The sequence below is a fragment of the Dictyobacter kobayashii genome, from assembly GCF_003967555.1.
GTDB lineage: Bacteria > Chloroflexota > Ktedonobacteria > Ktedonobacterales > Ktedonobacteraceae > Dictyobacter > Dictyobacter kobayashii.
This window is the reverse complement of sequence record NZ_BIFS01000001.1, coordinates 5,417,164-5,474,316: the sequence shown is the minus strand read 5'-3', so window position 1 is coordinate 5,474,316 and position 57,153 is coordinate 5,417,164. Positions and strand designations below refer to the sequence as shown.

Below are 57,153 nucleotides of genomic sequence, written 5' to 3'. Positions count from 1 at the left end.
GGCATTGGTGACCCGGTGATACTTACCCTCAAAGGTCACGTTATCCTCGCGCCAGAGCGCCTTCATGATCTGCAGCGCCTCATCCAGTTCTTCAACACGCTGACCAGGGCCCGGGAAGGGAATATTATAGGCCTTACATTCCTCCTCCTGCCAGCCAGCACCGATACCGGCGATAAAGTTACCCTCGGTCACATATTGCAGGGTCGCGGCCATCTTTGCCAGCAAGGCCGGATTGCGAAAGAGCTGACAGAGCACGATATGGCCGATCTTTAGTCGCGGCTCCAGGGCCGCCAGATAGGTCAGGGACGTCCAACCCTCCAGAAAAGGGCGATCCCCAAACTGCAAATGGTCTGGGAACCAGACCGAATCAAAATGCCCACCGATCATGCTCAATCCCTGACGTAGAGATGCCATGAACTCCTGACGTGACTGGGTGCTACTGCCCAGCGGGGGCATCCAACCAAACTCAACACGAGCCATAAAAATTTCCTTTCTTAGCGCATATGCAACTTTTCATATTGTATGCGTATCATCATAAACAGCATACAACAAGAATAAAAAAGAATAAAAGGTCAGCATTATTGCAATGAGAAGTTTGAACCTATAGAATGAGGCATTTTCGCCCGTCTAATTGAAAAGCTTACGAGAAAGCTGGCGCAATCTTCCTCTTGCCATAAAACGTGATAAAATCAAGAAGATAAGCATATTACATGGAAGTTAGAGATAAAAAGAAAGTTGATAGATCTGCATGGATGATATCTTACAACAGCTAGATCCGGCCCAGCTATCCATTGCGATGGATGCGAATTATAAGTCTTACGCGCGTCTATTGTGTACTCAGCCCCCTCCCACTTTCATGAAGAAGATGATTTATGCTGGTTCGAGACGGGTGCACCCTTGACTTCCTCAACGGTGTTGTGCAGGCGCAACAAGATCCCGAGACCCTGGCGACCACGATTCAACGTATCAAGGCACACTTTGCCCAGCGCCAGCTGAGCTTTTGCTGGCACATTGGGCCGACCTCACACCCACACAACCTGGGTCAACTATTGAAGGCGCACGGCCTCTCATTTGATGAAACGGAGCCAGCCATGGCCCTCGACCTCCAACAAGCGACCGAAGAGGTCCCTTCATCCACGCGCCTGAACATCCAGCTAGTCACTAACCGCGAGATGGTACGCCAATGGGCCGAAGTATGGGGCTGTGGCGCGCCTCGTGAAGTCACCGACCAATTCTTCCAGGTCTACAGTGGACTTCCCCTTGGGCCAACCAGTCCTTACCAGCTCTACCTCGGCCTGCTCGACAACCAACCGGTGGCAACCTTTGGCCTCTTCCTCGCGGGAGGTGTGGCTTCGATCCGCTATGTGATTACCATCCACGAGGCACGCCGCCAGGGCATCGGGACCACCATGACCGCCTTCGCCATCCAGGAAGCGCGCCGCCTCGGCTACCGCATCGCCATCCTTACCGCCTCCCCCATGGGCTTCAGCATCTACCACCGTCTGGGCTTCCGCGCATTCAGCAACGTCTCGACATACATCATGCCATAACAAAATGTACGTGCGGGGCTTGCCCCCGCTTTATCCGTCCCTGCTCGCAAAAATACAAGAAACATGATCTGTACGTGCGGGGCTTGCCCCGCTTTATCCGTCCCTGCTCGCAAAAATACAATAATAATAATTTGCGCCAAATATAATAGCTGCAAATCGCTTTTATTGTTGATTTTTCAGGCAGATAAGTTAAAAGCGGGGGCAAGCCCCGCACGTACAGATCATGTTTCTTGTTATCTTCGAGATTGCGCATCCTTTCCAGGCGCGGGTCTCATATATATTTTATCATCCCAGCCATCTTTTATACATATCTCTATCAAATTTCATCTCCTATGGCACAAAAATGTCGAGATATTGTCTTAAATTAGAGCATTGTGATGTCTTTGTAATTGAATGCGAATATAAAGATACATGGGAGATATACACAGGACAATATCCCTGGGTGGTTGCCACAAATGGGGTTGGCTGTGACTTAGCGGTATGGATACCAGACAATGCCGTCTCAAACAAGGAGTAAAGCCATGGTACAAGTGACTGGATGGAGTTCCTCTGAGGACGATGATGAAAGAGGTAACAAGGCACCAGATCTAGAGAGGTGGGTCATACGTGCCCAGCAGGGGATGAGGAAGCCTTTAATGTCCTGTATAGATACTATAGCAATCCTATCAATCTTTATTTAAATAATATGGTGGGCAGTGACGGCACTGGGAGCGAGTTAACCCAGGAGACTTTTTCTAAGGCCTGGTTTTCTTTACAACAGCTACGCAGTCCTGTGGCCTTTAAGAGCTGGCTCTATCGAATCGCGACGCATCTGGCCTATGACTATCAGAAGCACCACCGGCATATGGCGACGGTCGCTTTTGATCGCTGCTCGGACGACTATGCGGCGATGCAGGTCGAGGGGCCAGAGGGCAGGTATGAGAACGCAGAGTTGCTCCGAGAAGCGTTGGCCCTGGTCCCGCATAAATATCGCATTTGCTTGATTTTATATTGTGTCGAGGGCTGTTCTCCACTGGAAATCGCTGAACAGCTGAATATTAAAGAAAGCTGTGTGAGTAAATACGTGAGCCGAGGCAGAAAAGCACTACTCGAAATATATATACAGTTACAGGCCAGGGGGAGAAGAAACGATGTATAAGCCACCGTGCTCCGCCTGGGAGGAAAAACTGGCACTGCGGCGTAGCGATCTCTCTGCGCAAGATCAGGTTGCATTGGATGCTCATGTGGCGGAGTGTGAAGCCTGTCGGATGCGCCAGGAGAATTATCGCCTGATGGATGACGCACTGCGCGCACTGCCCCAGGCGACGATGAAGACCTTTCCGCGTTTTTCGGTACAGTTGGAGGCTGAGGATAGAAGTATAGAGTTGCCTGCCGCTCCACCGCAACGGCGACGCTCGCAAGCAGAGCTGGCACAGCGACAGCGGCACGCCCGCAAGCGCTCCTGGCAGCGGCAGACCAACAGGGTCTTGCTAGGTACGATGCTGACCGCCTGTGTGGTTATCATGGTAGGCCTGTTTGGGCTGTTACATATGATTACCAGTAATCATACCTCGGGGACAGCCCTGCTCACCTTTCATAAGCAAAATGATTATGTGAGCGCCATAGCCTGGTCGCCTGATGGCCGTTACGTGGCAACGGGAAGCTGGAACCATAGCGTAATGGTCTGGGATGCGCGCACCGGTGAGGTAATCACGACCTATAACGGCCATAGTGAACCGGTTGATAGCGTGGCCTGGTCGCCCAATGGCCAGTTCATCGCCTCCGGCAGCTGGGACCACACCGTCCAGGTCTGGCAGGCCTTCACGGGCCGGCTCATCCATACATACACGGGCCACTCCTCAGAGATTAGCAGTGTGGCCTGGTCGCCCGATGGGCAGCGCATCGCCTCCGGCAGTTGGGACCATACCGTCCAGATCTGGCAGGCCTTCACGGGCCGCCCGCTACTGGTCTATACGGGACACCAGGAATTTGTCGATACGGTGGCCTGGTCGCCTGATGGCCAGGAGATCGCTTCCGGGGGCGGGATAGCAAGGTGATGATCTGGAGCGCCACGACTGGCATGACCCGGCTCATCTATACCTATTCGGTTAGTGATCCAGTGGATGCGCTGGCCTGGTCGCCTGATGGTAAGGAGATCGCCATCAGCGGGCGCGCAACCGATGTTCAGGTCTGGAACACACACAGCAGCAAGCTGCTGCTGGTCTATCATGGACATAGTCAGGATGTGGATGCGCTGGCCTGGTCGCCCAATGGCAAATACATCGCCTCGGGCAGCTGGGATAATACAGTACAAATCTGGGATGCAAAAACTGGCACAAATTCATTTACGTATGGGGACATACCGATCTTGTCGATGCCCTGACCTGGTCACCCGATGGCAAGAAAGTCGCTTCTGCCAGCTGGGATCGGACCGCGCAGATCTGGGCGATAGGGCCATAGACACAGGAGTAAGATAGGGCCGTTCGTCCAATCCACAGCGTTGGAGTTCCTCTGGAAGTGCGGCCCGTTGGCCAGGCGTTTCTGTAGCAATAATCATTTATCTATACAAAACAATGATTCTTATTCTTCCCACAGACGTTTTGTGCTGCACCAAATATGCAAGGAGGGTTAGTTATGCCCATTTTCGATCGTCGCCAGCGGCACCATCTGGATCAACTCGTTGAGGATTTTGTGATTACACGTATTCCACGCCGCGAATTCCTGTGCAGGGCCATGGCGGCTGGCCTGAGCATCAGTGCCGCCACGACCCTGCTGGCAGCCTGCGAGGACAATCCTGGTCCACAGAGAAACGGCTCGACGAAGGTCCAATCGATCGATGTCCTGACCGAGTGGAGCGGTGAAGAACTGGATTCATTTAATATGATCAATGCGGTCTTTACCAAAAAGACCGGCATCAAGGTCAATGTGGAGACGACGCGTGACCTGCTGGCGGTGCTGACCACGCGCCTGCGCGGCAATAATCCACCGGATGTGAGCGGCATGCCCAGCGTGTCCCACTTCCACGAGCTGGCAGCCCAGAATAAGCTGGTCCGGTTGGATACATTCTTCAATATGCAACAGTATCAGAAGAATTATGCGCAAGCGTGGATCGATTATTCCTCTGACAATGGCAAGGTCTATGCAGTCTTGCCCAAGGCCAATACCAAGGGCACCATCTGGTATAATCCTCAGGCTTTCCATGAGGTGGGGGTCAGCGTCCCCCAGACCTGGGATGAATTGCTGGCGCTCTCCGATAAACTGGCCCGCCAGGGCAAATATCCCTGGTCGCTAGGCGTAGAAAGCGGGGCCACCAGCGGCTGGCCAGCCGCCGACTGGATCGCTGAGATCTATCTTAATAAATACGGCCCGGATCTCTATGATCAGTGGGTGGCGCATAAGATTCCCTGGACCGATGCCAGTATTAAGGATGCCTTTCGGACCTTCGGGCAGATCGCACTGGGCAAACATTATGTCAATGGAGGAGCCCAGGCCATCCTGGCGACCAATTTCCAGGATGCCTCCTACCTGCCGTTCGAGAAGCCGGCGAAGGCTTACATGTATTATCTGGGTGACTTTGCGGCGGGCTTTATCAAAAATCAATTTAAAACTATTAAAAGTGGACAGGATTTTAGCTTCTTCCCCTTTCCTTCGATCAACCCACAATATAAGGGATCGGTGATTGGTGGGGCTGACCTGTTGACCGCCTTTAAGGATAATGATGGCTCACGCCAGTTTATGGAGTTTATGACGACGGCGGAGGCTCAGAGCATCTGGGTGAAACGCGGCGGGGCTACCTCGGTCAATTCAGCCGTTGAGAAGAGCGTCTATCCCGATGCGGTCGCCTGGGCGACTGCCCAGCAAATGACGAAAGCCACGGCGTTCCGCGTCAGTGCCGATGACCTGATCCCGCAGACCGTACAATACGCCTTCTGGAAGGGGACGCTGACCTATATCAGCGATCCAGGCCAGCTGGATAGTGTGCTCAACACCATCGAGAGTCAGGCTCAGCTGGCATACCAGGCGTAAGTCCTCTGGAAGAGCCTTACAGAGTGCGTCAGACTCCCATCGCCCTGGGAAGCGGCGGACAGGCAAATGCGCGCCCACACCTTTTTGATGCTCTGGTGCAAAAGTGTACATAGAGCAAACTTTGCACCAGAGCATCAAAAATCCCGAATGCAGCAGAGCCTGTGCGCGAGGGCCTAAAAAGATAGAGATGATGATCATGCACGCAAAGAAACATGTTGCAGCAAGAAGGTACCGTGGCCTCTGGCGCGGCTGGCTATGGATCGGGCCTGCCGTATTACTGGAAGTAATCTTTTTTATTTATCCATTGCTCAATACATTGGTTATGAGTTTTCAAAACGCCGATGAAACCAATTTTGTGGGTCTGAAAAATTATCAGATGATTTTTACCAATGCAGCAATGCTAGAGGTGCTAAAAAATAATCTGTTCTGGCTACTGTTTGGCACTGTTCTGACGGTGGGGCTGGGGCTGCTGGTAGCGGTGCTGGTGGATCAGCTCAAGGTCGAGAGCCTGGTGAAGTCGGCCCTCTTTGTGCCGATGGCGATCTCTTTTGTTGGCGCGGGCATCATCTGGCGACTGGTCTACATCTATCAACCAGCCGGCGATACCCAGATCGGCTTACTCAATGCGCTGCTGGCGCTCTTGAAGTTGCCGCCGCAGGCCTGGTTGATCAACCCAAACTTCAACAACTATGCCATGCTACTGGTCTATGTCTGGATGTGGACCGGTTTCTGTATGGTCATCCTCTCGGCGGGCTTGAAGAATATTCCTGATGACATTGTTGACGCGGCCAGGATTGATGGGGCGAATCGACTGAGGATGTTCTGGCATATCACCGTTCCGCTGCTACGGCCGACGTTGGCGGTCGTGAGCACGACCATGATCATCAATATCCTCAAAATCTTTGATATCGTCTACGTCATGACCGGCGGCAACTATCGGACCGATGTGGTAGCGCTGGAATTCTACAACCAGCTCTTCACATTTAATAATTATGGTCTGGCCAGTGCACTGGCAATATTGCTTTTTTTCACCATCGCGCCCATTATGTATATCAATATCCGCCGTCTACGTGCTGAGGAGAGTTTACGATGAGTAATATTTCTGGACAATTACCAGCCAGCGAGACATTGAACGACCAGCCAGCAAAGCGTGCGGGACGTCAAAGGAGACGTAGCGTGCAGAGGCGCTCATTGCAACAGATATTCAGCCAGAGCGTGATTAGCGCCATCGCGATCTGCATCGGACTCTTCTGGTCGGTGCCGACCTTTGGACTCTTTGTCAGCTCGCTGCGACCGCCGGAACTGATCTCAACGACCGGTTGGTGGACTGGCCTGACGCTGCCCTGGAACTTTACGCTGCAAAACTATCAGCAGGTCCTGCAGGCCCAGGGATTTGGGCAAGCCTTCCTCAACAGCCTGATCATCGCCATCCCGGGCACCATCTTTCCCCTGCTTATCGGCTCCTGGGCCGCCTATGCCTTCGCCTGGATGCGCTTCCCGGGTCGCGACCTGCTCTTCTTCAGCATCGTTGCCCTGCTGGTGGTCCCGCTGCAGATCGCCCTGGTCCCTATCCTTTCGCTGTTTACCGCCATCGGCCTCACCGGCCAGTATACCGCCATCTGGCTGGCCCATACCGCCTTCGGCCTCCCCTTTTCCATCTTCCTGCTGCGCAACTTTTTCGCCTCGCTACCCTCAGACCTGCTGGAATCGGCCCACATCGATGGCGCCTCCCACCTGCGCATCTTCTGGAACATTATCCTCCCGCTGGCGCTACCCGCCCTGGCCTCGCTAGCCATCTTCCAATTCATGTGGGTCTGGAACGACCTGCTGGTCGCCCTGATCTTCCTGGGAGGCAATCCCCAGCACGCGCCCATGACCCTGACCATCGCCAACCTCGTCGGCTCCTATGGCACCGACTACCAGGTCCTGACCGCCGCCGCCTTCATCTCAATGGCCCTGCCCCTCCTGATCTTCTTCTCGCTGCAACGCTACTTCGTACGTGGCATCCTCGCCGGCTCCCTCAAAGGTTAAAACATGTATGAATTATTATGATTTGCGGAAATGCCGCGGAGCAGCATTTCCGCAAATCATAATAATTCATAACCAGACTGGGGAAGATCCATTGTGACGAATCTGTAACTATTACATGCTTTTTTTGTGATGCGTTTGAGATACGAGAGGTTTAAGCTTCATCCATGTGATCATACATTGATATACACTTCTTGCCACCGCCAGCAGTCCGTTGAGGATGAGACGCGATGATGCAAAGAGGAGGTGAGCATGGCCTATCGTTTTCATGTTAATAATCAAACGTGTATTAATTGCGGCATTTGCATGGACCTATGTCCGGTACGCTGTCTGGATATGACACGACCATCGGGCACTGGTGAGCCGGGAAAAGTGGATGAGTTGCTGAGTCCAATTCCTGGGGAGTCGGCCACGCGGGCCTGGATGATGTTGGCACCGGTGCAGGTATCTGCCTGTGTAGGATGCCAGGTATGTGTCCAGGAGTGTCCAACCAATGCCATTAAGATTGAGAGCAGTATTAAGGAGGTCGCATACGCCCAGCGGGGTCCACTCACATATTTGCCACCAGAGCAGGGCTGGCAGCCACTGGACGCCTATACACACGCTACGCCAGAGGAGCCTGGCGATACTCCCTGGGGCGAGGGGCGCGCCTGGCATGTAGCCGAGCGGCAGTCTACCTGGCAGAGCTGGCGCAGCTGGTTAGGTGAGCGCAAAGAGGATCTGCGCGCCCCCTGTCAGGCGGCATGTCCGGTCGGCACTAACGCTGGCCTGTACGTCAGCTTGATCGCCGAAGGACGCTATGAGGAGGCGCTACGCGTGGCCTCAGAGCCTAATCCCTTCCCGGCTATCTGCGGTCGCGTGTGCACGGCTCCCTGCGAAGATGCCTGCCGACGCGGTGAATTCGATCTGCCGATCGCTATTCGTGATCTGAAGCGCTTCGCCAGCGATCACACAGCAGCCAACCATAAACGAGTCATTCCTCCGCCCGCTCAACACTATGCGGAGCGCGTGGCCATCGTCGGCGCGGGTCCAACCGGACTGAGTGCCGCCTACTACCTGGCTCGCCGTGGTTACGCTGTAACGATCTTTGATGCCATGCCGGTGGCCGGTGGCATGATGGCCATTGGTATCCCTGAATATCGTCTGCCGCGCGCCGAACTGAATCGGGATATCGACGCCATCCGTGCGCTGGGAGTGGAGATGCACTTCAATATGGCCATCGGACGCGACATCTCCCTCTTACAGCTACAACAAGAATTTGACTCCGTCTTGCTGGCCGTCGGGGCACAGCGCAGCCAGCGCCTGAATATTCCCGGTGAACAGGCTCTAACGGGCGTGATCCCGGCTACGACATTCCTTAAAGATTACAACCTGGATGACAGCACAAAGCTCAGTGGAACGGTGGCGGTCATCGGAGGTGGTAGTACGGCGCTGGATGCGGCCCGCTCAGCCTTGCGTGCCGGTGCAGAACGCGTAACCATCCTCTATCGTCGGACCCAACTTGAGATGCCTGCCCAGATCGAAGAGGTGCGGGCCGCCCATGAGGAAGGTATCGAGCTGCAGGAGCTGGTCGCTCCGGTCCAGTTGCTGGGCGAAGCCGGCAAATTAACAGGCGTACGTTGCCAGCGCATGCGGCTCACTGAGCCCGATGCCCAGGGACGCCGCCGACCTGAGCCTGTACTGGGAACCGAGTTCGATATAGCGGTGGATACCGTGCTGGTAGCCATTGGCGAGGCACCCGATCCTTCATTCTTACCCGATGGGACCAGCGTGGGCGTGACCACCTGGGGTGGACTGATGATTAATCCGGTTACGTTAGCGACGGGGGCACTCGGCGTCTTCGCGGCTGGCGATGTCACCTCAGGTCCAACCGATATTATTCATGCCGCCGCCCATGGACGTAAAGCTGCCCGCTCGATCCATGCCTATCTGCGCAAACTCTCTCCCACGGCAATCGCTGAACTGCCTGCGGACGAGTTCCAGACACCATCGACCCTGCCACTAGATGGCCAGATTACTTTGGACCTGCGTCCAAGCCCACGGGTGATTATGCCGCTACGCAATAAACAGGCGGCCCACGATCGTACGCTTGAGTTCGCCAAAGGCTTTACGGAGGGCCAGGCCCGCCATGAGGCCGGACGCTGCCTGCGCTGCGACGTCGCCTATCTATGTCCAACCATTCATGTCATTAATCCTCCCGTTGGGGAGAAAGTGGTCAGCACGCTGGCCGAAAAATAATTATTCGAGCTGTTTGGGCGCTTGCTCAAACAGCTAGCTGAAAAGGGATATCTTGTGTCGATGCCTTTTTTCAAGGAGGAAAAGTTTCGATGACTCCCGATCAATTAACTACCGCCATTGTCAACGGCGTTAACGCGGGTGGTGAGCAGTTCCTTGAAGGAACTCTGGCCGCTACCTTGCCAATTATCTGGCTCGCCATCCTCGGTCTACACCTGGGGCGGCCCTATATCCTGGATATGATTGACCGCTTCACCCTGCGCCTGGGAGCAGATCTGCTCTGGCTCATCTATATTGCCTTACGTGACATATTGATTATCTCCGGCGTCATTATGAGCTTTATGTTTCTCTTCCCGGATGTTGTCACAACCGATCAGCTACCCCTCACGGGCGGACTGGCGGCGGCCTGTCTCTTCGCGGCCCTACTGATCAAACTCATGGGAGATCCGGACCACTACATTCGCGATTTCCGGCTGACCACCTACCTGCTCGGCCTGGGTGCGATCTTCTACTTTGTCCCTTATGTGATCGGTGTACAGGCCAACGCCGTTAGCACTGGCCCCTTGCTCAACATCAGCCAATTCCTGGTTACCAGCAGCAATCCCAACTGGGCAGTTGGTCTGGGCTACGTAACCATTGTCTTGCTGGCCATCATGGGTGCGATAGCGGCCATCTATACATTAAGGACAGGCGGACGAGCGGAAATTGTTTCAGAGACGCAGGACTCGCTAGCAAAGAAGTAAAGGGAGTGTTCCAATGAAACCTGAAGATGTCACAAATGCGATTACGAATGCTCTGGTGCAGGGCGGATCCCTGTGGCTCGTGGCCACCATCGTCGCCTTCCTGCCCGTGCTGTGGACAATGACCCTGATGTTGCACCTGGGACGCCCCTATGTGCTACGCACGCTGCGCCGCTGTGGATTGCGGCTGGGCGCCGATGTCTGGTGGATGTCCTATCTGCTGATGCGCGATGCGGTCCTGTTAATAACCTTCGCGCTGAGCTGGGTCTTCTTTGCCCCTAACCTGGTCGTCAATAACACGCTACCCATCACCGGACCACTGGCCGCGCTCTGTCTGTTGCTGGCCCTGGCCGTCAAGCTCTCGCGCCGCGTTGACGACGACGTAACCGCCTATCGCTGGGCGACCGCCTTCCTGGTCCTGGGAGCTACCCTCTACTATGGCGTCCAGGTCTTCGCTATCGAGGCAAACAGCCAGACGTACCTGGCAGGCTTTGGACAGATCTTTACCAGCAGCAGCAATCCAGTTGTCGCCCTGGTTATTATGTGGATCTCACTGGCGGGAGTTGCCGTGATCGCCGGCTGGCTCTTTGTGCGGGCCCTCCAATCGGCCAATCGCACGATGGCTCGTCGCCTTGCCACAAGCAGCAAACCCCAATCCGTTGCGGAACCGACCCCGGTCGCTCCGTAACCTCGCTGAGTCCCGCTGCCCGCCGACGTCGATGGGTAGCGGGACTCTTTATGTCCTCCACCTGCAAGCACTTCTGCCTATCCTACTACGGAAAAGATCCTTCAATTTCAGGCAGGGCTTTTTTTATGTTCGTCCAGAGATCGTTAAGATCGACATTCTTTCCTGTGTGGAGTGTGGTGGGCGGCCGCACAATACCGTTGAGAGAAGAAAAGCTCAAACATGGTGATTGCCATCGGACGACAAGCTCCCTCCCTTTCATTGAGCATCCAGGCAACAAGAAAGACGATGTCATAGGTTCGGGCCTCAGCGCCCGATTGCCGCCCCGGTAGGGCGGCCCGGTCTCCTAGCACTCAAGCACCTCGTGGTATTTGCCCTTCCTTTACGCGGTGCCCAAACACGAATCATGCGTTTGGGCACCGCGTGGGTCGAAGGATCGGTGACAAGAGACGCGGTGCCCAAACACGAATCATGCGTTTGGGCACCGCGTGGGTCGAGGGATCGGTGACAAGAGACCGAGCGGCGAGGAGACCGGGCCCCACTACCGGTGGGGCAATCGGGCGCTGAGGCCCGAACCTATGACATCGTCCTTCTTGTCGCTTTTTCGTACAGGAAGGGAAAAGGAGGAGCAGGCTCCCATCCCATGTTTGAGCTCAAATTCTTTGTATCTCAACGACATTGGGCGGCCGCAGCCGCCACCACACACACTCCACACGCCCAACCCGGCGCCGCAGGCGCCAAAGAGAAACATGAATTCAGGGAACCAATCTTGACGGTGAATTGTTATATAGATTACCATGGCTTAGAGATGTCTTTTAGAGCTACAATATATACCATTAAGGGGATAGAGATGAACAAATTAACACCTCAGGAAGAGCGCGTAATTCTGCACAAGGGGACCGAGGCCCCATTCAGAAATGAGTATGATGAGTTTTTTGCGGACGGAACATTCATCTGCCGCCGTTGTAATGCTCCCCTCTTTTCTTCGGAGAGCAAGTTTAATAGTGGCTGTGGTTGGCCAGCGTTTGATGAGAATTATCCCAATGCGGTACGGCGCGAGACCGATGCCGATGGCCGCAGGACCGAGATTCTCTGCGCCAACTGCGGGGGCCATCTGGGCCATGTCTTCCTTGGCGAGCGCCTGACCAACAAGAATACACGCCACTGCGTCAACTCTTTGTCGATTCGCTTTATACCTGAGGGCAAGGAGATACCTCCCACCCTCCACGAATAATCTAAACATATAGAATACAGGCCTTTGAAAGCAACAGGAACCACGATCATGGTTCCTGTTGCTTTTTCATGCGGCGAGGCTTGGAGCGAGCGAGCAGGGGCGCTGGGATGCCGAGGATGGTGCCCCAGACGATGAGGAGGAGCAGGGGATCAAAGACGACGTGGACGCGCATCAGGTCGCTCAGGAAGTAGCCTCCCAGGGTGGTGAGGAGCAGGGCAAAGCTGACGGTCAGTACGAGCAGGGCCATGAGCTGTACGCTCCATTGAGGGCGGGTGCGTGGCCAGCATAGCAGACCGAGCCAGAGGAGCGCGCAATAGGGGAAGAGGGCGTTGCTGCTGTACAGCAGCCGGTCGAAGGAGAGGAGCACATTCACGCTCTGTTCGGTCCAACCGTGTTGGGGCCCACCAGGCGGGGGCGGCAAGGTGCTGACCGGATAGTAGCTGGTCAGCGATGCAAAGAGCATGGGGACGGTTTTGAGGCCAAATTCGAGGGGATGGCGCAGGATGATGGCGCGTGAGAAATCTCCAAGGACGCGGGCGTTGTCGCGGCCAAGCTCTGGATGCCGAGTCACCAATTGATAGGGTGTCAGGTGGGCAGACCTCACATTGTCGTCGATCACACGGCGCACCTGCTCATACTGCGGCGGGACCTCATTCTGCATCTGATACTGCATCACCTTCCCTACCAGGTTCATATTCTCTACATATGTTAAACCGAGATAGTGATTTATAATGTAGTTGCCAGCCACATAGGCCCCAGCAGCGTATAGAGCAGCGCCAGCGAGAGCATGGCTCGCATCAGTATGGGGCGCAGTTGACCACGCCGGTAGTGCATCCATAGGAGATAAGCATAGAGCAGCACGGGGAAAGCGGCCCACTCTGGCCGCGTAAAAAACAGCAGCCCCAGGCACAGGGCTAACCACTTGAAGAGGCGTCCATCCCCGCTCTGCAGCAACCTCAGCGCCAGCAGCAGGCTGGTCATCAACAACCAGAGGGAGAGCCCTTCGGTCATCAGTAATTTACTATAAGAAATCAGAATGACGTTGGTTGCTAGCAACAGGCTAAGCACGAAGGCCAACCAGGCGCGCCCAAAAATCAGGTAGGCCAGCAGATAACATTCGAGGGTAGCCAGGATATAGAGGATGCCTTGTACGATGCTAACGGCCAGCAGATTGTTGGGACCGGCCAGCAGGGTGATCAATAAGATAAATAGTGGATAGGTAGGCAGGCGGAAGACGTTGATGGGGTTGCCCGTCGTGCGCAACTGGCGCACAAATTCCATATATCCTGGAGTATCGGCCGTCAACTCAGCGTAGGGATGGTAGAGATAATAGATACAAACGGTCAGTGTAGTAATGATCAAGACCAGGGTCCCCGGCAATAGAACATCCTTGTTCCATCCAGGCCCTCCTGCTAGCTGCCAGCGCAAACGTTGTTGAGCCGTAGCGCCACCGGAAGCGCCTGTCTCCGATTCTGCAGTTACATCATCAACCAGACGAAAATCCTTCTTCAAACTGGTTCTTCCTCCCTGATTATAGGCACGCATCTCTTCCCACTCGCAGTGCAGCAAGGTCTCCTACCTCTCAAGCACACAAATAAACGTCCGCGCCACCCTGAAATATATTCAGCGCTTAAAATAGTTTTTTCTCTATTAAATCAATAACAACAAGATACCATGAGTGCCGCGATGGAAGCAAGAGCAATCATTTATCAGGGTTTTCAGCATCACGAGCAGCCCCCTCCACAAGCAAAAGCCGCAAAAAACACGAAAACCGTAGGCGCGAACACTGATGGTCGCGCCTACGGTTTTCGTGTTTTTTTTATTATTTAAGAGGTGTAGGTGCCGTTGATTTTGACGTAGTCGTAGGTGAGGTCGCAGCCCCAGACGCGGGCCTGTTCTTCTCCGAGTCCGAGGGAGACGTGGATGGCGATTTCGTCGTGGTCGAGATAGTTTTTTAGTGCAGATAGATGCCCTTCATCCACAGCAAGACCTCGATGATAGACAGGAATACAACCAAAGGCAATATCAATCTTTTCTGGTACAATTGTGTCTTGTTCATAGCATTTCCCGATGGCCATGGCGATACGGCCCCAGTTGGGGTCTGAGCCGAAGATGGCAGTTTTGACGAGTGGAGAGTTGACGATGGATTTGGCGACCCGTTTGGCTTGCTGGGCGTTGAGGGCGTGTTCGACGGTGACCTCGATTAGTTTGGAGGCCCCTTCTCCGTCGCGGGCCAGTTCACGGGCGAGGCGTAGGCACATGTCCTGTAATGCCTGGCGGAAGTCGGCCAGGTTGACCTCGCCAGCCAGGCCGTTGGCCATGATGGCTACGGTGTCGCTGGTACTGGTGTCGCTATCGACGCTCACCATGTTAAAGCTGGGCTCAACGGCTTCCTTGAGGCAGACACGCAGCTGCTCGGGATCGACACTGGCATCGGTCAGGAAGTATGCCAGCATGGTGGCCATGTTGGGCTCAATCATGCCTACGCCCTTGGCGATGCCAACCAGCGTCGCGTTACCGATGCGGCAGCAGTGCATTTTGGGATAGGTATCGGTGGTCATGATGGCCCGGGCGGCCTGCTCCAGGTGTCCATACTGTAGTTGTTGCCCGCTGCCAGCGATCCCCTGGCGCAACTTCTCCATCGGCAACTGGCGACCAATGACGCCGGTCGAGGAGGGCAGTACGTCCTCAGACTCGATATTGAGCTCTTCGGCCACCAGCCCGACAAGCTCACGAACATTGGCCAGACCCTCTTCGCCGGTGGCGACGTTGGCATTCTTGCTATTGATGACAAATGCCTGCAGGCGTCCGTTGCTGACATGCTCACGCCCAACCGTGATGGCGGGGCCACAGAAACGGTTCTGGGTAAACATCGCGGCCGCAGCAGCGGGCACGTCCGAAGCAATCACAGTAAAATCCAGGGTAGTATCTTTAATACCAACATTTTTGGCGCAGCAGCGAAAACCTTTGGGCTGCATACTTAAGATGCGCATGCTCTTTCCTTCTCGGGCAGTATGCTCGCACTAGCGGATAAATTGAGTTCCAACGGTCTGGCTTTCCAGCATTTCATACAGCAACACATGGGCCATACGCCCATCGACGATATGCACACACGGCACATCCTGCAAAGCCTCCAGGCAGGCATTGACCTTGGGGAGCATGCCGCCAGAGATCACCCCATGCTCGATCAGTTCGTGGGCCAACTGTTCGTTGAGCTCAGGAATCAGCGAGCCATCAGGCTGGCAGATGCCGCGCACATTGCTCAAGAAGATCAAACGGTCCGCTCTCAAGGCGCCCGCGATATGGGAAGCAGCAACATCGGCATTTATATTGAGGCACTGGCCATTTTCGTCCAGTCCGAGAGGCGCAATAATAGGTATATAACCATCGTCACAGATACGTTCGAGCAGGCTGGCATCCACCGTATCGACAGCCCCCACAAAACCCAGGCGCTCGTCCGCAATATGGGCGTGTATCATATGGTCATCCATGCCAGACAGACCAACCGCGCGTCCGCCAAGTTGTTCCGTCATCGCAACAAGCTCCTGATTGATCTGTCCACACAGAACCATGCGCACCACATTCAACGTCTGCGCATCGGTCACGCGCAATCCCTGTTCAAAATGCACCGGGATATTGAACTTCGTCAACCACTCGTTGATCGAGGGACCACCGCCATGAACCAGCACCACCTTAATGCCACAGGCATGCAACCAGACAATATCCTGCAACACCACCCGCTCCGACTCCAGCGTGCTCCCCCCAACTTGACCACAAACAACTTATTCTTCATCGTCGCCGCCAACTGCTGCGGCTCACTTACCATACTCATCAGTGAAAGAGACTCATTTTTCTCCAGGGTACTCATATCATTGGGCACAAAAAGTGCAACCATTTCAACGCCATTCCTTCTATGACGCAGAGCTTGCAAACACTATACGTCACATAATTTCAATAATTTGTCTATTTCAACGCCTCTGCCAAGAGTATAGTTCGGAATAGATCAAAAAATGGTACGAAGTTTTTTGCGAAAGCTCAAAAGTTTCTCAAGGAAGTCGGCTCAGGAGGTAAGGAAGAGGTAGATGGCAAGCAGGAGGCCGATGACGCTGGCAAAGATGGTGAGGACAACGGCTGAACCGGCCATGGGATGGAAGGCGTTCTGGTCGATGTCGCGCCGCACCCGCAGGAAGTTGCGCAGGGCGGCGATGATAGTGCCAACGCCCAGCACGGTCAGGGCCACACCAAAGAGCATGGAGTAGTGCAAGGATACCAGTGGCACAGGCTGGCTTTTGAAGCCGAGTTCGCGCAGGAAAAGACCGAAACGCGCCACCACAAAGCCAATCGTAATGGTAGCCAGACCGGTGCGAATCCAGGCCAGGAAGGTGCGCTCATTGGCGAGGTGATTGGTAACCTGCGCACTGGTCCAGCGCGACTGCTTGTCCTGTTCCCCGGTTGGTTGATCTTGTTTCTCTAACATAATCGTTATCTCAATTCACTAGCGATCCATCAATCTATAGTCAAAGGGGACATCCCCATAGCGGCTCTGTCTGTATGATACACGCTCTCCAGCACTATGAGGATGTCAGGGCACGCCTTTCCTTTAACTATAGCTATCCTTTCCGCGCCAGCCGCCACCAGGCATAGCAGCCGCTAAGCAAGATGATGAAGCCTGCACATATATAGAGGACGTTGATGGCGTTAAAAGATGCAGCATACAGGCTGATGTGGAGCGGTCGCATGAACGTGCTACTCAGGTAGCCACTCAGGAAGGTGGCGAGCATGGAGCTGACCATGATGGCGGTCCCACGGGCAGCGAAGATGCGTCCGACCAGCTTCTCGGGCGTCGCCTTTAAGATCAGTGGCCCTGCTACGACGGCTCCGTGCATGTTCGAGACGTTGGCGATGAAGAAGCCGAGCAAGGCCAGCCATGGGCTGCTCTGCCAGCCAATAAAGAGTACGCTAGCTCCTGACACCAGGACCGCATAGCTGTAGATCCTGGTTTCACCGACTTTGGAGGCATAGCGACCAACCAGCCAGGTTCCCAGGATACCACCGGCCGCTGGTATGGCACAGAATGGACCATAGAGGCTGGCCGGAACATGCAGATTCCCGGTGACTAAGAAGAGGCAGAGCGTGTTGACGATGCCCAGGCCAAAGAGCCAGCCACAATCTGCCAGTAGCAGGCTGAATAGTAGCGCATTGCCACGGATGAAGCTGAGGCCTTCCCAAAGCTCTTTGAAGAAGTGACTCTGGACTCGCTTCACCTCGTCACTCAGTCGCGGCCCACTAGCGCGGATCTGCCGAATCATGCACCAGGACCAGCCGAACGAGATGGCATTAAAGACGATGGCCCAGCCAATACCGAAGCTGGCATAGAGCACGCTGGCGATGGCCGGCCCTACCGTCCAACCGAGCATGCCGGTCCCCATGCTCAGCGCGGAGGCCCGCGTCCGCTGCTGCTCCGGCACAATTTTGCCGAGCAGGGCCATGTTAGATGGGTTAAAGAACTGGCTACAACTACTGGCGGCCGCGACGACTATATACATGAGCGCCAACTTGAGGGGCAGCGGCAACCCCGGCACAGCCAGCAATGGCACGGGGAGCGCTCCAGTGACCAGTAGCAAACAACAAACGAGCAGGGCACGCAGAGCATCCATGACCAGCATCGTCCGCTGCTTCGGCCAGCGATCCACCAGCACACCCGCAAAAGGACTCAGGAGCAGCGCGGGCAGGGCTGCGGCCAGTCCCACCCCACTCACAGCCAGGGGAGCATAGCTCTCGTTGCGCAGTAGGGTCCCGACCCACAAGACCAGCACCGTATCAAAGATGGTATCGCCGATGATGGAGACGCTCTGTCCCAGCCACAGAAACGTGTAATTGCGATTGATCAGCTGCAAACGGCGGCCATACAGCGCCCGCAGCTTTTGGTAGCGATAAAGCATAGTTATCCCTTCGTATGCGCGCTAAAACAGATTCAAAGAGGATGTATTCAGGAAATGGGGCGCGCCAAACGAAGGGGAGCAATCACACATCGCTGCACCGTATCGGATATATATCGTATATATCAGGAAGGCAAGCGAGAGGCTAATGGGAAGCAGAAACAAAGCATAATCTAGCGAGCACCAATAGCAAGTGATGCTCAAAGGTTATACGTGAAGGTAAACAGGTTGATCCCGGCCTTCGCTAGCGCGCCAGAGTAGCGGCTGCTCCGGGAGGATGGGCAATCACGCCAACAACTATTGTTGTTTGCATCAATAATGTATATTTAGACAAAGTGCCTGTCCTTATCGATGATCACTAAAATACTATTCGCAGCATAGCATAAAAGCAAGAATCCCGTCAATTCCCTCCCGCCGGTAGCAGGGCTTCGCAAAAGTCCGGGGGAGGTGAAAAAGAAGAGTCAATCCAGTAGAATGAAAAAAAAATCAAGGTCATTCGAGGAAAGACTCTGCATGGAATATAGCACACTGAAAACGGAAAGCAAGACCATTCAAGAAGTAAGCCCATCGCATCTGCGTTCGTTGTACGACATCTGTGCGCAGATCCCTGATCAGCGGGCAGCCGAGGGAAGCAATATGCGTTAGCGGACGTGCTCATCGTGCTGATCCTGGCCAAACTGGCTGGGATGAAAAGCCTGTTGGGAGCCAGCGATTGGGCGCGAGACCAAGGAGAGAGGCTGCGCGAGCAGTTGAACGTGAAGTGGAAGCGTATGCCGTGTGCCAATACGTACAAATATGCGCTCGCTCGGTTGGAGAGCCAGCAGATCAATGAACGATTTCGAGATTGGTTGCTACGGCAGGAGGCAGAAAGCCGATGTGGTGACGAACCCAGTCGTCTCGCGATGCTGGCAGAGCAGCGCGCTGTTCATGTGGCCATTGATGGCAAAGTGTTGCGGGGAACCGGTCAGCAGAGCTATGGAGGAGAAAAGCCGCAGAGGCATGTGTTGCATGTGTATGAAGTGCAAACAGGAATTGTCTTGCATCAGTGTCCAATTGCCGACAAGCAGAATGAAGTCAGTGCCCTCAAGCCGCTGTTGACCGAAGTGCTCTGCAAAGGGCGCATTTTCACCGTCGATGCTGCTCAAAGTTATCATGCGTTTGGACGCATGGTAAAACGGGCAGGAGGAGAGGTGATTCTGATCATCAAAGACAATACGCCCGTGACTCGAGAGGATCTGGAACTCTTTTTCGAAGATCCACACGCTGATCGAAGCACCTGGCACTCCTATGAACAGGTCGAAAAAGGTCATGGCCGACTGGAGCGGCGCCACCTGCTCACCTCACCGGACCTCAACGAGTTTCTGGATCGAGAATGGGGAGAAGTTGGGCAGGTCTTTCGATTACAACGGGAACGCAAGACGGCAGAGAAAAGGAGCGTAGAGGTCGTGTACGGATTGACGACCTTGAGCCGAGAACAGTGTTCGATCCAGCGGCTTTTCCGCCTCATCCGCGACCACTGGGCGGTGGAAAATCGTCTCCATGGGCGCCGTGATGTGACGTTGGGAGAAGACCGATGTGGCGTTCGCGTTCCTCCTGTCGCTCAAATGCTTGCCGTACTCAACTCGCTCGTGCTCTCCTTGATGGATATGCATCAGGTTTCCAATGTGGCTCGTCAAATCCGGCGATTTGCATCTCACCCAGAGGAGGCCCTTGCTTGGTTACTCTGACTTTTGCGAAGCCCTGGCCGGTAGCGGGAAGGATTGACGGGATTATTATTAGAGACGGACTTCAATTAATAGTATTGTTCGATGCGGGAATGGGTCTCCTGAAGCTCGGCCTCATTCTTTTGCAGTTCAGCCTCAATGGCATCTAGCTGCTGTTTGACGGCCTGCAACTGGGTCTCATGCTCTTTGGCGGCCTGCAACTGAGCTTTGGACTCCTGCAGACGCTGCTGGGCGGTCTCCAGGCGCTGCTGCAGCAGGCGCAGTTTCTCTGTTTGCAGGGAGGCAGCCGTCGCGGGTGTGGCTGTCTGGTCCTGAACAGGTGTAGCCTGCTCAGCTGTATCCACAGGTGTAGCCTGCTCAGTTGTATTCAGCGAGGCATCCTGTACAGGCGTTACCGCTTCGGGGGTCGCTGTATCAACTGGAGCCTGCTGGTCAGCGGCTACCGACTCGGGAGTAGTGGTATCAACTGGAGCCTGCTGGTCCGCTGCCACTGCTTCAGGTGTAGTTGTGTCAGCAGAGGTTGTTTGCTCGGCAGGTGCATATCCAGCTGTCGAGTTATCAGCCTGAGCCTGCTGGTAATCCTCTTGAGCCTGCTGGTAATCCTCTTGAGCCTGCTGATAATTAGCTTGAGCCTGCTCGTGATCAACCGTATTATCCGGCGCAGTCGTGTATTCGTTGGTCGCATTGTCTACAACTGTTCCGTCATGGATGGTCGAGGTTGGGTAGGCGTTAGCATCATTAGCGTCGGCACTTGTATTATCCTCGGCAGCCTGCTCTTCCTGGGCGGCCTGCTCTTCCGAAGCGGTCACATCATCATGTGTACCATATGTATTGGCCTGGGAGTCATAAGCAAACGGGCGAGTGGTCTCATCTTCGATGGCATTTCCATGCTCAGCGGCATACTCAGGTGCAGCGGTATCGGTCTGAGCGGCCTGATAGTTGTCCGCTGTCTGCACGTGCTCTGGAGCGGTCTGATACTCATCGGTTGCAGCCTGCTCAGCAGGAGTAGCATTGTCAACAGGTACATTCTGCTGGTCAACTGCATCCTCAGAAGTGACGTTGTCAACAGGGGCATTCTGCTGGTCAACCACATCCTCAGGAGTGGCGGCGTTGTCCTGTGAAGTGTAGGTATTGTTAGCATAGTCAGCGGCCACAGGCTGCTCACTCTGCTGCTCTTCATTCACTGGACGGCGGGGCTCGGTATCCTCATCCCAGGTTGAAGATGCTGGCTGCTGCGCATAAGCGGCTGGCTGCTCGGCATAGGCGGCTGGCTGCTCGGCATAAGTAGCAGCAGTGTTCGCGGGTTGAGCCGCTTGCTGGGTATTATAGACGCCATAAGCGCCGTATTGGTGGAAAACGTTTAAAGCGTCCTGTTCACGATTTAAAGAATTTACTGCCAGAACAATATTTCCATTATCATATTCATTGGAATAATAGCGGCCTCTTCATTCGACAACCCCATAGAAGTAAGATCATTGATAAGGTTGCCTGCTTCAGCGCTGGTGCCGGTAAATAGGCTCTTGAGATCATCAAAAAAACTTCCGGAACTACCAGGAACTGAGTAGCGGATTTGATCCTGTGCAAATCCAGCTCGATATAATGCCTCTATTGCCTGTTCAACCGCGGATCGATCCCTGAAGACCCCTACTACTGTAGGTGATGGTGCAACTGACATGGTACTCGCTCCTTCGATGAAATTCCCTATTTCATATTTTTTATGGCCTTACACAATTTTCAGGCGGCACTTTACTTAGTGCCTCTCTATTTTTTCACGCGATTAACTCAAAAATAGATGCAATATATTCAATCCAATATACAAAAAATACTGTTGCGGGCAAAATTCCAAATTAATGCTGGCAAACTGGAAAATTGGCCGGAATTTTACGTGTAACTTTACCTGAAGTCCGCGACATAGAAGTAATAGAATGTTAGACTGTTCAGGAGAAGGTAGTTAATGGAGAAATTTGAGGACATGCTACAGGATGTAGAGAAGATATTGACTACGGAGCGACCGCGCCTGTTGCGACTGTGTACAAGGATTACAGGTAGCCCGGTGGTCGCTGAAGATATGGTGCAGGAGACACTGCTGGAGGCCTGGCGCCACCTTGATAATTTGCAGGACCCACAGAAGTTTCCGCAGTGGTTGAGTGGGATCGCGCGCAATGTGTGCCTGCGCTGGATACGCAAACAGGAACATGATACGGCCAATTTACTATCGGTGTCGGCCCTGGATGAGGCGGGCTTTTCAACGCTGGCCGAGACATTGACGGCGGACTTCGATGTGGAGATCGAGCTGGAGCGCCAGGAGCTGGCGGCCCTGCTGGATCAGGCAATGGAGTTGCTACCGGCTGAAACGCGCACCTCGCTGCTAGAGCGCTATGTGCGCGAGTCTTCGCTGGCCGATATCGCGGCCCTGCTGGGGATGAACGTCAATGCGGTCTCGATGCGCCTGCAGCGTGGAAAGCTAGCCCTGCGCAAGGTGCTGGCCAACGAGTTGAGCCTGGAGTCCTCAGCCTACACGCCGGTCGAATACGATAACTGGGGCAGACCTCGATATGGTGCTACCTGTGTGGGGAACATCGCTTGCTGGGAAAATTCAAGCCAGAGCAGCTTGAGTTCCATTTGAAGTGTCCAGGCTGTTGTCCTGAAGAGAACGACTTCCTCTCCACTAATAGTGGATTTGAGCCGTTGCGCGGACTTAAAAGTTATAAGCCGGCCATGAAACGCATGAATAGCTGGGCCCACCAATACTATCGAACGGCCCTGAATACTGGCTCGGTCCCCTGCTGCGAGTGTAAGCGGCCGGTGCCACTGCGCTTTCGGATGCCGGACATGGCCGCGACCTGGATGCGCCAGCGCGACACGCCGATCGTCTATCTGTACTGCGAGCATTGCCAATCATGTTGCTATAGCTCACTGGAACACCTGGCGCTGTTGTTGCCTGAGCTCAAGCAGTTCCATAGTAGGTACCCACGCATCCGCGCACTGCCCGCACACTATATCGAGGCAGCAGGTGGGCGCGCCCTGGTTTCTAGCTATGAGAGCGTCACCAGCGCCGCCCGCATCGATATCGTGACCTCGCTGGAAAACTTCCAGATATTACAGATCGCGGGAGGGCAGGCATGAGCACCAGCAATCCACAGGCAGAGCTCGTCGAGCAGCTTCCCCCGTTAGAGGAAAAAAGGCTGCTTCCAATTGTGGCGCTCTTCATCGCCAACGTCTGCTCGTTCGTTGGGGACGTCCTGATGAATCTGGCCATCCCCTGGCTGGTCCTGCAGACCACGGGCAGCGCGGCCAAAGCCGGTATCACGGCCTTTTCTTTTATGCTGGCCGTGGTCATCTCGTCCTTCGTCGGCAGCCTGCTGATTGATCGGCTGGGCTATAAGCGCACCAGTGTCAGCGGCGACATCGCCAGCGGCATCGCGGTCGCCTTGATCCCTCTGTGCTATGCCACGATTGGCCTCTCGTTCTGGCAGCTCCAGCTACTGGTCTTTCTGGCCGGCCTGCTCCAGACCCCCGGGAGCGAGGCGCGCTATGCGCTCTTACCCGACCTGATCAAGCAATCGAGGATGCCGGCGGAGCGCGCCAATTCGCTCTATGATGGTGTACGCCGGGTCGCCGGCTTCATTGGAGCACCGCTGGCCGGTATCCTGATCATCTTTATCGGCACCGCCAACCTGCTCTGGATCGATGGCGCCACCTTCCTCTTCTCCGCCATCCTGCTGGCCTGGGCCGTCCCCCACACGCCACCGGTGCGCAAGGCGAGCGAGAAAAAGGGCTCATACCTTGCGGAACTAAAAGAGGGACTGGTCTTTATTCGCCGCACGCCAATCATGCTGGCCGTCGTAATTACGGTCATGATCACCAACATGCTTGACCAGGGTATGGTTGGCGTCATCCAACCAACCTACGCCAAAGAGATCTTCGGTAGCGCCCTGGCCCTGGGCTCACTGATCGCGGCCTTTGGAGGAGCCGCCTTTGTCGGGACGCTGCTCTTTGCCTGGATCGGTCACCGCCTGCCGCGCAGACTCACACTAGGGCTCTGCTTCACCATCTCCTCCATCCTGCGCTTTGTGCCGCTGGTATTGATGTGGCCGCTACCAATTATGATCGTGGCCTACGCTGTAGCGGGCCCGTTGATCGGACCCATAAATCCCATCTTCTCCAGCGTCGAACAAGAAATCGTACCGGTCGAGATGCGTGCCCGCGTCTTTGGTGCGCTGGCCGCCGGCGTCACCTTCGGCATGCCCCTGGGAGGCCTGGTCGCTGGCTACCTGGTCCAATGGGCTGGCGTCATCCCGGGCATCATCGCCTTTGGCAGCATCTACCTGGCCTGCACCGTATCGCTCTTGATCAATCCCGCCCTCAAAGGCATGGACAAACAACTCGGCGCGGCCTAAAAAAAGCGCCCCTCACGGGGCGCGCGTGCGATTCATTCTTTGGGCGTTCTAAAGGCTAGAGTCCCTGCCAGGCGTAGGTGGTGTCGGGGGTGATGCCGGGCGAGTTGTAGGCCAGGGTAACCAGGGTATGGGCCTCCAGGGGAATGTTATGGAAATCACCGCTGTAGGGTTTGCCGTTGACATAGGCCTGCCAGTTGGTTTTTTGGTCCAACTCTAGAGGATACTGCAGGTTCGGGAAACGCTGCCCCATAGCTGGGTGAAATTGCCCAGGGTATAGGTCTTCTGGGTCGGCGACTCGATGTGGATAATGCCGCTGGTGTCGTGGGTGTGCAGCCAGTAGATACAGGACTGGTCACTGGCAATGCCAACGTTCTGTGGCACCTGGACCGGTTGACCATTGATATACATCGATAGATGGGCATGGATGTGATATGCCAGCTGCTCCGAAGCATCACAGGAGATGCCATTCAAAGGAGCATAGGGAGACGAGCTAGAGGAGCTCGCGCTTGAACTACTATCAGCAGCCGATGCACCATTGCCTTTAAAATATGCACCCAGATAAAGAAGCCAATGATCGCAACCACCAGCACTGCGGAGCCGATAACGAGACCAGTGGTTGTTCTGCGTTTACGCTTCAGTTCAAGCAGGCGCTCCGCCTCACGGCGTTGCTGTTTCTCGCGGCGACCCTGTTTGGCGCTCGGAGCTTGTGTCTTATTCATGCATTTACGTCTTTCGTAGTTCAATTAAAATATCAGTATACACCAATATGTAAGGCGAAAAGATCAAAAAAATATCACAATAATTGTAAATTCTTTTTAAAGGTGGTAAGTAAGCCATCTTCTTCTTTACAATATTGATCGGTAGATCTTTATATCTCGCCTACCTGCGCCAGAATCATCAGGGCAGAAAAAAAGCAGATGCACAGTGAGAAGAGTATATTGTACGAATATGCTCTTCTAAACACCTTGAGTGTGCGACGCCACTATTGTATTATACACTTAAGTATCCGAATATAAAAGTTTTGATAGCAATTTCCTAGATCACAATTCCTAAAAGGAGTGCCATGCTTTCGGAATCCACTTCAGATTCAACAGAGCGGGCAGGCCAGACCCTGTTCTCCCTGGCCCGTCTCGGCAAGCGTCTCCCTCCCTGGTATGTTGCTTTGGTTATGTGTGTTGTCTTTCTAGCTAGTATCGTACTGGTCTACTTGATTCTCCTTCTATTACAGATCGAACCTTTCCTGCATAGTTGGACCATTAGCTCAGATGTGCGCCTGCAGGCGCTGAGTACCCTGATCCAGGTTGGCCTCGAATATGCCGCAGTGATTGGCGCGCTGGCACTCTGGGTCAAGCTCTATGAGCGCCGGCCATTCTGGACCATTGGTTTTCAAAGACAGGGAGCGTGGCTGAAATTTGGCCGGGGCTTTCTATGTGGCCTGCTGATGTTTGCCCTGGCGATGGGGCTCCTCTGGCTGTTAGGGCCGCCACGCCTACCATGGACCCTCCGGGACAGGTAGGCTGGTCAGCCATTGGCGGCATCCTGATCATCCTGCCCGCCTTCTTGATCCAGGGGCCCGGCGAAGAAATGGTGCTACGCGGCTGGGTACTCCCCACCCAGGGAGCACGCTACCGCCCCTGGGTCGGTATCGCGCTCTCAACCATACTATTTACCCTGCTACACATCCCGGCGCACGCAGGCAGCTATAACCTGCTCTCAGCCCTGGTACTGGTTGCCGGCTCACTCTTCCTGGCGTTCTATGCCCTGCTCGAAAACAGCATCTGGGGCGTCTGCGCCTGGCATGCAGCCTGGAACTGGGCCGAGGGCAATATCTTTGGCATGCAGGTCAGCGGCATCAGCATCCATGGAGGAACATTAATCAAGCTCAAGCCCAATGGCCCCGACTGGCTCACGGGCGGCGTCTATGGACCCGAAGCCGGGCTGCCGGTCCTGCTCGTCATCACGCTCGGCCTGGGCTGGCTGATCCTGCGCACCCGTGCCCGCGCCCGCCGCCTCAATGTCCAGCTGGCATAAAAAACGATCCGCTAGCCGCTTCTATCTCTGGCAAGAAGCGGCCAGCGGATCGGCGCTATAAATAAGAGGCGACTCGTTCCCTTCCATACTGCTACCCGACTTTCGACCAATAATCCTCTTGTAAGATGGTGAATGGTCGAGAGTTGTCTGTAAGAGGTTACAGATCTTTTAGCCAACTAATTCCTACATAGAATAACGTAAAAAAGGAGTAGCAGTTAAGATGAATATTGCCTTATTTGGCGCCACTGGCATGGTTGGTCAGCGTATATTGGCCGAGGCATTGCAGCGTGGTCACAATGTGACCGTGATTGTACGCGATCCGGCCCGCTTTACCATTGCCCACCAAAACTTGAAGGTGGTTCCTGGCGATGCTACCGATGCCGATAGCGTGGCAAAGACGGTAGCCGGTACTGATGTGGTTGTCAGCGCGCTAGGCCCCTCGCCGAGTGGGTCGCCGGAGAACCTGCTCAAACTCACGCGCAGCTTGATCGACGGCGTGGACCGCTCCGGCGTGAGGCGCCTGATCGCCGTTGGTGGAGCGGGCAGCCTGGAGGTGGCGCCTGGCCTACAATTGATGGATACCCCCGAGTTTCCCGCGGGCTGGAAAGAGATCGCCGGCGCCCATCGGGACGCCCTGGAAATCTACAAAACGGCCAATAACCTGGACTGGACCAACGTCAGTCCGGCCGCCTTCATCTCCCCCGGCCAACGTACCGGTAGCTACCGCACAGGCACCGACCAGCTCATCACCGACGAGAAAGGCGAGAGCCGCATCTCAGCCGAAGATTTCGCCATCGCCATCCTCGACGAGGTCGAAAATCCCCGCTTTAAGCGCCAACGCTTCGGCGTCGCCTACTAACCAACAATAACAAAGATCTGTACGTGCGGGGCTTGTCCCCGCTTTTGACCTTTCTTTTCGAAAAAGTAACAATAACAGCTATTTCATTAATGCATAATGTTATTATTGTTACTTTTTCAGGCAGGTACGGAGGAAGCGGGGGCAAGCCCCGCACGTACAATTCTTTTTTATTGTTGCTTTTGATAAAGCTTAATGCGTCAGCCTGAGATTGTTGTTACCTTTGTTTGCGATATTGCGTATCTGGAACGTTTCATTGGCGGCATACGTGCCATATGTGGTGTTGCGTGCAAAGTTCAACGTTTTCCATGTCAATAGATGAGGTACAGATGTATTGCAGTGAGCATGCGTTTCTGCTAATATTCAGCCATTCGGGGGTATGTCGTTCAAATGATTGTGTGACATAAAAATATAAACTACGTTACTCCGCTCAGGAAGAGGGTACGAACATTGGACAAAAATATACAGCAGGTGAATGCGATGAAAACGCCTGAGTCCCCATCTTTTCCTATCGTGGGGATCGGGGCATCTGCTGGTGGGCTGGAAGCGTTCACGCAATTATTGAAAGAGCTACCAGCCTCTACAGGTATGGCCTATGTCCTGGTGCAACACCTATCCCCCACACAGAAAAGCCTCCTACCGGAATTGCTGGCGCGCACTACCCCGATGGAAGTCAACGAGGCCTGTGACCACATGATCATCGAAGTTAACCATGTATACGTTATTCCGCCCAACACCGATATGTCGATCGCCCATGGCATGCTTACAATTGTGCCGCAAACCCACACGGGGGGCAGCACCTCTCCATTGACACGTTCTTGCGTTCGCTGGCCCAAAGTCAAACATCGCAAGCGATCGGGGTCATTCTTTCAGGAGCGGGTACCGATGGCACGCACGGGCTCCAGGCTATTAAGGAGCAGGGAGGCATCACCCTGGCCCAATTGTCTACCACAGCCACCTTTTCCAGTATGCCCCAGAGCGCGATTAACGCTGGCTGCGTCGACTTTATCGGCTCACCCCAACAGATCGCCGAAGAGCTCACCAGGATGAGTCATCATCCCTATCTGCGCCAGGTGCAGGTGGTGGATGCAGACGAGGATAAGGCGATCCCGCAGGTTCGGGGCAGGCCCGCTCAGAAGATGAGCGCGGGTTTCAGCAGATTCTGCGTGTATTGCGCCGCCGGACGCAGGTAGATTTCAGCATGTACAAGCCCACGATGCTCAAGCGGCGCATCCTGCGCCGCATGGTGTTGCAACAGATAGACAGCTTTAGCGGCTATCTGAGTTATCTTGCCGACCACCCCGCTGAAGTTGATGCATTATACCAGGATGAACTAATCGGCGTGACCAGTTTCTTTCGCGAGCCTGCCAGCTTTGCCAGGCTCATAGGTGAGGTCTTTCCAGAACTCGTGAAGACGAAATCCGCACAGACACCCATCAGAGTATGGGTACCAGGCTGTTCAACCGGCGAGGAGGCCTACTCCCTGGCGATCTGCCTGCTGGAGTTTCTGGTGGAACGTTCGCTCACCATTCCTATCCAGTTATTTGGCACCGACCTTAATGCCCAGGCGATAGAGATCGCCCGAGCGGGTACTTACTCCCCGAGCGCGGTCGGCAATCTCTCGCCTGTTCGTCTTGAGCAGTTCTTTCAGCGCACCAATGGCCAATATCAGATCACCAAGAGCGTGCGCGATCTGTGTGTGTTCGCCCGCCATAATGTGCTCAGCGATCCACCGTTCTCGCGCCTCGATCTGCTCTCGTGCCAGAATCTGCTGATCTATCTAGGAGCAACCGCCCAGCGAAAGGTCATGCAGACCTTCCACTATGCGCTCAATCCGCACGGTTTTCTCTTGCTCGGCCCCTCCGAAACCATTGGAAATGCCTCCGATCTCTTCGGACCTGTGGGGGAGCACAACGGACCGCTGTATATGCAAAAAACGAGTAGCATACGATCACCATTTCCAGGCAATGTGCATACGGCGGCAAGTAGAAAACAACCCACTCCACGCGAGGAGGGTAATCTTATGCCTTACAATGATGGGGGTCGAGAGTTTGATCTGCAGAAAGAGACGGATCGCCTGCTAGCCAGCTATGCCCCGGCCAGCGTAGTAATCGATGCCCAGATGGAAATCATACAATTTCACGGCCACACAACCCCGTTCCTGGAACCAACAACCGGTCGGGCCAGCCTTAATCTCTTTAAGATGGCTCGCGAGAGCCTGCGGCTCGATCTGCGCACCATCATTGCCAAAGCCAAAAAAAGCGGACAGCCGGTGAAAAAAGAAGGCATCCAGATGGGCGAGTATGGTAATCTGCGCGAGGTCACGATCGAAGTAATTCCTATGCGGACTTCAGCCAGGGACCACTATTTCTTGATCCTCTTTACAGAGATGACTCCCCTATCTACACAGGATAGCGCACCCTTAGCAGCCGAGGGAGAGCAGCAACACGAGCGAGGCGTGGGGAGAAGGAGCGGCGCATCCAGCAATTAGAGCGCGAACTTGCCAACAGAAATGAGGAGATGAGCACCATCGTTGAGGAGCTAGAGGCCGCCAATGAGGAATTGCAGTCGGCCAACGAGGAGATTCTGTCCAGCAACGAGGAGTTGCAGAGCCTCAATGAAGAGCTGGAGACCTCTAAAGAAGAGATCCAGGCCAGCAATGAAGAACTGCTCGTCATCAACCAGGAACTGCAGGTGCGCAATAAGCAACTCCAGGAGGCACGTAATTACGCGGAAGCTATTGTCGAAACCATACGAGAGCCGCTCATCGTGCTGGATGGCAATCTGTATGTGCGGAGCGCCAATAAGGCGTTCTACCAGTTTTTCCAGACCACGCCGGCCCAAACAGAACAACACCTGCTCTATGAACTGGCAAAGGGTAGTTGGAACAATGCTGTTCTACGCACCTTACTCGAAGAGATCCTGCCCGCCAATCATGAGATCACGGACTATGAGATGGAACACACGTTTCCCGGCCTTGGTAGCAAGACCATGCTGCTCAATGCGCACCGCATCGACAGTAGCCCACTGATCTTGCTGGCAATGGAGGACATCACCGCACGCAAACAGGCAGAGGCGGAAAAGCAGAAACAACAACTCCTGGAGCAGCGTGAAGAGTTTCTGGCCATTGCCAGCCACGAGCTCAAGACCCCCGTCACCAGCCTCAAAGGCTATGTTCAGGTCTTGCGCGTCCGCTTCACCAAAGCAGGCGATGAGCGCACCGCGGCCCTGATGACCACGATGGAGATGCAGGTCAACAAGTTGATCAACCTGATCAGCGAGCTATTGGACAGCACGAAAATCGAGTCAGGCCAGCTGCCGTGGCGGGACACACAATTTGACATGGATACCCTGGTGCAAGAAATCGTCGAGGAGGTCGGGCGCACAACAGAGCGGCACCAAATCCGTATCGAGGGCACAATCTCTCATCTCATCTACAGCGATCGAGAACACATCGGCCAGGTGCTAACCAACCTGCTCTCGAACGCCATCAAATATTCACCCCAGGCGAACACGGTCCTGGTGAAACTGCGGGCAAATGCAGATTCCGCCACCATCAGCGTACAGGATTTCGGGATTGGCATCGCGCAAGAGAAGCAGGCGCATATCTTCGACCGCTTCTTTCGGGTCACAGATGCCGAGCACGAAACCTTCCCCGGTCTAGGGCTTGGCCTCTATATTTCGGCGGAGATCGTCAAACGGCAAGGCGGCCGCATCTGGGTAGAGAGTCACCAGGGCGAGGGCTCCACATTTACCTTTAGCATCCCCTTCATACCTGCTTCCTCCTCCGAAACAGCGCGGCAGGCTGAGACGGAACCACATGCCTGATAGCTAGATCTGGCAAGTAAGTTGCCATGGGGGGTCCGGGCGAGATATAATTTGGATGGCAAATCATTTGCCATACCAAACAAGCTCAAGAACACTTACAAAGGATGGGCATGATGGAGAGAAATGTTGATTCAGCTGCGGCAACGGCGGATGCCCTGCGCAGGCTATGCGGTACAGTGATGAAGACCGCGCGGCAAGAGTTGATGCAACACCTGAGCGAGGCTGGCTCGGACCTTTCGCCGCACCAATTTTTGGTCCTGCTGCGCATTAATGAGCGCACCTTGACGCTAGGCGAGGTGAGTCGCGAAATGGGACTCGATCCCTCGACGCTGGCTCCCACGGTCGAGATTCTGGTGCGCAAGGGACTGGTCCAGCGCGAGCGTGATCCACAGGATCGACGGCGTACACCGCTCTCTTCGACAGAGGCTGGCAAAGAACTGCTGGTGCATGTCGCCCGGCGCGACGAGCGGGGGCCATTCTACAGCGGCCTGGCCGCGCTGGGGGAAGAGAAGAGCCAGCAGCTTATCGGTCTGTTAGAAGATTTTGTGGCCGCGCTCAACCCGCCATCTTATCCTGAAGCAACCCCTCCCTGCGATATGCCCACCCACAAAGGATAATATTCACCATGACAAAGTATGCTTTTTTGAATGCCCCTGCCTATGGACACGTCAATCCCACGCTGGCGGTGGCACAGGAATTAGTGGCGCGTGGCGACCAGGTCATTTATTACCTGACCGACGAGTTTCAAGCCTCCATCGAGAGAACCGGAGCTAGCTTTCGGCGCTTCGAGACCCCTAAGTTGCAGCCACCACAGGGTGCGATCCGCCCACAGGGGGTCAATATATCCCATCTCATGGGTATGCTGCTGCGCATGAGTACCGTCATCCTACCCCAGGTAGTGGACAGCCTGCGCGAGGAGCAGCCCGATTGTATTATCTATGATTTCATGTGTCCGGCTGGCTACCTGGCCGCCCAGATCCTCCATGTTCCGGCCATCCTGCTCCGCCCCAGCTATGTCCCGAATGCCGCCATGATGGGTAGAGGACCATTTGGGCAGGGACAATCGCCTATGGGAGCTTTTGCCCAGGGGCAACCTGCGCAGGGACAATCACCTATGGGCGGCGACGTGGCGGCCTTGCAGGAACAATTGGATACGCTGTGTGCCAGCTATGGCATCCCCGGTATCCGACCAATTGATATCTGGACCCATAATGAGGAGCTGAATATCTGCTTCATCCCTCGTGCCTTCCAGCCAGGTGGGGACACCTTCGACGAGCGCTTCGTCTTCGTAGGTCCTTCGATCCTGCTACGCCAGGATGCGCCAGCATTTGAGCTTAAACGTTCCTCCGAGGAAGAGCCAACCCTTTTTATCTCGCTGGGGACCGTGATGAACAATCAGCCGGATTTCTTCCGCACCTGCTTTGAGGCCTTCGCTAACCAGCCCTGGCACGTAGTCATGGCCCACGGCACGCGCATCGATATCGCGGCGCTGGGTCCTGTACCGGCTAACTTTCAAGTCGCCCCCTATCTGCCCCAGTTGGAAGTGTTGCAGCAGAGCAGCGCGTTTATCACCCATGGCGGCATGAACAGCACCATGGAGGGCCTGTACTACGGCGTGCCGCTGATCGTAGTGCCGCAGCAGCCCGAACAGGGTATCACCGCCCAACGCGTCAGCGAACTGGGTCTGGGCACCATGCTCAAATCCGACCAGATCAGCGTCACCGCCCTCCAGCAGGCCGTTGAGCGCGTGCATAGCGATCCAACCATCCATGCCAACGTCCAGGCCATGCAACAGACCGTACGCAACAGCGGCGGCTACCGCCAGGCAGCGGACGCCATCACCAGCTTCGCCGCCACCCACCCAAGAAACACAGGCACCCTGGCCTGATTCCCATCCGAAGGCCGACCTCCAATTGGAGATCGGCCCTCACGCCACAAAAATCATGAACTGTGCACGCAGTTCTTCTCCTCTGGCTTCATTGCGGGCAAAAAATATCGCTAAATTAGATAGCAATTCTCCTATTGAATATGTTATAATTCCTCTGTTGAATAGATCGCGCTAAATAAAGCAAAGCTATCGGTTCTCACGCGAAGCATTTTAAGCAGTAGTTGTCATCTTGAAAGGAGACAGCAAACATGCTAGCTTTTGGAACCCCTTCAGTATCTATTAGCCGAGGAAGAACCAGAGGGCTCTTATGGGCCGGAATTATCGCCCCCATCCTCTTCGCAGCCACCTTTATGATCGATGGATTTTTGAAACCGGGCTACTCGGTCGACAATGAAGCGATCAGCTATTTAGAAGTCGGGGCCTACGGCTGGGTTCAGCAAGCCAACTTTATTATCTTTGGCCTGCTGCTCGTAGTCTTCTTAGTGGGCTATATGCGGGTCATGCGCCCAATTCTCGGTCAGGGCTGGCTCTATGCCGCTAGCGTCTTCCTGATACTCTCCGATATAGGGTGGATCATGTCTGGTCTGTTCATCCCGAATACCTTCCTGGGTCCACAATTTACCTGGCCGGCCATAATGCACCAGATCGCCTTCGACATGGTCTTTCTGCCGCTCACCATCGGATGGCTCATACTGGGTATAAAGTGCCTCTTCACGCGAGGGTGGCGCGGCTACGGCATCTATAGCCTCATCATCGGTATTCCCCTGTGCGCCTTTACCAGCATCGCCGTGATCAATCTGCTAGACCCCGCTGCGGTCGCGGGCATAATAGGAAACCAGAACGCACCGCATGACGGCATCATCAACCGGGTCATGCTGTTGATCGCACCCCTGGCCTGGTACATAATCAGCGCAGCGATTGGCCTACGGCTTGCGAAGCGGCAGCCTGAAACGTCAACGGCCCAGCCCATCAGCGAGCGCGCATAAACAAGATCTGTACGTGCGGGGCTTGCCCCCGCTTAATCCGTTCCTGCATGAAAAATTAACAAACAACGCTATGCGGATAATTAATTCGACGCATAACATTATTATTGCTACTTTTTCGATCATGAACGGATAAAGCGGGGCAAGCCCCGCACGTACAGATCTTGTTTATTGCTGTATTCATCCTCATAAAGCATTCTGGATCTGGCGCTCTATCCAGCCCACGATAAGCTGATTCTGTTGCATAATAGCAAGATAGTCTTCGAATTCTTGTTTAAGCGCCTCATCCTTCTGGGCGTAAACTAGATAAACAGTAACTGGCGGTTTTGATCCTGGTTCCATCCCTGACCTTCCTTCATTATGTTAATACCCAACGCATTTAAATTGTTATTATATTTAAATATACGCTCATTGCTTGAATATTGATAGGCAGCAATAAGTTATTGCTGCGTTCCTTCAATTGAAGACCCTGATCATTATAAGAATTCAGGCAGGCCAAAAATTGGTGGGATAAGGGCTTGCGTATGACGTAACGTCATACTTTATACTGCCAATTGAAAGGAGGAAGCACTTGGATCAACAGCAGCACCAGCCAGGACAGTATACGACCAGTCAGTTTGCGCAGAAGGCCGCGGTGACTGCGCGGACGTTGCGGTTTTATGATAAGGTGGGCCTGCTCTCGCCTTCAGGCTATACGCAGGCGGGTCATCGGCTCTATTCGGATGAGGATCTGGGGAGCCTGCAGCAGATTCTGGCCTTGAAGTTTCTGGGGTTCTCATTGGATGAGATTAAGGTGTGCCTGCAAACGGATCCGGAGCGGTTGCAGGAGACGCTGGCGACGCAGAAGGCAATGATGCGCGAGAAGCGTAAACAACTGGAAGCGGTCATCCAGGCAATCGAGAAAGCGGAGACGCTGCTACATGACGAACAGGGCAACTGGGAAGCCCTCGTCAATGTGATCCAGGTGATGCAAATGGAACAAAATAAAGATTGGGTCAACAATTACCTGACCCCTGAGCAGCAGCAAAAGATGGCAGAAATCTCGCAGAAATCCTACAGTCCAGAGGCGGCCCAGAAAATCGCTGCGTGGGGCCAGAACTGGACCGAGCAGGATCAGCAACGCGCCAACCAGCAGTGGAGCGCTGTATACACAGAGCTACGCCGCCTGGTGGCCGAGGGCGCCGACCCCACGGGTCCTGATGCACAGGCCCTGGCTCGTCAGCATAGCGAGTTGATCGGCCAGTTCACGCGTGGCGACGCCGATGTAAGCACCGGCCTCAAGCAATGGTGGAAGAACCACGACCAGCTTCCCCAGGGCGAGCGACCAATGGGTGCCTATAGTTATAGTTCCGAGGAATGGGCCTTCCTGCAACAGGCCCTGGACCACTATAACCAGAAGCAGTCCTAACCCTTGATACAGCGGGATTGGCAAAGAGCCCTTGCTTCTTGCTCTCGGCCAATCCTGGCTTTTCGTTATTGACGGTACATCATTTCGCTGGCGGAAGTGGCAAGCGTGCAGGTTTCGTCCAGGGTGAGGGCTTTACCTTCGGCCCACCATATTTCCCAGGTTGCCTTTTCGACCTGGGACTGCATTCGGCTACGATTGGCGTCATAAATTGAGCGGTAGGCGGCCGGGACGGTAGAGTTCAGGCTCTCATAGAGCGCTTCAGCGGCGCTGCAGATGTGGGCGGTGTAGGATGGCCCGTGCATGCGGCCCAGGACGCAGCCAAAGGCCAACAGGTCGGCGGCCAGCATGTAGTGATTGCCGGTCTGGCGCGCCAGCACCATGCCCTCACGCAGATAAGAGCAGCTCGACCCCATTTCCCCTGGACAAAAGCGAGTATCCCCAGGTAACCAGCGTAATAATAAGTACGCCGGGCTCATTATATTCACGTAGCAGTTGCATGGCTTCACTCAGCCAGAGGCGCGCCTGCCGAATATTGCCCTGCAGGGTCGCCAGGGCCCCCAACCGGCTCAAGGTAAAGGCATAGTTGCGCCAATCCTCCTGCTCATGAAGGAGCCGTAAACATTCCTCCAGATAGGGGCTCGCCGATCTATAGTCACCTTGCATCAGCCAGCTATCACCAATCTGGAACAGGGCCCACGTTCTGCCAGCCCGATTGCCAGCCTTATCATAGAGCGTCAGGGCTTCCTGGGCCAGTTCGCGGGCACGCCCATAGCCAATCTCCCACAGGGCCAGGCGAGCAGCTCCCATATGCAGCTTGGCCCGAGCGGTTAACGCTGAATCCGCGTGCATATTGAACACAACATCAATCCAGCGCATAGCTTCATGAAACTGCATACGTGCCTCCCAGAACCGTCCCAGGGCACTACTTATGCGCAAAGCGATCTCGTTCTCGTCGTGCTCGGTAGCCCAGGCCAGTGCGGCCCGTAGATTCCCCTGTTCGTGAAAGAATAACGCCATCGCCGCAAGCTGCTCAGGGCCAGATAAACGGGACTCGTTGCGCTCGACAAGGTCCAGGTAATAGCTGGCATGCCGCCGCTGCACATGCGCCCGCTCGCCAGCCGCATCCAGTTGTCCCAGCGCATATTCACGAATCGTCTCTAAGAGATGAAAACGTGGCTCCGTATTCTCCTCAGAGGACATCTCATCCAGCCGCATCCGTTTCACCAGGCTCTGGTCGATCAGGAACTCCATCTGCTCAAGTACGTCAGCGAGGTCCACTGGCTGGTTGTCAGGCAACACGATCGCCTGCGCCGCCTCCAGGGTCCAACCACCGACGAAGACGCCATAGTGGCGGAAGAGAGCCTGATACGAGGGAGGCAGCAGCTCATAGCTCCAATCCAGCGTTGCCTGCAGGGTCTGGTGGCGCTGCAACATATTATGCGCGGTAGAGCGCAGAAAGGTCTGACCTGTCCCATCCGTCAGCCATTGTAAGATTTTGGACAGCGGCAACACTTTAGAGCGCGCAGCCGCCAGCTCGATGGCCAGGGGAAGCCCATCCAGGCGCGTACAAATACGCGAGATGGTCTCGGCATTATGTTGTGTCATGCGAAAGGCAGGGTTGACCGCCTGGGCCCGCTCAATAAAGAGGCGGATAGCGGCAAACTGCTCAAACGCAGCTGGGTTGGTTACTTGATCAGAGGTACAGATGGTCAGCGGTGGAACGTCAAACTCATATTCCCCATACAGGTGCAGCAAGACCCGGCTGGTGACCATGATCTTAATCGTCTGAGCACTTTGTAGCAGGTTGCTAATAAAAGGGGCGATATCTGGAATTTGTTCCACATTATCAAATACCAGGAGCAATTGTTTGTGGCGCAGAAAATTTTTGAGCACCTCTTCATGCGAAAAAGGACCCTGCTTATCCGTGCTCCTCTCTGCGACCGGATCATTGAGCTGCAACGTCTGCACCAGCGTTGAAGGAATAAGGGCAGCCTCGCGTAGGGAGAGCAGGGAGATAAAGAAGACGCCATCGGCAAAAGCGGGCTGGACCGCGTGCGCCACCTCCAATGCCAACCGGGTCTTCCCAACTCCACCCATCCCAAAGAGCGTCAGGAGGCGCACGGAGTCCTGCTGCAGCTGATTCAGCAACAGCTCTACCTGATATTCACGTCCGATCAAGGCGGTGGTAGGGCCTGGCAAAAGAGGAACGGCCTGCGCAACCAATGGCAAGGCAGGCACGGTACTGGATGGACTCATCTGGGCCGGGGCAAGCTCAAGCTTATTTAGTGGCGCAGACACCCAATCCTGTTCAGAGAAACTCTCCGCCTTTAAGCCCATCACACTAAGGAGCTGGACAGCCTCAGCCCGTGTAGTAATGGCCTCCCAATCCGCCAATACCTTCACAATTTGCTTCACCTCGGCATGGGTTGGAAAAGACTTCCTGGCCCCATGCAGCTTGCGGCTCAGCACCTGCGCATCAATGCTCAGGGCATCCGCCAGTTCCTTTTGCAAGCGGCCAGTCCTGCGGCGAGCGGTCGTGACCAGATCATGAAAAAGCTTCAGTGAAGCCAGAGAATGTACAGAGTCTTTATTTGTCTTAGACGTCATTTTATTCTTTACATAATGCTATTTAAAAACATGATAACAGGATGCTTGTTATCATCCAATAACACTTACCGCATCCTGATTATAGCATATGCATTAGTTTCTTTTAAGACAAAAAGTACTCATAGATATATTGAAGTCGCATCCGCTTTGGGAATGCTCTTTTTTAAGTATGCAGTTCGCTTCTCCTTTTATACCATAAAAAGGTCGGATAGATGCAGAGCTAAAAAAAGTAGAGTGGCGGTTGGCTGTGCGGCGGAATAGTTAGATCGACAGACATAGTAATCAAGCCAGGACTGGACTGCTCGCTAAGAACCTTAAATCCATGCCGCTCATAGAGCAATTTCGCGAGGTTTTTTTCAGTAACCGCAAGGCTGAGGGCCGTATATCCCTGTTGATAGACGGTCTGTTTCAGCACACGCAGCAATAAGCCACCAATCCCATGCTCCCGATAAGCCGCGTCTACAGCAATCGCCATAATTGGAACATTGCTATCATAGAAACCTGGAACAAAATCATAGCTAGAAGAAAAAAGACGACACCAGACCGCCCCGAGCCGCTTCTGTGTGACGCTATCAACGGCAAGGAACGCGCTATCGCCCGGGCGCCCCCACTCACAGCGCCAGGGATACACCTGAGGTAAACGCTCTATTACCCGTTCGCCGCGACGATAAACAGGGTAAGGCCGCATCGGAAAAGCCGACACATAACACATACAGGTCAGATATTGTTGATCTTCTACAGAGTTGGTTGCGGCCCGCACAACCCAGGAGACCTTCTGAATATCAGCCATGCCATGTTGATTTATCAAATTTACTGAAGCAACAGACATATGTTAACTCCTTGCCACCATTTGCCTCTGTTCTCCACCTTTTTGAGAACCATAGATCTCTCTTCCCCAGGAGAACCACCGTATGCAGCGCAGCGCACAAACACCCCCACACTTGCGCCCATCCCTGTGCGCTTCGTGCATAGCGGCTGTAGCCCGATCCCACCCAACTGGCTACAGATCTGTATGCCGTAAGTATAGGAGAAAAGAGCGGTCACCGAAAAGTGAAAAGTTGATCCAAACTTGATCCAAAACAGACAATTATTTGGCAAACAAGTTTAGCGTCTCAGAGATGCTCAAACCTCCTCACAGAGAATTTAACGATGGAAAATGAGAAACAGGAGCATTGCATTGAAAAGCAGATAACAATATGTCATTATATAATTAGCATATTGTTATAAAAATGAGCTACAACGCGAAAGGATTCGCCCATGAACAAGTTGCAACGCATCCTTTTTACGATGGGAATAGTACCCGGTAAGCAGAACTACATCGTACTGGGAATCACAGTAGCCAGTTTTGGGCTGGCCCTCCTCTTTGGCTTGCTGGCCATTGCTTATAACGCCGCCCTCTGGCGCATCCTGTTTGTGCTGGCATTGTTTATAGGATTAGTCTTAGTGCTGGGAGGTTCGTATCGCTTAATCGATTGGTCACTCTCCGATAAAAAAGGGCGCGCCCGGATCGAGAAGGAAGAAGCCTCAAAGCTGGTCAGTGGCTGGCTAGAGATCAATAAGCAGCCAGAGAAGAAAGAATAGCCTTGCTTTTTTATTAATTTAAAGAACGGCTATAAGATATTCTTCGGTGCAGGGGGAAGAGAACACACAGCGGGAGAAGATGCTTCATGGTTCTCCTATCCCCTATTGTTTTACTTGACTTGACTCATCAGCTTGGCTATAGTAGTTACAGGTAGAGCAATTCCCCCTTTCGAAGAAATAGAGCTATCGCTACCTGGTAATGGCCCGGATGTCCATGCAAAGGACACAGGTTATTGCGCTTACCAACACCTAGCAGCTAGCCGCATGACTCCAAAAAAAGCGGACGCGCACGTTCGTTCAATATAAGGGAGGAGATCCACGCTCTCCACCCGGCGAATATATGTTTAACCATCTCAAAGTTATATCAATCATAGATAAAAATCCTTCAATAGGTATTCGAAAAATAGAAGAGGGCAAACAAGAAGGCAAATGAAGAGAAATCTATAGGACATGAAACAATCACCTGAAAAAAGTGGCGCGGCAACAATTAAACTGCGCAGAGATTAATTTTATAAAGGAAGAGCTACTAAAATGGTTCAAGATGGTTCGCCACAAGAAAAACAACCTGCAGCAACAGGCACATATGATTCCTGCTTACCTCATTCAAAGACACACGCTCAGCAGCATGAAAGTTTTCGTGTGAGCGATCCTTTCTTTCACCAGATTATAAATAGCCTGGAAGATTACGCCATCTTTACCACGGACAAGGATGGATATATAAGTTCGTGGAATGCTAATGCAGAATATATTTTTGGTTATCTTGAAAATGAAATTATAGGCCAGAATGCAGCAATACTCTTTGATAGAGAGGACCAGCAAGAAAAAACGCTTGAGCAAGAGCTGCAGATCGCACTAAAAAATGGGAAAGAAAAAAGCGAACGCTGGCATGTGAGACACGATGGGAGCAGGTTCTGGGCCAGCGCGCTGGTATTTCCTCTCACGGACGAGGAGGGGAATGTACGCGGCTTTACCGGGATTGTCCGGGATTTAACTGAAAAAAAGAGGCATGAAGAAGAGCAAGAGGCTCTGCTGCAAGAGTTGAAGGCGGAAAAGCGCAAATTGGCTGATATCTTTGAGCGCGCACCCGCATTTATGGCCTTATTGCGTGGGAAAAACCATGTCTTTGAAATGGTAAACAAGGCCTACTACCAGCTGGTTGGACACCGCGATATTATCAACAAATCCGTCCTCGAAGCACTTCCAGAGGTCAAAGATCAAGGCTATATCGAGCTGCTAGATACTGTACTGGCCACCGGGCAACCGTTTATTGGAACCGAGATGAAAATTGACTTGCAACAGGTCCCGGATGGGCCTGTTGAAGAGCACTATTTGAACTTTGTCTACGAACCCTTGAAGGACGGAAAAAATAGTTGGACCGGTATCATCGCCCATGGCTACGATGTCACAGACCAGGTCGTGGCACGACAAAAAGTTGAGCAGCTTGCACTCCAGGTCGAGCAACAGGCGCAAGCATTTGATGTTACCCTCACCGCGCTTAAAGATTTTGTGTACACCTTTGATACATCGGGAAGATTTACCTACTCTAATAATTCACTACTAAATTTATTAGGCCTGACGCTGGATGAGATTATTGGGAAGACCTTCCACGAACTGCCATATCCAGAAGAGCTGGCAACGCTACTTCATACACAAATAAAACAGGTTGTGACTACAGGCGACATTGTCATCGATGAAGCATCCTATACCAGTCCAACGGGAATCATGGGATACTATGAGTATATCTTCGTGCCAATCTTCGATAACGATAAGAACGTTGTGCTCGTGGCTGGTTCGACACGCGATATTACCAGTCGTAAGCAATTTGAGAGCCAAAAAGACGACTTTATGGGCATTGTCAGCCATGAGCTAAAAACACCTGTTACCAGCATCAAAGCCTTTACCCAGGTGCTACAAAATCGCTTCGCGCGGGCCGGCGACGAAAAAGCAACGGTCCTGCTGGGTAAAATGGATGCACAAATAAATAAGTTGACCGCACTGATCGGCGATCTACTCGATGTGACGAAGATCGAGGGCGGAAAGCTGCAATTCAACGAAGATTTCTTTTCCTTTGATGAACTGGTTACGAACGTAGTTGAGGAGATACAGCGCACAACGAATAAACATAATATAGAAATACAAGGCAAGACCCAAAAAACTGTCCATGGCGATAAGGATCGCATAGAGCAAGTCATCATTAATTTCTTGACAAATGCTATTAAATATTCCCCCCACTCAGATACAATTATAGTTAAAAGCAGTTATGCGAATGAGCAGGTGACGCTGAGTGTGCAAGACTTCGGCGTGGGTATACCACCAGAAAGACTACAACAGGTTTTTGAGCGCTTCTATCGGGTAAGTGGGAACGAGACCATACCAGGCATTGGCCTTGGCTTATATATCTCCGCAGAAATTATCAGGCGACAAAAAGGATCAATCGGGGTAGAGAGTGAACCGGGGAAAGGATCTACTTTTTATTTTAGCTTACCTGCTTAGCAACAAAAAATAACATAGCAGCTAAATATATTTATACGGGAGTCAATAAACGATGAAGAAGAGAGTTTTAATCGCAGACGATGATACAGGTATTTTAGAAGCAATGCAAATGATACTCGAAGATGCAGGCTATGAGGTACTGACCACAAGAGATGGGCAAACGGTCCAGGACATGAAAGAGGATCTACCCGACCTACTCCTGCTGGATATCTGGATGTCTGGTATGGATGGGGCAGTCATTTGCCAGTATTTGAAAAGCCAGCATAGCACAAAGCATATCCCCATTATTTTATGTTCAGCCAATAAAGATACACAAAAACTAGCCAGAAGCAGTGGGGCCGATGATTTTATTGCTAAACCATTTGAAATGATGGATCTCGTCAATAAAGTAGAAAAATATATAAACTAAACTAAATATCAAACAGGGATAGTATGCGGCCTCCCCGGCGCCGGGGAGGCCGCATACTATCCCTGTTTTCCGCTGCTTTCGTTGTTAAGCCTGTGCTCCGGACGGTGTGAACGTCTGGACAACTTCATACATACCTGGCTCGAACGTAGCTATAGTTAGCGCCTCCTGAAGATACGGAAGAGGAGCGGGGTCCTGGCGCATAGCTTGATAATCTTCAGCGCTACGCCACTGAGCATACATCGTGACTTTTGTCCCGTCGATACTTCGATGGAGACGCGCCGCAACAAAGCCAGGCACGTAGCGCACGGAGACTTCCGTTGCACGGGTGAGTAACTCAACCAACCGTTGCTGATTTGCGGGCTCAACAGTGAAGACATTGATCAGTGTAACGACATTATTCTGCGTGGATTGCTGGGTCATGAGGTTCGTTCCTTTCCTTACAGTTTCATTCGGAGAGTGTCGAGCAGCGCCTGATGGTTTGCGGCCTGCTCGGCCTGGATCGAAGAGGCATCGAAACCAGCACAGCCTCAGCAAGACTGCGCCCAAAGCCACGTGAACTACCAGTAATCAACCAGACTTTCGACATGATATATATTCCCTTCCAGTATTAGAATAAACTAGAAACAAACCAATCGATCCTTAATATCAGGATTAGCTTAAGGCCAAAAACGCGCGGCAGGCACGCTGGCAACGGATCGCTTCCTACCCGGATCTTGTACGGTAGAATTGTATAATCGAAGGATGATTGGAACCAGGAGTGTGGTTATCATAGGTGTAGAAGTAACAGTTTAGCGGCACCATTGCGCCAGAAAGAAGAAGCAACTTATGATAGACGAGACGAAGAGGCGGGCACAACTCGCCGATTTTCTAAAGACCCGGCGTGCTCGTCTGCGTCCCGAGCAGTTGGGGCTACCCATAGTTGGCCGCAGGCGCACGCCTGGACTGAGGCGCGATGAGGTCGCGCAATTGGCAGGTATCGGCGTCTCCTGGTATACCTGGCTTGAGCAGGGCCGGGCAATCACGGTCTCAGACCAGGTACTCGAAAGCCTGAGCCGGGTCCTACAACTGGATGAAGCGGAGCGCCGCCACCTCTATATCCTGGCGCGCGACGTGATGCCGGTCCCGGCAGAGACCGACCAGCCACCCCATAGCATCCAGATGGTTCTGGATGCGCTCGGAAATAGTCCGGCCTATCTGCTGGACGCGCATTTGAATATAGTGGCCTGGAATGCCAGTGCTGCCCGCGTCTTCGGAGACTTCAGCCAACAGTCGGGCCGGGACCGCAATATCGTCTGGCAGATTTTCACCCATCCTGAGCAACATAAGCTCATGGTGCAATGGGAAACCGCAGCCCAGCGAGCCATCATGTCCTTTCGCGCGGTCAGCGATCAACATGCCGGAGAGCCCTGGTGTGAGCAATTGATCAGCGACCTGAAGCAGGCCAGCCCCGAATTTCGCCGCTGGTGGGCGCAACACGACATACAGTGGACCTGTGATCCGCATCATCAGAAGGAGCTCAACCATCCACGCGTTGGAAGCCTGCTGCTCTCCGGCACAACCCTGGTTGATCAGGATGCTCCAACCTTCAAGCTGGCCATCTTCACATCATGCACGCCAGATACCGAGGCCAAACTGGCAACCCTGGCGCAGACCGAGAGAGCCTACGCACAGGTCTATTGATACACAAAAGGTTTGTTTAGGGATTATTAGTAGTGGAGGAGAGTCCCTCGAGTTGCTCAAAGGCCTGGCGGAGCGCGGGTGGGATGGGGTGTGGGCGGCCGGTATGATAATTACACCAGACCAGCACCGAGCGGCCAGTGGCAAAGATGCGACTGTGATCAGTGCTATCACGGATCTCATGCTCCATCACAAAGCTGGTCCGTCCAATCTTCACGACCTTCACGCCCACCTCCGCACGATCCGTGCGCACCAGGGGCAACAAATAGGTGCAGGTATTCTCCTTGACCAGCATGCCGTAGTGATAGCCGCGCGGCCCGGTCTTGATGCGGGGATTGTGCTGTTCGTCTGACTCTTCCTGCACCGGCGTCTCATCCGCATGCCGCCACGACTGCAACTGATCAAAATAAAAGCTGCGCGCCTCTTCCAGATAGACAAAATAGACGGTATTATTCACATGGGCCAGGGGATCTAAATCGCGAAAACGGATCTGTACCGGATACCAGCAGTGATAGGTCTCAGAGGACATGGTTGCTACCTTCCTTTATCCAACGTCGCGCCCCTCTTTCCTCGGTCATATGGCGCGGGGGCGCAACGAAATTGTTCAGCATAAACCTATCATAATATATATGTCCGTCGATAGCCAATCTAGCGGCGACGCCGGAACTGCTAGCTGGCAGTTTTATTTCATCCCCAATAATTGCATTTCATACTGGAGCGTCTGGGTCAGCCCTTCTTTGAGGGGGCGTGGCTCGTAACCAAGGTCGCGCCTGGCTTTGGCGTTCGTGCCGATATAGGTGACACCGGCATTGACGCGCAGGTATTCAGAGCTGTAATCATCGGGCACAGGCACAATCTTTTCAACCACACCCATGACGGCGGCCAGCGCTTTCATGATGCCGGGCGAGACAACGGTACGGGGGGCAGGCACGCCAGTGATGATCTGGGCCATGTGCATGGCATCGACCAGCGAATGGGTTGGCCCGGCGATAATATAGCTCTCGCCGACCTTGCCCTGCTCCATGGCCAGAATATGGCCACGGGCGATATCTTCCACATGCGCCCAGGAAAAGGTCGTACCAGCCGGGATGAGCGGCAATTTACGTTGCAGGTACTGGATAAAGGTTGTGCGCACACTGCTGGTATCTTCCGGACCATAGATGACGCCCGGCATCACAATGGTGAGCGGCAAGCCAGCGGCAATCATAGGATCGGCAACTTCATAGTGGGCCACCCACTTGGTGCGATCATACTCACTCAGGGGTCGTCCGGTAAAGTGGTAGCTTTCATCGACCTCTTGTCCATGGGTATCAGAGTTGACGGCCAGCGTACTGGTATAGACGCCCTTCTTAATGCCAAGCTCCTGCATCAGCTCCAGCACATTGCGAGTGCCCTGGATATTGATTTTTTCGCCCGCGCTTTTGTCCTTGACGCCAATTTTGTACCAGCCCGCGATATGGAAGACACCGTCCGTACCGCGCATAGGCTCGCGCATACTCTCCTTGTCGGTCACATCCCCTGGAAAATGGCAACCCCGAGCCTGTCCAATTCCTGGGCCTTCGCAGGATTACGCACGACCGCGACCACCTCATGGCCCGCTGCCACAAGCTGGCGTACAACATGGCTACCCACGAAACCGGTGGCCCCGGTGACAAAGTATTTCATGTATTTCCCTTTCAGATTAACTAATGATGCTCAAATTTTTCCTGTATTTATCTATCGAAACGCTTTAAAACTGTTAAGCAGCGATACTATAAGCTGCGCGCCAGCTAGCGAGGAGGCTGCGCAACTTTTTCTAGTCCATATAACAAGGCTCGCATGGCGGTGGATAACTCGGCCGCAAAACGAACTTCGAACAAACGCAGGTCAGGTTGTTGCAGGGCCTGCTGCACAATGGGAGCGGGATCAGCCAGATGCCAGAAACCGATAACCATGGCATCACACTGCAACAAGACCTGCGCCCCCTGGCCGGTATGAAGAAACGGCAGACGCTGCTCCAGCAAGGCTCCGGTATGCTCAAAATGCTCTTTGAGCATATACTTGAAGCGTAGCGCCTCATCGAGATTAATGTTGCGCTCCAAAATCGTGTGCAAGATGGCCAGCAGCCGCGTCAGACCAGGACGAGACTCAAGCTGCTCGCACAGCAGCGCGCTGATCTGCGGAATAGGCTCCTGATCCTGCAACGCGACCAATCCAGCATCGACGGCGGCAAACCAGGATGCCAGTTGCTGCTCCAGCAACGCCAGGAAGAGCGCCTCTTTCGTCTTGAAATATAGAAAAATGGTGCCCTTGGCCAGTCCGGCCGCCTCCGCCACCCCTGCAATCGTCACATCCTCATAGGATGTTGTCTGGAACAATTGCCAGGCAGTAGCCAGGATAGCCTGGCGACGCTCCTCCTTCTGTCCATCATGCACCGCACGTCTTCTAATACTCGGCTTCTCCATCACTTATCCCTCCATCCAGGTGTCCAATCGTCATAATTAATGACCCTGGGTCAATTATGTACTGACCAAGGGTCATTTGTCAAGAGGAAAGCCAGACAAAAATTCCGTTGCACGCATCACTTGCATAGATTGTACATCAGCACTTGAACTTCACCATGTTTCAAGGTATCTTAGATGAATGACAGGACAAATCAAAGTCCTGACTGAATATAACTTATCATCCCGAGGAGACCCCTCCTAATAAGCACCAGGAACGGCTGCCTGATCGTGATCAGCGATCAGCGCCGCGTCACCTGAGTAGCCGCTACGAAAGGAAACAAACATGTCTGAACCGTTGGAAGAGTATAATCCCACGCAATACTATACCCAGGAGCAACTCGACTATTTGAGTAACCGACAAAGCCAGCTGGGATACGAACGGGTAACGCAAATCCTGGAGGAGTGGGAACAATTGCGCACACAGTTGCGGGCCGATCTAGAGCAAGGCCTTGCTCCCAGCGATGAGCGCGTGCGCCCGCTGGCAACAAAGCTAGTCGCCCTCAAAGCAGAGCTGGTGGGCGATCCAGCGGAATTCAGAGAGGATTTCGCGGTCATCCAGGAAAAGTCGCTCCAGGACCTCCTGGCCATCGATCCGGCCGAGGGCAAGTTGCTGGCCTATACCAACCAGGCCATGGAAGCTGCCAGCAAATAAGTTATTCCCTCTTTCGCGCCTTCGGCACCCATGAATTTTTTTATTATATTACCCAGGAAATTCTCTTCTGAGAATTTCCTGGGTAATATAATGCAGATCGAGCGTGACCACGCACATACGCGACGGGGATGGGTGTTGTGGATGCTCATAGCTTTTTCTCAGCTAAGATGTGGCGGAAACCCAGAGTTTCATAAATACCCTGTGGCCGCGCCTCCTGAGCCAACCTGGTGAAAACTTCCTTTTTGAATTGCGCAAGTACCGCTGGGGAGCCCTCATACCTTTTATTGAGTAACCAGGCAGCAAGAACAGCGATACACATAGGTTCGGCCCTCAGCGGCCGATTGCCGCCCTCCGCAGAGCGGCCCGGTATCCCAGCGATTGAGTACCTCGTCATATGACCCTTACCTCCACGTGGTGCCCAAATGCATGGTCCGCATTTGGGCACCGCGTGGGCCGAGGTCTCAGAAACAAGCAACGGCGATGCTCATAGGTTCGGCCCTCAGCGGCCGATTGCCGCCCTCCGCAGAGCCGGCGGCCCGGTATCCCAGCGATTGAGTACCTCGTCGTATAACCCCTACCTCCACGCGGTGCCAAAAGGTGGGTCCGTGTTTGGGCACCGCGTGGCGCGAGGTCTCAGAGACAAGCAACCGTATGGTGAAGAGACCGGGCCACCCTACCGGGGTGGCAATCGGGGTCAAGCCCCCGAACCTATGTGCATCGTCTTTCTTGTCGCTTTTTCGTACAGGAAAGGAAAAGGAGGAGCAGGCTCCAATCCCATATTTGAGCTCAAATTCTTCGTATCTCAACGATATGGGGCAAGACCCGCACGTACATGTCGTGTTTCTTTGGGCTTTTTCCTCATCCATGTCTGCTTTTTGTTTATCGGAGACTTTCACGAAATCCGTTTCTCCCACATTATTTGCATTCACGCAGAGAGAAGCTTCATCTTTCAGAAAATATCTGCTGACATTCCAGGCGCAGCAAGAAAAAACCATCATGACATATACCCAATCGATTGGTTCAGGAAAGATAGGATCAATAATAGCCACGGCCCTGGTTCCCCGCATTTGTCACAAGTGGAGAGAATGCTATACGGCAGCAGCTCATGAGCCTCAAGGCTCAAATGGAAGCTGAAATTCCAGTCAGTTCGTAATTTGCTGGCCTTTCTTGACTTTTTATTCCAGAATTTAGCTTAGGCATAGCAGGAGTGCAGGAGCGGACCCGCATGAAGATGTGTCTGCTTAAAGGGAAAGAAAGGGATGGTATGATAAAATTAGAGTTAAGATAAAAATCTTCGTATGTAGAGGACATTGAATTTATGGACACTTCTGCGCCAATCGGCGTTTTCGACTCAGGAATGGGTGGTTTAACCGTACTGCAAGCCATTCGCAAGGCACTTCCCCAGGAGCGTTTGCTCTATATAGCTGACTCAGCGCATGCACCCTACGGCGATAAGTCACTGGAGTATGTCCAGCAGCGTGCACACACGCTTACACGTTTCTTGCTCGAGCATGGCGCCAAGGCATTGGTGATTGCATCCAACACAACCACAGCAGCGGCGGCGGATCTTCTCCGCTCAACCTTTCCGGTACCGATTATCGCGGTAGAGCCAGCTTTGAAATTGGCGGTCGCCTCCACTAAGACGGGTGTTGTTGGTGTACTTGTCACGGTTGTGACTTCTCAAAGCGCACGCTTTGCGGCACTGCTTGAACGCTTCGGGCAAGATGTCAACGTGATCATCCAACCCGCTCCGGGGCTGGTCGAGCAGATTGAGGCTGGCGAGCTCATAAGTTCACCAACGCGTGCCCTTGTCGAGCGCTATGTAAGGCCACTACTGTCTGCGGGCGCCGACACCATCGTTCTCGGCTCCACGCATTATCCTCATCTACGCCCACTCATTTCAGAGATAGCCGGACCAGAAGTGACGCTGATCGATACAGGAGAAGCAGTGGCATCTCAGTTGCGTCGCGTACTTGAGGCTCATGAATTGTTAAACAAAGAGCCGGTACGTGGTAGCGAGCAATTCTGGACGAGCAGCGATACGCAACATGCACAGCAAATTATCTCTCTGTTATGGGGTACCTCGGTTGACGTGCAACAACTACCCGGCGCCTTCCTCTAAAAAATTGGCCATGAAATGAGCGCAACAAGAACAACGATCTGTACGTGCGGAGCTTGAACCCGCTTTTAACCCCTCCGCTCGAAAAGCAACAATAAAATCGATTTGCAGCTATTTTATTTGGCGCAAAGAATTATTATTTCCTCTTTTCATGCAGAAAAGATTAAGCAGGGACAAGCCCCGCACGTACAATTCTCTTTTATTGTTGCTTTTTTCATGCAGGAAAAGATTAAGCGGGGACAAGCCCCGCACGTACAATTCTCTTTTATTGTTGCTTTTTTCATGCAGGAAAAGATTAAGCGGGGACAAGCCCCGCACGTACAATTCTCTTTTATTGTTGCTTTTTCGGGGGGCCAGGTGCCAGGTAGGGAGGGGTTCGCGGGCCTGGAGCCAGGCGGTTGGGATGGCGGTGGGGCCGGTGTAGGTGGCGACGATGCCACCTACCATGGCACAGGTTGTGTCCACGTCGCCGAGGGCGCTGGCGGTGAGCCAGAGGGCCTCCTGGTAGTCATTCAGGGATTCGCCTGCGCACCAGAGTACGAAGGGTACGGTGTCCTGGGACGAGATTTTGCTGCCGTTCCCGAGTTGATTGACCACGGCATCCAGGGCGATGTCCGCCGAGAAGTCGCGGGCCCAGCGGATTTTGCGGCGCACTTCGCTGGTCGGGATGTGTGGTAAGATCAGATCCAGAAATTCAGGGCGCTCTGGCAAGCGGCCGGATTGGCGTAGTTGCCAGGCATAGGCCGTTGCCAGCGCAACGGCGATGCTGCCAGCGATAGCTTCGGGATGGGTATGTGTCACCTCGGCCGCCAGAGTGGCCTGCTCGATCACGGCCTGCAGATCATCGGCAAAGTAGGCTCCGAGGGGCGCGATACGCATGGCTGCGCCGTTGCCAAATGAGCCCTGGCCAGCAAATTGTTGCGCCGTCGCCTCGCGCCAGGGATTACCGGCACGTATGGCACGCAACAAATAGTGCATCGAAGGACCGTAAGCGCGGGACCCTTCATAGTGCTCCGCAAAGCTCGCCGCCAGTTGATCCTGCTGAATAGAGCCATACTGGCGCAGGATAGAGACAAGCGAGAGCGCCATCTGCGTATCATCCGTATAGGGCCACGGCGACTCTAACAGGGTCCGATTCGCCAGGCGCTCAGCTGCCTGTTCCCGCTGCTTAAAAAACTGATCACCGAATGCATCGCCGACCGCCAATCCCTCCAATGCCACCAGCGCCCTGGCCAGGCGCGCCTCATGCTGGCCCGTATGCTCCATAAATCTCTCCAATCCATACAATCTCTTACAGCATATATTGTAGAGCATCACTACACGCCCATGCAAGCAAGGAAAAAAGCAACTAGAGATGCGCTTCCCATAGGCCTGGACCTTGTCCCCAATATATGTAATGCTCTAAAATGAAGATATTCGATTATATTTCGCTGTTCTGGAGCAGGAAGTGTTTGAAGGCGCGCGCAGTGGCTGAGAGATTTTTATCTTTGAGATGGACAAGGCGCCATTGTAGCATGATAGGGAAGCTCTCAGCATCAAGCATGACAAGCCGGTTGGTTTCCAGCTCGATATCGATGGCGACGCGCGAGATCAGGGCGATGCCGAGACCAGCGGCGACGCTTTGCTTGATAGCACTGTTGTTTCCCATCTGCATGCTCACCAGGAGCGGATAGCCAGCATTCTGGAAGGCCTGTTCAAGCGAGGTACGGGTGCCAGAGCCTGGTTCACGCAGCAGGAAGCGTTCGCGCGCCAGTTCGGCAAAGGGATGCGCACACAACCAGCCAGGCGATGGGTCGGTGGCGCGATCAAGACCAGTTCATTGGGGGCAAAGGGTGCCACAAAGACAGGCATCTCAGTAGGAATTTTGCCCATGATGACCATGTCCACGCGGTTCTGGCTCAGGTCATCAAGCAGGTAGCCACGATTCACCACTTCCAGCGTTATCTCGACATTGGGATAGAGCTGGCGGAACTTGCCCAGCACGCGCGGCACCACATACGTGCCCACCGTAGTATCCGCGCCCACGCGCAGATGGCCATAGTGAGGATTGCGCAACGTATCCATCGTCTCAATGGTCTCATCGATCAGCTCAAAAATCTTCTCGCTATAGCGATAAAGCTCCTCACCAGCGGGCGTCAGATGGGTCTTGTGCCCGATTTTATCGAAGAGCCGAACCCCTAACGAATCCTCCAATTGTCGTATCTGCGCTGAGACTGCTGGCTGGCTAAAGTGCAGTTCATCGGCGGCACGACTATAGCTGCAATGCTTGGCCACCACCTGGAACGTAGCCAGGCGATGTAAATTCATCTGGTGCATCGTCGCTTCCTCCTGACCGATTTCGATAAGTGTATTGTTATATAGCATATAGATGGTCTCTCAACTCTGTCAAGATCCATTATGCACCAGTTTCAACTCAAATGGCCTTGCATATTGCCACTTTTGCACAAGAATTCCATAGCTGAAACCCGTCGTATACGCCTTCTAGCTATTTTTGCGCATACATCACTAGCGCGTAAAGATGGGTTAAAATGGGATTGACATAAGCAAATGGTTATCAAATACTTCACGAAATTGAAAGCTTAAGTGTAGATTTACGGCAATTCTTAATGGTATCCTTTCTTCAGGGCACAGTAAATAGAGTCGAAGCTTTCTAAGGCAGACTTTTCTATTTGCGAGAAAGAATAGGAGATCAACATGAACGGTCATCAGGCAGACAATTTAACAAATGAGTGGGAAAGAGATGAACGTTGGCAGGGTGTAAAGCGCAATTATGGCGCTGAGGATGTGCTGCGCCTGCGCGGCTCATTACACATCGAGTACACGCTGGCGCGCCGTGGCGCCGAGCGTCTTTGGTCCTTATTGCAGTCTGAACCATATGTGGCGGCCCTGGGTGCGCTGACTGGCAACCAGGCGGTCCAGCAGGTAAAGGCTGGTTTACAGGCCATCTATTTAAGTGGCTGGCAGGTAGCAGCCGACGCCAACCAGGCGGGGCAGATGTATCCCGATCAGAGCCTGTATCCATCCAATAGCGTGCCGATGGTTGTGCGCAAGATCAACCAGGCGCTGCAGCGAGCCGACCAGATTCAGCACAGCGAGGGACGCGGCGACAAGATAGATTGGTTTGCACCGATCATTGCCGATGGCGAAGCTGGTTTCGGTGGTCCGCTGAACGTCTTTGAAATGACCAAGGCGATGATCGAGGCTGGTGCAGCCGGCGTACACTTTGAGGACCAGCTGGCCTCCGAGAAAAAGTGCGGCCACATGGGCGGCAAGGTCTTGATCCCGACCCAGACAGCCATAAAGCATCTGAGCGCCGCCCGGCTGGCCGCCGACATCATGAATGTCCCCACCATTTTAATTGCCCGCACTGATGCCAACGCAGCACAGTTGATCACTTCAGATATCGATCCCGCTGATCAACCCTTCCTGACCGGTGAGCGCACACCCGAGGGCTTCTATCGTATCCACTCAGGACTCGACACCGCCATTGCCCGTGGGCTGGCATATGCCCCCTATTGCGACCTGATCTGGTGCGAGACCTCCGAAATCTGCAGGAGGCACAGCGCTTCGCAGACACCATTCACGAGCGCTATCCCGGCAAGCTCCTGGCTTATAATTGCTCGCCTTCATTCAATTGGCGCCAGAAACTGGACGAAGCAACCATCAGTACCTTCCAGCAGCAGCTCGGGAAGATGGGCTACAAGTTCCAGTTTATTACGCTGGCCGGCTTCCACGCCCTCAATTACAGCATGTTCAAGCTGGCTCGTGAATATGCTGAACAGGGCATGAGCGCTTACTCCAGCCTGCAGCAGGCAGAGTTCGGTCTGGAACAATATGGTTATAGCGCCACCAAGCACCAGCGCGAGGTCGGCACCGGCTACTTCGATGAAGTAACACAGGTCATTGCGGCCGGCCAATCCTCAACCACCGCAATGGCAGGCTCAACCGAGGAAGCACAGTTCTAAACAAGCAATAGTTCAGGAAACACAGAGAGATTGATGGACTTCTGAAAGGATGCACAGGCTATGATCGATGAAAAGGCAAGCGTACAGACAGCACGACGAAGTGTGACAGCATCGGATATTCCGGTGACGATCCAGGGTACTATGACCGCAGCATATGAGGGCATACTCACACCAGGCGCCCTGGATTTTATCGCGCTGCTCTCTTCAACCTTCGAACCTGAACGCCAGGACCTGCTCCAACGACGCGTGCAGCGGCAGGCTGAGCTGGATGCTGGCAAGCAGCCAGATTTCCTTCCTGAGACCGCGCATATTCGCAACCGTGAATGGATCATCGCCCCCGTTCCCAGCGAGCTCTGGGATCGGCGGGTCGAGATCACCGGCCCGGTTGAGCGCAAGATGGTCATCAACGGACTAAATTCTGGCGCGCAGGTCTTTATGGCGGATTTCGAAGATGCCCACTCACCGACCTGGCATGGCACCATTCAGGGGCAAATCAATCTCTACGACGCGATCCGACGTACTATTAGCTATAGCGATGGCAAAACTGGCAAGCACTATACATTGAATCAGGAGACCGCGATCCTGTTCGTACGCCCTCGCGGCTGGCATCTGAACGAGAAACATGTACTGATCGATGGTAAACCGATCTCGGCCAGTATCTTTGACTTTGGACTCTACTTTTACCATAATGCCCACCAGCTGCTGGCCAACGGCAGCGGCCCATACTTTTATCTACCAAAACTGGAAAGCCATATGGAGGCGCGCCTGTGGAACGAGATCTTTATCTTTGCCCAGGAGCAGCTAGGGATTCCGCAAGGCACCATCAAAGCGACCGTGCTGATCGAGACCATCCTGGCCGCCTTTGAGATGGATGAGATACTCTATGAGCTGCGCGAACATTCGGCTGGCCTGAACTGTGGACGCTGGGACTATATCTTTAGCGCCATCAAGAAGTTCCGCCAGGTACCCGATTTTATCCTGCCGAATCGCGCCTGCATCACGATGCGCACACCATTTATGCGTGCCTACTCGCTCCTGACGATCAAGACCTGCCACCATCGACACGCGCACGCGATCGGCGGCATGGCGGCCCAGATTCCCAACAAAAGGGATGCGCAGGCCAACGAGGAGGCCATGGCCCGCGTCCAGGCGGACAAGCGGCGCGAGGCCGTCGATGGTCACGATGGTACCTGGGTCGCGCACCCCGGGCTGGTCGATATCGCCCGCAAAGAATTCGACGCCATCATGGGTGGTCCAAACCAGATCGAGCGCAAGCGCGAAGACGTCTATGTGTCGGCCGCCAACCTGCTCCAGATACCCGATGGCCGCATCACCGAGCAAGGGTTGCGCACCAACATCAGCGTCAGCCTGAGCTACCTCGAAGCCTGGCTACGCGGCTCCGGCTGCGTGCCCATCAACAACCTGATGGAAGACGCCGCTACCGTAGAGATCTCGCGCGCCCAACTCTGGCAATGGGTCCACCATCCAGACGGCGTACTCGACGACGGCCGCAAGGTCACCCGAGGCATGTTCCGCCAAATGCTAGACGAAGAGACCCAGACCCTCAAGAACACGCTCGGCGCCAACCAGTATGCCATCCGCCGCCTCGTCACCGCCGGAACCATCCTGGACAAACTGGTCTGCGACCCCAGTTCACCGACTTCCTGACCAGCGCCGCCTACCCCTACCTCGAATAGAAAACCACGACCACAACCAGTTCATCGTCTGAGCGGCCTGCGGGCCGCTTTTTCTTTTCGGCTTGAGAGATGTACGTCTCTTGTCGAACAAAGCACCAAGAAATACGATTCTCATAGGTTCGGCCCTCAGCGGCCGATTGCCGCCCCGGTAGGGCGGCCCGGTATCCTCATCACGCCGTTGCTTGTTTCTGAGACCTCGGCCCACGCGGTGCCCAAACGCATGGTCCGCTTTTGGGCACCGCGTGGAGGTAGGGTTATACGACGAGGTACTCAATCGCTGGGATACCGGGCCGCCGGCTCTGCGGAGGGCGGCAATCGGCCGCTGAGGGCCGAACCTATGAGCATCGCCGTTGCTTGTTTCTGAGACCTCGGCCCACGCGGTGCCCAAACGCGGACCATACATTTGGGCACCGCGTGGAGGTAGGGGTTATACGACGAGGTACTCAATCGCTGGGATACCGGGCCGCCGGCTCTGCGGAGGGCGGCAATCGGCCGCTGAGGGCCGAACCTATGCGCATCGCGTTGCTTGTTTCTGAGACCTCGGCCCACGCGGTGCCCAAACGCGGACCATACATTTGGGCACCGCGTGGAGGTAGGGGTTATACGACGAGGTACTCAATCGCTGGATACCGGGCCGCCGGCTCTGCGGAGGGCGGCAATCGGCCGCTGAGGGCCGAACCTATGCGCATCGCCGTTGCTTGTACATTTGAGATCGTCAAAATTTTATATTTTTTATTCTGTTGTCTGCTTGGATTGTTTTTTTTTGTTTGGCTTTGTAGGCGGCGGGATTGTTCAGGATATATGCTGTCTGCGCTTTAAAATCCGCTTCGCTCATGACAACATGATCATACGAGCGATATTGCCATATTTTACCGGGATAGTTGGCTCCTGTCTCATCTAAGTAACTAATCCATGCCCGGGCTACAATGGACTTATAGCTACCAATAATTTGTCGAGCACTCTTAGTATGCACAAATCCATCTTTAAGAATCAACATACAATGAAGATGATCATGCATCACCATTATTGTTCCAGGTACGATCCCATTAAAATGTTGCGGTAATTTTGCCCATTCTTCATATAAAATGGAACGCAACGCAGGAATGTTGAACAGAGCCTTGCGTTGATGCGTACAAATCGTGAAGGCATACGCTCCCGGTAGGTAATATTTATGTGCTGGCAGGCCTAACTGCTTTAACGGTTTAAATGATTTGCGACGAGGCTTTTTTTGTTTGCTCAAAGTTTCTCCTCCAATTTATATAACTTCTCTAGTTATATGGATACCGGATAACTTTGAAAAAACGGAAACGAGGGCGGAACATGGCCTCGCCCTTCCCATCCTGCTCGGAAAAGCAATGTAAAACGCATCTCATCATTCGTGCGGCCTGCGGGCCGCTTTTTTTGCATGTTATGAGGCTGGCGCTAAGATTAGAGGCAGGTGCACCATCTGAAAATAAAGTAGGAAGATACTTGTAAGAAGGTCGATATTTATGCTAAACTCGTCACAGAAAAGTCGGAGCACAACAACACATCTCTAACAAGTTGATGGAAGGAGCGATGGTTTGGCATTTGCCGCTGGCTTATTGGTGAAACGGGTCTGCTCAAAGGCCATCCTCCCCTGACGTAAAAATCCCTACTCCCGTACGTTTATCCAGTTAAGTCGAGAGCAAGCAAAGCAAGGAAAAGCTGAAACGGATGACAGGATAGCAAAGGAGCATAATTTGGATCAGCAAACGTACATCATCAATTTTGATAACGTCTCAGGTGCAGAAGCAAACATTTATGCCAGCGAATTAAGGGACGTTCTCCTCGATACTTCCTCGGATATCGAGGTAGAGCGCAGACGGGATAATCCTCACACACAAGATTTTGGGGCGACATTGGTGCTCATCCTGGGCACACCCGCCATACTCGCGACGGCCAAAGCAGTAGGGAC

58 protein-coding genes and 5 pseudogenes (2 of these 63 cut by a window edge) are annotated in these 57,153 nt (G+C 53.7%); 37 read left to right on the top strand and 26 right to left on the bottom strand.

Translation table 11 applies throughout. The annotated features are described in order from the left end of the window. Positions 1–480: the 5' portion of an LLM class flavin-dependent oxidoreductase gene (locus tag EL645_RS24195; RefSeq protein ID WP_126552991.1), read on the bottom strand. It extends 435 nt beyond the left edge of the window; the window shows 480 of its 915 coding nt (coding positions 1–480); its start codon is at positions 478–480; the stop codon falls past the left edge of the window. Between the two features lie 392 nt (positions 481–872). On the opposite strand from EL645_RS24195, the gene EL645_RS24190 reads away from it, so the two are divergent. From EL645_RS24190 to EL645_RS24140, 12 genes are all read left to right on the top strand, one after another. Then, entirely contained in the window at positions 873–1,550 is a 678-nt protein-coding gene (locus EL645_RS24190; RefSeq protein ID WP_126552989.1) for a GNAT family N-acetyltransferase, read from the top strand. Positions 1,551–2,145: 595 nt separating this feature from the next. After that, complete coding sequence (locus EL645_RS24185; RefSeq protein WP_126552987.1) at positions 2,146–2,688, top strand: RNA polymerase sigma factor; 543 nt, start codon at positions 2,146–2,148, stop codon at positions 2,686–2,688. Further along, on the top strand, positions 2,681–3,586 hold the full coding sequence (locus tag EL645_RS24180; protein WP_126552985.1) for a WD40 domain-containing protein: 906 nt from the start codon (positions 2,681–2,683) through the stop codon (positions 3,584–3,586). Before EL645_RS24185 ends, EL645_RS24180 begins: the two co-directional genes overlap by 8 nt. Then, positions 3,586–3,912 carry a WD40 repeat domain-containing protein gene (locus EL645_RS24175; RefSeq protein WP_126552983.1) on the top strand — a complete coding sequence of 109 codons (327 nt, stop codon included), beginning with the start codon at positions 3,586–3,588 and terminating at the stop codon, positions 3,910–3,912. The genes EL645_RS24180 and EL645_RS24175 overlap by 1 nt, the downstream gene beginning before the upstream one ends. After that, the gene (locus EL645_RS45695; RefSeq protein ID WP_371865757.1) at positions 3,846–3,989 is read left to right on the top strand and encodes a hypothetical protein; all 144 of its coding nucleotides are present in this window, start codon (positions 3,846–3,848) and stop codon (positions 3,987–3,989) included. The genes EL645_RS24175 and EL645_RS45695 overlap by 67 nt, the downstream gene beginning before the upstream one ends. A 174-nt stretch (positions 3,990–4,163) precedes the next feature. Continuing rightward, the gene (locus EL645_RS24170; RefSeq protein ID WP_161977649.1) at positions 4,164–5,555 is read left to right on the top strand and encodes an ABC transporter substrate-binding protein; all 1,392 of its coding nucleotides are present in this window, start codon (positions 4,164–4,166) and stop codon (positions 5,553–5,555) included. A 196-nt stretch (positions 5,556–5,751) separates the two neighbouring features. Beyond that, positions 5,752–6,648 carry a carbohydrate ABC transporter permease gene (locus tag EL645_RS24165; protein ID WP_246035455.1) on the top strand — a complete coding sequence of 299 codons (897 nt, stop codon included), beginning with the start codon at positions 5,752–5,754 and terminating at the stop codon, positions 6,646–6,648. Next, the gene (locus EL645_RS24160; protein WP_126552977.1) at positions 6,645–7,586 is read left to right on the top strand and encodes a carbohydrate ABC transporter permease; all 942 of its coding nucleotides are present in this window, start codon (positions 6,645–6,647) and stop codon (positions 7,584–7,586) included. The genes EL645_RS24165 and EL645_RS24160 overlap by 4 nt, the downstream gene beginning before the upstream one ends. Positions 7,587–7,835: 249 nt before the next feature. Beyond that, positions 7,836–9,821, top strand: coding sequence for an FAD-dependent oxidoreductase (locus EL645_RS24155; RefSeq protein ID WP_126552975.1), 1,986 nt, complete (start codon positions 7,836–7,838; stop codon positions 9,819–9,821). 89 nt (positions 9,822–9,910) lie between these two features. After that, a complete protein-coding gene (locus EL645_RS24150; RefSeq protein WP_126552973.1) occupies positions 9,911–10,561 on the top strand; it encodes a hypothetical protein in 651 nt (216 codons plus the stop codon). Between the two features lie 13 nt (positions 10,562–10,574). Beyond that, a complete protein-coding gene (locus tag EL645_RS24145) occupies positions 10,575–11,246 on the top strand; it encodes a hypothetical protein (RefSeq protein WP_126552971.1) in 672 nt (223 codons plus the stop codon). Positions 11,247–12,093: 847 nt separating this feature from the next. Then, positions 12,094–12,477 (top strand): methionine-R-sulfoxide reductase, encoded by a 384-nt coding sequence (locus EL645_RS24140; protein ID WP_126552969.1) that lies wholly within the window; start codon positions 12,094–12,096, stop codon positions 12,475–12,477. A 46-nt stretch (positions 12,478–12,523) separates the two neighbouring features. Here the strand turns inward: EL645_RS24140 and EL645_RS24135 are convergent, their stop codons facing one another. From EL645_RS24135 to EL645_RS24110, 6 genes are all read right to left on the bottom strand, one after another. Then, positions 12,524–13,138 (bottom strand): hypothetical protein, encoded by a 615-nt coding sequence (locus EL645_RS24135; protein WP_126552967.1) that lies wholly within the window; start codon positions 13,136–13,138, stop codon positions 12,524–12,526. Positions 13,139–13,203: 65 nt separating this feature from the next. Further along, a complete protein-coding gene (locus EL645_RS24130; protein ID WP_161977648.1) occupies positions 13,204–13,989 on the bottom strand; it encodes a glycosyltransferase family 39 protein in 786 nt (261 codons plus the stop codon). A 314-nt stretch (positions 13,990–14,303) separates the two neighbouring features. Further along, on the bottom strand, positions 14,304–15,470 hold the full coding sequence (argJ, locus tag EL645_RS24125; protein ID WP_126552963.1) for a bifunctional glutamate N-acetyltransferase/amino-acid acetyltransferase ArgJ: 1,167 nt from the start codon (positions 15,468–15,470) through the stop codon (positions 14,304–14,306). Between the two features lie 30 nt (positions 15,471–15,500). Continuing rightward, positions 15,501–16,211: an acetylglutamate kinase gene (argB, locus tag EL645_RS24120; RefSeq protein WP_246035454.1), complete on the bottom strand. Its 711-nt coding sequence runs from the start codon at positions 16,209–16,211 to the stop codon at positions 15,501–15,503. A gap of 326 nt (positions 16,212–16,537) precedes the next feature. Further along, a complete protein-coding gene (locus tag EL645_RS24115) occupies positions 16,538–16,954 on the bottom strand; it encodes a YidH family protein (protein ID WP_126552961.1) in 417 nt (138 codons plus the stop codon). Positions 16,955–17,087: 133 nt separating this feature from the next. Continuing rightward, a complete protein-coding gene (locus tag EL645_RS24110; RefSeq protein ID WP_126552958.1) occupies positions 17,088–18,419 on the bottom strand; it encodes an MFS transporter in 1,332 nt (443 codons plus the stop codon). A 510-nt stretch (positions 18,420–18,929) separates the two neighbouring features. Here EL645_RS24110 and EL645_RS44495 point away from each other — a divergent pair. Both EL645_RS44495 and EL645_RS24105 read left to right on the top strand, forming a co-directional pair. Further along, positions 18,930–19,061: a hypothetical protein gene (locus tag EL645_RS44495; RefSeq protein WP_281276359.1), complete on the top strand. Its 132-nt coding sequence runs from the start codon at positions 18,930–18,932 to the stop codon at positions 19,059–19,061. Between the two features lie 5 nt (positions 19,062–19,066). Further along, positions 19,067–20,143, top strand: a complete 1,077-nt coding sequence (locus EL645_RS24105) for an ISAs1 family transposase (protein ID WP_246035453.1) — start codon at positions 19,067–19,069, stop codon at positions 20,141–20,143. Positions 20,144–20,208: 65 nt separating this feature from the next. On the opposite strand, the gene EL645_RS24100 is transcribed toward EL645_RS24105, so the two are convergent. Both EL645_RS24100 and EL645_RS24095 read right to left on the bottom strand, forming a co-directional pair. Further along, a complete protein-coding gene (locus tag EL645_RS24100) occupies positions 20,209–21,324 on the bottom strand; it encodes a hypothetical protein (RefSeq protein WP_126552956.1) in 1,116 nt (371 codons plus the stop codon). Positions 21,325–21,530: 206 nt separating this feature from the next. After that, entirely contained in the window at positions 21,531–21,815 is a 285-nt protein-coding gene (locus EL645_RS24095; RefSeq protein ID WP_126552954.1) for a hypothetical protein, read from the bottom strand. Positions 21,816–22,094: 279 nt separating this feature from the next. Here EL645_RS24095 and EL645_RS24090 point away from each other — a divergent pair, with 279 nt between their 5' ends. From EL645_RS24090 to EL645_RS24080, 3 genes are read left to right on the top strand one after another with little or no spacing between them, the layout of a single operon-like run. Continuing rightward, positions 22,095–22,766, top strand: coding sequence for an RNA polymerase sigma factor (locus tag EL645_RS24090; protein WP_126552952.1), 672 nt, complete (start codon positions 22,095–22,097; stop codon positions 22,764–22,766). After that, positions 22,724–23,266 (top strand): hypothetical protein, encoded by a 543-nt coding sequence (locus tag EL645_RS24085; RefSeq protein WP_136625278.1) that lies wholly within the window; start codon positions 22,724–22,726, stop codon positions 23,264–23,266. The genes EL645_RS24090 and EL645_RS24085 overlap by 43 nt, the downstream gene beginning before the upstream one ends. After that, positions 23,263–24,540, top strand: coding sequence for an MFS transporter (locus tag EL645_RS24080; RefSeq protein ID WP_126552948.1), 1,278 nt, complete (start codon positions 23,263–23,265; stop codon positions 24,538–24,540). The genes EL645_RS24085 and EL645_RS24080 overlap by 4 nt, the downstream gene beginning before the upstream one ends. Positions 24,541–24,595: 55 nt before the next feature. On the opposite strand, the gene EL645_RS39520 is transcribed toward EL645_RS24080, so the two are convergent. From EL645_RS39520 to EL645_RS24070, 3 genes are read right to left on the bottom strand one after another with little or no spacing between them, the layout of a single operon-like run. Next, on the bottom strand, positions 24,596–24,751 hold the full coding sequence (locus EL645_RS39520) for a hypothetical protein (protein ID WP_161977647.1): 156 nt from the start codon (positions 24,749–24,751) through the stop codon (positions 24,596–24,598). A 2-nt stretch (positions 24,752–24,753) separates the two neighbouring features. Continuing rightward, positions 24,754–24,948, bottom strand: a complete 195-nt coding sequence (locus tag EL645_RS24075; protein ID WP_136625277.1) for a hypothetical protein — start codon at positions 24,946–24,948, stop codon at positions 24,754–24,756. Between the two features lie 59 nt (positions 24,949–25,007). Beyond that, positions 25,008–25,259, bottom strand: a complete 252-nt coding sequence (locus EL645_RS24070; RefSeq protein WP_126552944.1) for a hypothetical protein — start codon at positions 25,257–25,259, stop codon at positions 25,008–25,010. Between the two features lie 344 nt (positions 25,260–25,603). On the opposite strand from EL645_RS24070, the gene EL645_RS24065 reads away from it, so the two are divergent. The 10 genes and pseudogenes from EL645_RS24065 (at position 25,604) to EL645_RS24020 (ending at position 34,129) form a co-directional block, all read left to right on the top strand. Next, positions 25,604–26,056: a hypothetical protein gene (locus EL645_RS24065; RefSeq protein WP_126552942.1), complete on the top strand. Its 453-nt coding sequence runs from the start codon at positions 25,604–25,606 to the stop codon at positions 26,054–26,056. Beyond that, entirely contained in the window at positions 26,035–26,571 is a 537-nt protein-coding gene (locus tag EL645_RS24060; protein WP_161977646.1) for a CPBP family intramembrane glutamic endopeptidase, read from the top strand. Before EL645_RS24065 ends, EL645_RS24060 begins: the two co-directional genes overlap by 22 nt. A 220-nt stretch (positions 26,572–26,791) precedes the next feature. Continuing rightward, positions 26,792–27,430, top strand: a complete 639-nt coding sequence (locus tag EL645_RS24055; protein WP_126552938.1) for an NAD(P)-dependent oxidoreductase — start codon at positions 26,792–26,794, stop codon at positions 27,428–27,430. 477 nt (positions 27,431–27,907) lie between these two features. Next, positions 27,908–28,192: pseudogene (locus EL645_RS44490) on the top strand (chemotaxis protein CheB); the annotation flags it as partial. Between the two features lie 53 nt (positions 28,193–28,245). Continuing rightward, positions 28,246–28,620, top strand: coding sequence for a chemotaxis protein CheB (locus EL645_RS44485; RefSeq protein WP_161977645.1), 375 nt, complete (start codon positions 28,246–28,248; stop codon positions 28,618–28,620). An 8-nt stretch (positions 28,621–28,628) separates the two neighbouring features. Next, the gene (locus tag EL645_RS24040) at positions 28,629–29,918 is read left to right on the top strand and encodes a CheR family methyltransferase (protein WP_126552932.1); all 1,290 of its coding nucleotides are present in this window, start codon (positions 28,629–28,631) and stop codon (positions 29,916–29,918) included. Between the two features lie 29 nt (positions 29,919–29,947). Next, positions 29,948–31,255, top strand: coding sequence for a sensor histidine kinase (locus EL645_RS24035; RefSeq protein WP_126552930.1), 1,308 nt, complete (start codon positions 29,948–29,950; stop codon positions 31,253–31,255). Between the two features lie 110 nt (positions 31,256–31,365). Beyond that, on the top strand, positions 31,366–31,872 hold the full coding sequence (locus EL645_RS24030) for a MarR family winged helix-turn-helix transcriptional regulator (RefSeq protein ID WP_161977643.1): 507 nt from the start codon (positions 31,366–31,368) through the stop codon (positions 31,870–31,872). An 8-nt stretch (positions 31,873–31,880) separates the two neighbouring features. Beyond that, positions 31,881–33,143, top strand: coding sequence for a macrolide family glycosyltransferase (locus EL645_RS24025; protein ID WP_126552926.1), 1,263 nt, complete (start codon positions 31,881–31,883; stop codon positions 33,141–33,143). A 248-nt stretch (positions 33,144–33,391) separates the two neighbouring features. Then, positions 33,392–34,129 carry a DUF998 domain-containing protein gene (locus tag EL645_RS24020; protein WP_126552924.1) on the top strand — a complete coding sequence of 246 codons (738 nt, stop codon included), beginning with the start codon at positions 33,392–33,394 and terminating at the stop codon, positions 34,127–34,129. 183 nt (positions 34,130–34,312) lie between these two features. On the opposite strand, the gene EL645_RS39515 is transcribed toward EL645_RS24020, so the two are convergent. Continuing rightward, a complete protein-coding gene (locus tag EL645_RS39515) occupies positions 34,313–34,468 on the bottom strand; it encodes a hypothetical protein (RefSeq protein ID WP_161977642.1) in 156 nt (51 codons plus the stop codon). A gap of 229 nt (positions 34,469–34,697) precedes the next feature. Here EL645_RS39515 and EL645_RS24015 point away from each other — a divergent pair, with 229 nt between their 5' ends. Next, positions 34,698–35,534 (top strand): MerR family transcriptional regulator, encoded by an 837-nt coding sequence (locus EL645_RS24015; protein WP_126552922.1) that lies wholly within the window; start codon positions 34,698–34,700, stop codon positions 35,532–35,534. Positions 35,535–35,599: 65 nt separating this feature from the next. Here the strand turns inward: EL645_RS24015 and EL645_RS24010 are convergent, their stop codons facing one another. The 3 genes from EL645_RS24010 to EL645_RS24000 all read right to left on the bottom strand — a co-directional run bounded on the left by EL645_RS24010 (position 35,600) and on the right by EL645_RS24000 (position 38,970). Next, a complete protein-coding gene (locus EL645_RS24010; RefSeq protein ID WP_126552920.1) occupies positions 35,600–35,947 on the bottom strand; it encodes a hypothetical protein in 348 nt (115 codons plus the stop codon). After that, positions 35,919–38,141, bottom strand: coding sequence for an ATP-binding protein (locus tag EL645_RS24005; RefSeq protein ID WP_126552918.1), 2,223 nt, complete (start codon positions 38,139–38,141; stop codon positions 35,919–35,921). The genes EL645_RS24010 and EL645_RS24005 overlap by 29 nt, the downstream gene beginning before the upstream one ends. A 220-nt stretch (positions 38,142–38,361) precedes the next feature. Next, positions 38,362–38,970: a GNAT family N-acetyltransferase gene (locus tag EL645_RS24000; RefSeq protein WP_126552916.1), complete on the bottom strand. Its 609-nt coding sequence runs from the start codon at positions 38,968–38,970 to the stop codon at positions 38,362–38,364. Between the two features lie 428 nt (positions 38,971–39,398). On the opposite strand from EL645_RS24000, the gene EL645_RS23995 reads away from it, so the two are divergent. The 3 genes from EL645_RS23995 (at position 39,399) to EL645_RS23985 (ending at position 42,624) form a co-directional block, all read left to right on the top strand. Beyond that, a complete protein-coding gene (locus EL645_RS23995; RefSeq protein ID WP_126552914.1) occupies positions 39,399–39,722 on the top strand; it encodes a hypothetical protein in 324 nt (107 codons plus the stop codon). A 531-nt stretch (positions 39,723–40,253) separates the two neighbouring features. After that, on the top strand, positions 40,254–42,215 hold the full coding sequence (locus EL645_RS23990; RefSeq protein ID WP_126552912.1) for a PAS domain S-box protein: 1,962 nt from the start codon (positions 40,254–40,256) through the stop codon (positions 42,213–42,215). A 52-nt stretch (positions 42,216–42,267) separates the two neighbouring features. After that, a complete protein-coding gene (locus EL645_RS23985; RefSeq protein ID WP_126552910.1) occupies positions 42,268–42,624 on the top strand; it encodes a response regulator in 357 nt (118 codons plus the stop codon). A gap of 84 nt (positions 42,625–42,708) precedes the next feature. On the opposite strand, the gene EL645_RS23980 is transcribed toward EL645_RS23985, so the two are convergent. Continuing rightward, complete coding sequence (locus EL645_RS23980; protein ID WP_126552908.1) at positions 42,709–43,044, bottom strand: antibiotic biosynthesis monooxygenase family protein; 336 nt, start codon at positions 43,042–43,044, stop codon at positions 42,709–42,711. A 25-nt stretch (positions 43,045–43,069) separates the two neighbouring features. Beyond that, positions 43,070–43,210 carry a hypothetical protein gene (locus EL645_RS40065; RefSeq protein WP_170207709.1) on the bottom strand — a complete coding sequence of 47 codons (141 nt, stop codon included), beginning with the start codon at positions 43,208–43,210 and terminating at the stop codon, positions 43,070–43,072. Between the two features lie 239 nt (positions 43,211–43,449). Between EL645_RS40065 and EL645_RS23975 the strand changes: the two genes are divergently transcribed. Next, positions 43,450–44,304, top strand: a complete 855-nt coding sequence (locus tag EL645_RS23975) for a helix-turn-helix transcriptional regulator (protein WP_126552906.1) — start codon at positions 43,450–43,452, stop codon at positions 44,302–44,304. Positions 44,305–44,320: 16 nt separating this feature from the next. Here EL645_RS23975 and EL645_RS23970 read toward each other — a convergent pair whose 3' ends face one another. The 3 genes and pseudogenes from EL645_RS23970 to EL645_RS23960 all read right to left on the bottom strand — a co-directional run bounded on the left by EL645_RS23970 (position 44,321) and on the right by EL645_RS23960 (position 46,745). Beyond that, positions 44,321–44,830, bottom strand: a complete 510-nt coding sequence (locus EL645_RS23970; protein ID WP_126552904.1) for an acyl-CoA thioesterase — start codon at positions 44,828–44,830, stop codon at positions 44,321–44,323. A 156-nt stretch (positions 44,831–44,986) separates the two neighbouring features. Continuing rightward, positions 44,987–45,906 (bottom strand): annotated as a pseudogene (locus EL645_RS23965) (hypothetical protein); the annotation flags it as partial. 164 nt (positions 45,907–46,070) lie between these two features. After that, positions 46,071–46,745: a TetR/AcrR family transcriptional regulator gene (locus EL645_RS23960; RefSeq protein ID WP_126552902.1), complete on the bottom strand. Its 675-nt coding sequence runs from the start codon at positions 46,743–46,745 to the stop codon at positions 46,071–46,073. Between the two features lie 322 nt (positions 46,746–47,067). On the opposite strand from EL645_RS23960, the gene EL645_RS23955 reads away from it, so the two are divergent. Next, positions 47,068–47,436 carry a TipAS antibiotic-recognition domain-containing protein gene (locus EL645_RS23955; RefSeq protein WP_126552900.1) on the top strand — a complete coding sequence of 123 codons (369 nt, stop codon included), beginning with the start codon at positions 47,068–47,070 and terminating at the stop codon, positions 47,434–47,436. Between the two features lie 145 nt (positions 47,437–47,581). Here the strand turns inward: EL645_RS23955 and EL645_RS23950 are convergent, their stop codons facing one another. Next, entirely contained in the window at positions 47,582–47,830 is a 249-nt protein-coding gene (locus EL645_RS23950) for a hypothetical protein (RefSeq protein WP_126552898.1), read from the bottom strand. A gap of 67 nt (positions 47,831–47,897) precedes the next feature. Continuing rightward, complete coding sequence (locus EL645_RS38910) at positions 47,898–48,485, bottom strand: hypothetical protein (RefSeq protein ID WP_136625275.1); 588 nt, start codon at positions 48,483–48,485, stop codon at positions 47,898–47,900. Positions 48,486–48,754: 269 nt separating this feature from the next. Between EL645_RS38910 and murI the strand changes: the two genes are divergently transcribed. Beyond that, the gene (murI, locus tag EL645_RS23940) at positions 48,755–49,558 is read left to right on the top strand and encodes a glutamate racemase (protein WP_126552894.1); all 804 of its coding nucleotides are present in this window, start codon (positions 48,755–48,757) and stop codon (positions 49,556–49,558) included. A gap of 108 nt (positions 49,559–49,666) precedes the next feature. Here murI and EL645_RS23935 read toward each other — a convergent pair whose 3' ends face one another. Both EL645_RS23935 and EL645_RS23925 read right to left on the bottom strand, forming a co-directional pair. Then, positions 49,667–50,821: an ADP-ribosylglycohydrolase family protein gene (locus EL645_RS23935; protein WP_126552892.1), complete on the bottom strand. Its 1,155-nt coding sequence runs from the start codon at positions 50,819–50,821 to the stop codon at positions 49,667–49,669. A gap of 154 nt (positions 50,822–50,975) precedes the next feature. After that, a pseudogene (locus EL645_RS23925) lies at positions 50,976–51,862 on the bottom strand (LysR substrate-binding domain-containing protein). 387 nt (positions 51,863–52,249) lie between these two features. Here EL645_RS23925 and aceA point away from each other — a divergent pair. Both aceA and aceB read left to right on the top strand, forming a co-directional pair. Continuing rightward, positions 52,250–53,520: pseudogene (aceA, locus tag EL645_RS45690) on the top strand (isocitrate lyase). A 141-nt stretch (positions 53,521–53,661) separates the two neighbouring features. Then, positions 53,662–55,217, top strand: a pseudogene (gene aceB / locus EL645_RS23915) (malate synthase A). A 715-nt stretch (positions 55,218–55,932) separates the two neighbouring features. Here aceB and EL645_RS23910 read toward each other — a convergent pair. Continuing rightward, positions 55,933–56,457, bottom strand: a complete 525-nt coding sequence (locus tag EL645_RS23910) for a transposase (protein ID WP_161977639.1) — start codon at positions 56,455–56,457, stop codon at positions 55,933–55,935. A gap of 481 nt (positions 56,458–56,938) precedes the next feature. On the opposite strand from EL645_RS23910, the gene EL645_RS23905 reads away from it, so the two are divergent. Further along, positions 56,939–57,153: the 5' portion of a hypothetical protein gene (locus EL645_RS23905; RefSeq protein ID WP_126552884.1), read on the top strand. 91 nt of this gene lie beyond the right edge of the window; the window shows 215 of its 306 coding nt (coding positions 1–215); the start codon lies at positions 56,939–56,941; the stop codon falls past the right edge of the window.

Bases quoted from the DNA above. Each gene is read 5' to 3' on its own strand.
- EL645_RS44495 (WP_281276359.1), top strand. From the start codon at position 18,930: ATGGAATATAGCACACTGAAAACGGAAAGCAAGACCATTCAAGAAGTA.
- EL645_RS24165 (WP_246035455.1), top strand. From the start codon at position 5,752: ATGCACGCAAAGAAACATGTTGCAGCAAGAAGGTACCGTGGCCTCTGG.
- EL645_RS24135 (WP_126552967.1), bottom strand. From the start codon at position 13,138: ATGCAGAATGAGGTCCCGCCGCAGTATGAGCAGGTGCGCCGTGTGATC.
- EL645_RS24155 (WP_126552975.1), top strand. From the start codon at position 7,836: ATGGCCTATCGTTTTCATGTTAATAATCAAACGTGTATTAATTGCGGC.
- EL645_RS23995 (WP_126552914.1), top strand. From the start codon at position 39,399: ATGAACAAGTTGCAACGCATCCTTTTTACGATGGGAATAGTACCCGGT.
- EL645_RS39515 (WP_161977642.1), bottom strand. From the start codon at position 34,468: ATGGAACCAGGATCAAAACCGCCAGTTACTGTTTATCTAGTTTACGCC.
- EL645_RS23980 (WP_126552908.1), bottom strand. From the start codon at position 43,044: ATGACCCAGCAATCCACGCAGAATAATGTCGTTACACTGATCAATGTC.
- EL645_RS24145 (WP_126552971.1), top strand. From the start codon at position 10,575: ATGAAACCTGAAGATGTCACAAATGCGATTACGAATGCTCTGGTGCAG.
- murI (WP_126552894.1), top strand. From the start codon at position 48,755: ATGGACACTTCTGCGCCAATCGGCGTTTTCGACTCAGGAATGGGTGGT.
- EL645_RS24170 (WP_161977649.1), top strand. From the start codon at position 4,164: ATGCCCATTTTCGATCGTCGCCAGCGGCACCATCTGGATCAACTCGTT.
- EL645_RS24180 (WP_126552985.1), top strand. From the start codon at position 2,681: ATGTATAAGCCACCGTGCTCCGCCTGGGAGGAAAAACTGGCACTGCGG.
- EL645_RS24080 (WP_126552948.1), top strand. From the start codon at position 23,263: ATGAGCACCAGCAATCCACAGGCAGAGCTCGTCGAGCAGCTTCCCCCG.
- EL645_RS24040 (WP_126552932.1), top strand. From the start codon at position 28,629: ATGTACAAGCCCACGATGCTCAAGCGGCGCATCCTGCGCCGCATGGTG.
- EL645_RS24020 (WP_126552924.1), top strand. From the start codon at position 33,392: ATGCTAGCTTTTGGAACCCCTTCAGTATCTATTAGCCGAGGAAGAACC.
- argJ (WP_126552963.1), bottom strand. From the start codon at position 15,470: ATGCGCATCTTAAGTATGCAGCCCAAAGGTTTTCGCTGCTGCGCCAAA.
- EL645_RS24140 (WP_126552969.1), top strand. From the start codon at position 12,094: ATGAACAAATTAACACCTCAGGAAGAGCGCGTAATTCTGCACAAGGGG.
- EL645_RS23960 (WP_126552902.1), bottom strand. From the start codon at position 46,745: ATGGAGAAGCCGAGTATTAGAAGACGTGCGGTGCATGATGGACAGAAG.
- EL645_RS24065 (WP_126552942.1), top strand. From the start codon at position 25,604: ATGCTTTCGGAATCCACTTCAGATTCAACAGAGCGGGCAGGCCAGACC.
- EL645_RS23970 (WP_126552904.1), bottom strand. From the start codon at position 44,830: ATGTCCTCTGAGACCTATCACTGCTGGTATCCGGTACAGATCCGTTTT.
- EL645_RS24095 (WP_126552954.1), bottom strand. From the start codon at position 21,815: ATGTCAGTTGCACCATCACCTACAGTAGTAGGGGTCTTCAGGGATCGA.
- EL645_RS24115 (WP_126552961.1), bottom strand. From the start codon at position 16,954: ATGTTAGAGAAACAAGATCAACCAACCGGGGAACAGGACAAGCAGTCG.
- EL645_RS23975 (WP_126552906.1), top strand. From the start codon at position 43,450: ATGATAGACGAGACGAAGAGGCGGGCACAACTCGCCGATTTTCTAAAG.
- EL645_RS24030 (WP_161977643.1), top strand. From the start codon at position 31,366: ATGATGGAGAGAAATGTTGATTCAGCTGCGGCAACGGCGGATGCCCTG.
- EL645_RS24055 (WP_126552938.1), top strand. From the start codon at position 26,792: ATGAATATTGCCTTATTTGGCGCCACTGGCATGGTTGGTCAGCGTATA.
- EL645_RS24025 (WP_126552926.1), top strand. From the start codon at position 31,881: ATGACAAAGTATGCTTTTTTGAATGCCCCTGCCTATGGACACGTCAAT.
- EL645_RS24090 (WP_126552952.1), top strand. From the start codon at position 22,095: ATGGAGAAATTTGAGGACATGCTACAGGATGTAGAGAAGATATTGACT.
- EL645_RS24000 (WP_126552916.1), bottom strand. From the start codon at position 38,970: ATGTCTGTTGCTTCAGTAAATTTGATAAATCAACATGGCATGGCTGAT.
- EL645_RS24160 (WP_126552977.1), top strand. From the start codon at position 6,645: ATGAGTAATATTTCTGGACAATTACCAGCCAGCGAGACATTGAACGAC.
- EL645_RS24190 (WP_126552989.1), top strand. From the start codon at position 873: ATGCTGGTTCGAGACGGGTGCACCCTTGACTTCCTCAACGGTGTTGTG.
- EL645_RS24150 (WP_126552973.1), top strand. From the start codon at position 9,911: ATGACTCCCGATCAATTAACTACCGCCATTGTCAACGGCGTTAACGCG.
- EL645_RS23990 (WP_126552912.1), top strand. From the start codon at position 40,254: ATGGTTCAAGATGGTTCGCCACAAGAAAAACAACCTGCAGCAACAGGC.
- EL645_RS23985 (WP_126552910.1), top strand. From the start codon at position 42,268: ATGAAGAAGAGAGTTTTAATCGCAGACGATGATACAGGTATTTTAGAA.
- EL645_RS24070 (WP_126552944.1), bottom strand. From the start codon at position 25,259: ATGAATAAGACACAAGCTCCGAGCGCCAAACAGGGTCGCCGCGAGAAA.
- EL645_RS23950 (WP_126552898.1), bottom strand. From the start codon at position 47,830: ATGACGAGGTACTCAATCGCTGGGATACCGGGCCGCTCTGCGGAGGGC.
- EL645_RS24035 (WP_126552930.1), top strand. From the start codon at position 29,948: ATGAGCACCATCGTTGAGGAGCTAGAGGCCGCCAATGAGGAATTGCAG.
- EL645_RS24060 (WP_161977646.1), top strand. From the start codon at position 26,035: ATGGACCCTCCGGGACAGGTAGGCTGGTCAGCCATTGGCGGCATCCTG.
- EL645_RS40065 (WP_170207709.1), bottom strand. From the start codon at position 43,210: ATGTCGAAAGTCTGGTTGATTACTGGTAGTTCACGTGGCTTTGGGCGC.
- EL645_RS24175 (WP_126552983.1), top strand. From the start codon at position 3,586: ATGATCTGGAGCGCCACGACTGGCATGACCCGGCTCATCTATACCTAT.
- EL645_RS24010 (WP_126552920.1), bottom strand. From the start codon at position 35,947: ATGGGGTCGAGCTGCTCTTATCTGCGTGAGGGCATGGTGCTGGCGCGC.
- EL645_RS23955 (WP_126552900.1), top strand. From the start codon at position 47,068: ATGTCTGAACCGTTGGAAGAGTATAATCCCACGCAATACTATACCCAG.
- EL645_RS24075 (WP_136625277.1), bottom strand. From the start codon at position 24,948: ATGTATATCAATGGTCAACCGGTCCAGGTGCCACAGAACGTTGGCATT.
- EL645_RS23935 (WP_126552892.1), bottom strand. From the start codon at position 50,821: ATGGAGCATACGGGCCAGCATGAGGCGCGCCTGGCCAGGGCGCTGGTG.
- EL645_RS24110 (WP_126552958.1), bottom strand. From the start codon at position 18,419: ATGCTTTATCGCTACCAAAAGCTGCGGGCGCTGTATGGCCGCCGTTTG.
- EL645_RS24005 (WP_126552918.1), bottom strand. From the start codon at position 38,141: ATGACGTCTAAGACAAATAAAGACTCTGTACATTCTCTGGCTTCACTG.